This is a genomic window from Streptomyces sp. NPDC048275, from assembly GCF_040652275.1.
In the GTDB taxonomy this organism is placed as follows: domain Bacteria; phylum Actinomycetota; class Actinomycetes; order Streptomycetales; family Streptomycetaceae; genus Streptomyces.
The window spans coordinates 1-52,308 of sequence record NZ_JBEZLR010000070.1 but is presented as its reverse complement, the minus strand read 5'-3'; the positions used below and the strand labels follow the sequence as shown (position 1 = coordinate 52,308).

The following is a 52,308-nucleotide window of genomic DNA, read 5'->3' as shown; positions in this document are numbered from 1 at the left end:
CAGCAAGCGCATCGGACCGGACCAATCGAGACGGGGATCAGTTCGGCCCGAGATCTGGCACGGGGCCAGCAAGATCACGATCTACAGCTGGAGTATTAGGCCGGAACACGGTCCAGGAACCCGTACACACTCCGGATCCGGTCCTCGCCGTCCAGGGTGATCACGTCGAATCCGGCGACGGGCGCCGAGCCGTCCGCGTCGTTGACCAGTTCCCAGCCGAAGCGGGCTGTGTCGTGGTGCCCGTCGACGGCGCCCATGAGGCGGAAGGAGAATCCCGGGAACTGCTCGTGCGCCGCCGCGATCACGGCCGCGATCTCGTCGTGCCCGCGGACATCGGCCAGCGGATCGGTGTAGGCGCCGTCCACGGTCCAGGCGGCGGCGACCGCCTTGGCGAGCGCGTCCCGCTCGCCCGCGTTCCAGGCCTCGAAGTAACGGGCGACGGCATTCCGGTAACGGTCGTCGGATGCGAACATGGTTGATCAACCTCCGTTGAGAAATGGGGTACGCGCTGGTCGGAGACCGAATTCCGAGGTGCGGGTGCCCCCTGGGATCCGGTACCGCAACCATGCCCGCCGCGTCCCCACGGCGTCGATTACCTCCCAGGTAAGGGCGGCGGATCGCCTTTCGGCCAAACTGAGAGGTGAATATGCCAGGAGACTGGCTGGAATGACATGGTGACAGAGTGTCAGGGGTGGCGATACTCGATTAGTAGGGCGATTCCGCCATGCCTACGCAACATCAATATGCACAACAGATGAGCCGCACGCAGTAAATGAGCCGCAGGGAAAGCGAGGCCGGGCCGGCAGCGAGCGTTGCAATGGGGGAGCGATCGTGCACGACGAATTCCTGTGCCATGTCACCGCATACGGAATATGCGGAGGTCGACGCGTCGGCGTCCCCCTGGGGACCTATCGCGCGCCCACGCTGGCGCTTGCTCTGTGGTGGATGCGGGATCGCGCCTCGTGGATGGCCGAGCGGCTCGATCCACAGCCCGAGGACCCGACCTTCCCGCCGAACTCGATCGCGCCGGTCGCGAACACCGTGCCGGACGTGCCGGCCCTGCTGCGGGCCTGGTGCGGTGACGCGGTCCAGCAGGAGCTGGTGGCCGAGGAGTTGGCCGCCGGCAAGCTCGTCCGCATCGCCACCAGCGACGACACCACCGAGTACGAACTGCTCGCCGAATCCGTGGACGCGCTGCGCATGCAGCGGACCGCCGCCGCGCTCGGCACCTCCGCGGCCTGACGGAGCCGGTCGGCGACCGTGACGGCCCGCCGCTCGCGGAACTCGGTCGCGGCCCGTCGTGGACGCGGCTTCTCACGGTTCGATCAGGCGCATATATGGACGAATAGCTAGAATTCTGGCATGGCAGAGCGGCCGGTCGGTCCGAGTGCGCCCGAACTCGTACTCGAAACCGAGACGGGCTCCACGGTGATGAGTCCGAGCCGCGACTATCACGTCGGGCGTGACCCGCTGAGCGACATCGTCATCGAGGACGTCCGGGTCTCGTGGCACCACGCGGTGCTTCGGCCCGCGGCCGGCCACTGGAGGCTCGAGGACGAGAACAGCACGAACGGCACCTACGCCGACGGCCGCCGCGTCGACGAGTGGGGCGTCGGCCCGGGCAGTGTCATCCGCTTCGGCAGTTCGTCCGACGGACCCCGGGCGGTACTCGTCGCCCTGACGCCGGTGCGTCCCTCGGCCGTCTCACATCCCTCGGCCACCGGTACCTTTCGGCAGCCCGCCACCGTACGACCGCTGCCCACCCGCACCGTGCGCATCGGCCGTGGCGACGACAATGAACTGCTCGTCGACGACCTGACCGTCTCCCGGCACCACGCCGCGCTGCTGGCCCACCAGGACGGGACGTACGAGATCGTCGACCTCGGCAGTCACAACGGCACGTTTCTCCATGGCCGGCCCGTCGCCCGCGCCCCGGTCGCGCCCGGTGACATCGTCGGCATCGGCCACTCCGCGTTCTGCCTCGTCGGCGACCAACTGCAGGAGTACGTCGACACCGGCGAGGTCTCCCTCGATGTCCAGGACTTGACGGTCACCGTCGACCGCGGCCGCACAACGCTCCTCGACCAGGTGTCCTTTCCCCTGGGAGGGAAAGGCCTGCTCGCCGTCGTCGGCCCCAGCGGCGCCGGAAAGTCCACGCTCCTCAACGCCCTGACCGGGCAGCGCCCCGCCGACCACGGCAGGGTCCTGTACGACGGCCGCGACCTCTACCACGACTACGCCGAACTGCGCACGCGCATCGGCCTCGTGCCGCAGGACGACATCCTGCACACCCAGTTGACGGTACGCCGGGCCCTCACCTACGCCGCCGAGCTGCGCTTCCCGCAGGACACCGCGAAGTCGGAGCGCCGGGCCCGGGTCGACGAGGTGATCGGCGAACTGGGACTGGAACAGCGGACCGCGCACCCCATCCGCAGCCTGTCGGGCGGCCAGCGCAAGCGCGTCAGCGTGGCACTCGAACTGCTGACCAAGCCGTCGCTGCTGTTTCTCGACGAGCCGACGTCCGGCCTCGACCCCGGTATGGACCGCTCCGTGATGCGCATGCTGCGCGGCCTCGCCGACGACGGCCGTACGGTCATCGTGGTCACCCACAGCGTGCTCAGCCTCGACGTCTGCGACCGGCTCCTCGTGCTCGCACCGGGCGGCAAGGTCGCGTACTACGGACCGCCCGATGACACCCTCGCCTTCTTCGGCTACGAGCAGTGGCCCGAGGCCTTCGAGGCCTTCGAGCGGGACCAGGGCCGGGACTGGGCGGGAGAATACCGGGACTCGCCGTTCCACCGGCAGTACGTCGACAAGTCCAGCGAGCAGCCGCATCTGCCGCACGTCCTCGCGGCCGAGGCCGTCGGACCGCCGCCCAAGGCCCAGAGCTGGGGCGCGCAGGTCAGCACGCTGGTCCGCCGCTACGCGGCCGCGCTCAGCGCCGACCGGACCTTCCTCGCCGTCATCGTCGTGCTGCCGTTCGTGATGGGCGTGATGGCCCGCGCGCTGGCCGGAAGCAGGCTGACCCGGGAGACGGCGATGAACGCGCTGCTCATCCTGTGCGTCGGTGGGGTCCTGACGGGCGCGGCCAACGCCGTGCGCGAACTGGTCAAGGAGCGGGTGATCTACCAGCGCGAGCGGGCCGTCGGCCTGTCCCGATCGGCGTACCTGATGTCGAAGGTCGTGGTCCTCGGCACCGTCACCATGCTCCAGGCGGTCGTCCTCACCCTTGTCGCCCTGTCCGGCGTCGACCTCAACGCACCCCGGGGGAAGGGCGTCCTCATGCCGCCGCTCGTGGAGATCACGGTGGCCGTGGCCCTGCTCGCCTTCACGGCGATGATGCTCGGCCTCCTCGTGTCCGCCCTGGTGCGTAAGGAGGAGGTCACCATGCCGCTGCTGGTATTGCTCGCCATCATCCAAGTGGTCTTCTGCGGCGCGCTGTTGAAGCTGAACGGATTGCCCGGCATCGAGCAGCTGTCCTGGCTCGTCCCCTCGCGCTGGGCCCTGGGCGCGATGGCCGGGACCATCGGACTGGCCCGTATCGTCCCCGGGGATCTGACCGCGGAACCACTGTTCAGGCACTCGACCGGAGTGTGGCTGCTCAACGTGGGCATGCTGGTCGTGCTCTCGGTCGTCTTCGGCTACGCGGTGGCCCGGCTGCTGCGACGCCGCGAACCCGCCCTCATGCGGAAGTAGGCGCGATGACGACTCCCGACTCCGCCCAGGTGACGATTCCAGGCTTCCGCCCGACGCATGTCGTCCCGGGGGACGGCCTGCCCGCCTGGGAGGCCCCGGACCCGTCCCGTCCCACCGTGCCGCTGGACGCGCTGCTCCCGGTTCAGCTCGTCGAACGACTCGGCGACTGGGGGAGGATCGTGTGCGCCAACGGGTGGTCGGCCTGGGTCGACGGCCGACTGCTGGTCGCCGTACCGCAGTCGCCGCCCGAGGCGGGCGGCGCAGCCATCCGTACGGCCGATCCCCGCCCGCTCCTGGCCCGTGCCGAGGAGGTGCTCAGCCGATATCGGAGCGCGGTGGAAGACCGCTCGGCCGGGCGTATCGACGGGGGGTCCTTCCGGAGCCTTACCCAGGGCCGGCGGATCGGCCTGGTCGTCGACGGCGAGTCCCTCTGGCTGTACGACGCCGAGCGCGAGCGATGGGTGTACTGCGACGGGACGGCGCTGAGCACCTATGCGGTCGATGCGGATCCGGTCGTGAGCCGGGGGCCGGACACGCTCGAACAAGAACCGGATGCCGTACCGGACCCGGATGCCGTACCGGAATCTGACGCCGTACGAGGACCTGACGCCGTACACGAACCGGACGACAGTGAACCGACGCGTCTCGTCCCGCGGGTGCCGGACGAGTCCGATGACCGCTGATGGCTATCCGGACGGCTGTCCGGCCCCGATCTCGCCCCTGTGGTGAACGCTCTTCGCCAGCAGACCGCCCAGAAACCCGGTGGCCAGCCCCCACAGCACGGCGAACCCGAGTGCGGTCCAGAGCTTCGGTTTCAGGAGGAGCTCCCCCTTGAGGCCGCCGCCGACGTCGCCGACGCCGAGGAGCGAGAGGCCGTAGTGTACGGAGACCCTGCCGACCAGGCAGATCATGAGCACGGTGAGTGCCAGCGCGATCGCCATGTGCACGGCGTGCTGCCAGGTACGCATCCGGGCCGGCGAGCGGGCGGCCAGGAGGAAGGCGGCGCCCAGGAGCAGCAGGGCGTCGACGACCAGCAGCCACCACACCTTTCCGTCGAACCGGGCAAGGGTGCGCAGATTGAGCGTGGAGACGTCAGGGGCGCGCAGCACCTCGTCGAGGATGTGCGGCATCGGCAAAGCGAAAGGCCCGTCCACTCGCCCGGTCCAGGTGGCGCCCATGCCGATCGTGAGGGCGAGCCAGACGAGGTTGGGGAGCCCGAGGAAGATCACCGCGAAGGTCTCGGGGATGTGCCCGCGCGTCGCGGCCACCACCAGCGCGACGACCACGCCCACGGCGACGTAGGCGAGCAGGAGCACCACCATGGCGAAGGCGGCCGGCCGCACCGACTCCTGGAAGCGCAGCATCCGGGTCGGCAGCGGGGCCCCGCGCGAGACCAGCAGGGCGAGGACGAGCACGCCCGCGAGCCACAGCACCCCGAGGACCAGCGTCGACGGCAGATCGGTCCGGAAGCCGACCGTCGGCTCGGCGCCCAGCAGGTCGCCGATGTCGCCGATCGTCCCGTCTCCGAGGGAGATCTTGAAGTCCTGGCGCGAGCAGAGCGCGATTCCGAGAAGGGCCGGCAGCCACAGGACGGCGATCCGGGCGGCCCACCCGGCCCATTCGGAGGCGCCCGCGACCGCCCGGTGCCGTAGCGGCCGCAGGAATCCGGTGGCGATGACGAGCGCCCCGGCGAGCGTGACCGACAGGGGAATCACCGTCAGGCCCGCCTGGGTGTCGGCGATCACTCCGGCGTCGCCCGCGAACTCGATCGTGCCGCCGACCGCGGTCACGACGGTGGCCGCGACGACACGCGGGAAGGCGTTGTCGGGCAGGTCGGCGCCACCGGCCCCCCACAGCCCCAGGGCGGCGACCACGAGCATGACGATCAGCCCGGCCAGCACCGTCACGAGGGCCTGGACCCAACCGTGGCGTGCGACCGTCCGCCCGACGGGAGGGGCGACGGCCTGGGCGGACGGTGTCTGGGGGCTCACGTTGTCACGCTAAGCAGCGCCACGGCCTCGCGCCCGTCGGGGCGGCCGACCGCGTCAGCTTGCGGCCAGTACCGGATCGGAGCACACAATGGGCTGATTGTGGAATCAAACGGCGTAAATCGGTTGAAGTGCCGTGTTATCCCTACGCCTGGAAGAAGAGCCCGTGAGCATCGAACCGCCGGACGCCGGCCGCCCCCCGGGACCGCCCGCGGGCCCGCTGTCAGGCCCGACCAGGGACGATCGGACGCAGCCGAGCGTCCGTACACCCTCGGAGCCGCCGAGCGATGAGTCCGGCGGTCGCGGTGCCGGGGGCGGCGGAGACGGAGACGGCGGCGATGACGGTGGTGGTACGGGGGGACCGTCCGGGCCTGGCGGCCCGGTCGGCCCCGGTGAGGGAACCGGCAAGGGCCCCGACCACCCGTGGTGGAAGTCGGCGCCCCGCCTCGCGCTGATATCCGGCGTCACGGTGGCCGCGGTGGTCCTGGGCCTCGTCCTCGCCCGTTCCGACGGTACGTCCTCGGCCGGCGCCGAGGTTCTCCTCGAGGCCGCGGGCAAACCGGGCCCCGACCCGTTCACCGAGTCGACTGCGAACGACAGCTCCGCCGCACCGGTGACACCATCGGCGAGTGCCCCGGCGTCCGCCGATGCGTCGGGTGTGTACGGTTCCGCCCCCGGCCTTTTCAGCGGCACCCGCAATGTCGCCAGTTGCGACGTGGAGAGACAGATCAAGGCGCTCCAGGCGACCCCGACGAAGATCAAGGCCTTCGCGTCCACGCACGGCATCCAGGCCGCCGCGGTCCCCGCCTATCTGCGCTCGCTCACCGCCGTACAACTGCGTATGGACACACGCGTCACCAACCACGGATACCGAGACGGCGCTTCTCACGGCTATCAGGCGATCCTCCAGGCGGGCACCGCCGTCCTCGTCGACGGCCGTGGTGTGCCGCGGGTGCGCTGCGACTGCGGAAACCCGCTGCTGCCACCGGTCGCGCAGCAGGCCACGCCCAGGCGGACGGGCGACACCTGGTCCTCGTTCCGGCCGCAGAACGTCGTGGTCGTCTCGCCCGCGAAGACAATCATCGACGTCTTCGTCATCTACGACCCCGACGACAAGGAATGGGTCGCCCGCCACCGGGGCGACAGTGGCGGCCACCGCGATGAGAAGACGCATCCCCCGACGCGTCAGCCGGCCCCGACCGCGAGCGTCTCGTCCCCCGCAGTGAGCTCTCCGCCGTCCTCGCCGCCACGGTCCTCGTCGTCTCCGGCGCGGCCGTCCTCGTCTGCGCCACCGCCCTCGTCTCCGGCGCGGCCGTCCTCGTCTCCGGAACCCTCGTCCCCGTCTGCGGAGTCCTCGGCGCCACCGTCGTCCCCGTCACCCTCTTCGTCTTCCTCTCCCTACTCTCCCCACTCGCCTTCACCTTCGCCCTCGTCATCACGCTCGCAGCCCTCGTCCTCCGCGCCTCCGACCAGCGCACCGGAGTCGGCGGTGTCGCCCAGCTCCGTATCGCCCGGTACGACTGCCGCGCCCTCGTCGTCCACCAGTGCCCCGGAGCTGTCCGCCACCTCCCCGGAGTACTGACTCCGACGCGGCGCCGTGCGTGAGCCGCGGGAGCCCAGAGGTGACTGGGGAGGACTTCACGGGGTACCAGCACTTGTGCAGCAGCGTTCGCATGTTCGGTACCTGAGAGAGACGCCCATGATCGAGCCCTTGGACGGAGTGGTGATACCGACTGGCTTCGACGTGCCCGTGGAACCGCTTCGGCGGGCGGCGCACTACACCGGCGAGCCGGGGTGCATCGCCGAAGCACGCCATTTCGCCGAGTCGTTTCTCGAACAACTCCGGTCGGAATGGTGTGCCGAGATCGACGAACGGGCCGACGGCGACCTTCTCCTGGTCGTCAGCGAACTGGTCACCAACGCGGACCGGCACAGCCATGGGCCCTACATCCTGGAACTGGAGGGAACCGACACCTCCGTGTCCGTCACCGTCTACGACAGCAGCGCCACCCTGCCCCGGCCCTGTCCGCGGGATCCCGAACGTGTGGGGCGGCACGGACTGGAGATCGTCCACGCGCTCGCGACGAAGGTGACCGTCGGTCGAGTGCCGGTCGGAAAACGTGTCAAGGCCGAGCTCGACCTGCGTCGTTGACCCGGCCACCCAGGGGATCCGTCGGGATCCGTTGTCGAACGCAAGGGTGGGGCTCTCATGAGAAGGCGTGAGACAGGGTGGCGGCGGATCGCCGCGGGCGGTCTCCTCTGGGGTGGTGCGGCCGCTGCCCTGGGCGCGACCGGGAACCGGACCGCGCGCCGGGCGGCGCTGCGGGGCGTCGGCGCCGTAGCCCTCGCAGTGGCGGTGACGCGTGCTCTGGGGCACCCGGCGACACGGAAGGCAGGGCCACTCGAAGCGGCCGGTCACGTCGCGCCGACCGCCGCGTTCACCGCCGGAGTCCTCCTCGAAGCTCCCCGGTACGGGCTGCTCGTGGTGCCGGGCACCGCCGCATTGGCCATGGCACGCGTGCGTTCCGGGGTCCGGCACCCGGGCGACTTGGCCGTGGGCGTGGCGATCGGGGTCGGCGCCGCCGCGCTGACCGCACGCTGGTGGCCGGTCAAGCCGGAGACGGCAGCCGCGGCGGCACCACCGCGCCGGCCCGCTGCCGCGCTGCCCGGGGGCGCCGGCCTGCACATCGTGGTCAACCCGTCCTCGGGCCTCTCGTGGAGCGCCGATGCGCCCGACGCGAGCGAGTACCTGCGGGCCGCGCTGCCCAAGGCGGAGATCACGGTGCCGCAGGAGGGACAGGACCTCACGGAACTCCTGGAGCAGGCCGGCCGGCGGGCGAAGGAGCAGGGCGGCGCGCTCGGCGCCTGCGGCGGCGACGGGACGATCAACGCCGCGACGGAGGTCGCCGCCCGGCTCGGCCTGCCGCTCGCGGTGTTTCCCGGCGGCACCTTCAACCACTTCGCCGTCGACCTGGGCAATCAGTCCCTGGACGACGCCGTACGAGCCGTGCAGGGCGGGGACGCGGTCGTCGCGGACCTCGGGCGGGCCCGTGCGCCGGGCGGACCGGAGCAGCTGTTCCTCAACACCTTCAGCCTCGGCGTCTACTCGGATCTGGTCGGCGCCCGGGAAAAGCTGGAGAAGCGGATCGGGAAGTGGCCCGCGCTCGTGGTCGGTCTGGCCAAGGTCCTCGCCGACGGCAGCCCCGTGGACATCTCGGTCAACGGCCGCCCCAAGCGGCTGTGGCTCCTGTTCGCGGGCAACGGCATCTATCACCCCGCCGGATTCGCGCCCACGTACCGGACACAGCTGGACGACGGTCTGCTGGACGTCCGCGCCGTCGACGCCGGTACTCCGCTGGCCAGGACGCGGCTGCTGCTGGCCGTCCTGACCGGCACCCTGCACAACAGCCGGGTCCTCACCACGGCGCAGGTGCGCAGTCTGCGGCTCGAAGTGCTGCACGGCGACCCGCGGTTCTCGTACGACGGCGAGGTGACCCGGGTCGCGGCACCGCGGCTGGTGCTCGACAAGCTGACGCGGGCCGTGACGCTGTACCGGCCCGCGCAGCAGGACCAGTGGCTGCGCTGAAGTGTGCCGGCGGACCCGGTGTCAGGCCCGCTCGACCCGGTTCAGGTCACTCAGCATGCCGCTGCGCAGCCGCTCGATGATCCGCTTGATGAGACGGGAGACATGCATCTGGGAGCAGCCGAGACGCTCCCCGATCTCTGCCTGGGTGGCTTCCTCCACGAACCGCAGATGAATGATCTGCCGGTCGCGTTCACTGAGCTCCGACACCAGGGGAGCGAGCGTCTGGAGCTCCTCGACGAGCCGCATCCCGTCGTCCTCCACGCCGATGAAGTCGGCGAGGACCGCCTCACCGTCCTGGCTGCCCTCTCCGGTGAGCGCGGCGTCCAACGAGGACGAGTTGTAGCCGTTGGCGGCGATCCGGGCCTCGATCACCTCGTTCTCGGACAGGTTCATCAGCGTGGCCAGCTCGGCCACGGTCGGTTCCCGGTCGATACGACTCGCCAGTTCCTCCCGTGCCTTGGCCAGCTCCACACGCAACTCCTGCAGCCTGCGCGGCACATGGACGGCCCACGTCGTGTCACGGAAGAAGCGCTTGATCTCACCGACGATGTACGGCAGGGCGAAGGAGGTGAACTCGACCTCGCGCGAGACCTCGAACCTGTCTATGGCCTTGATCAGACCGATCATTCCGACCTGGGCGATGTCCTCCAGGTCGTCCCCGCGATGGCGGAAGCGGCCCGCGGCGAAGCGGACCAGCGACATGTTCATCTCGATCAGGGTGTTGCGCGCGTACTGGTACTCGCGTGTGCCTTCGTCGAGTTCCGACAGGCGCTGGAAGAACTGACGGGACAACTCTCGCGCGTCACGAGGAGCCACCGCCCGTGGATTCTCGACGTTCGGCAGTGGCGCCTCACCAGTCCTGGTCCTGGCCGACTCCTGGGTGACCTTCGACCGGCTCACGGTGGTGTCCATTACCTCTCCCATGAAACTCACTGTTCGCCTGTCCAGCATCGTGTTAGCGCGACTACCCCGGACACGGGAACCCATGTGTGTTCGTTTTCGGCGCAACAGGCGTGCGCGGGGGTCGGGTTGTGAGCAGCGAGCCGGCGCTTCTACGCTGACGAGGTGAGCAACCAAGCGCCGAACGACACCCGCGTCATCCCGCTGCGCCCGGCGACCGTGCCGGGGCCGGCCCTCGCGCCCCGGCAGGCGCCACCGGCCCCCAGGAGCAAGGAGCCGTTGTGGCGCGACCTCGTGGGTGACGTCCTGCGGCGGGAGCGGCTCGCGCAGGAGCGCACGCTCAAGGACGTGGCCGACGCGGCCCGCATCTCGATGCCGTACCTCTCGGAGCTGGAGCGCGGCCGCAAGGAGGCTTCGTCGGAAGTCCTCGCGGCCGCCGCGCGCGCCCTCGGCCTCGGTCTCACTGATCTGCTCTCGCTGGCCCAGGACGAGCTGACGCGCCTCTCCGAGCTGAGGCCCGCCCGCAGCCGTACCACGGCGAACCCGCGGTACAACGGCCTGTGCCTCGCCGCCTGACCCGGGACGACCGGCTCGCGGTGGCCCCGTGTCAGATCACCGCGGGCCGTCGGCTCAGCACCTCGTCCGCGAGCCCGTACGCCACGGCCTCCTGCGCCGTGAAGACCTTGTCGCGGTCCATGTCCGCGCGCAGCGTCGCGCTGTCGTGGTGCGTGTGCCGGGAGAGGACCTCCTCGACCTGCGAGCGGATGCGGAGCATCTCCTTGGCCTGGAGTGTGAGGTCCGAGACGGTGCCCTGCCGGCCGCCGCTCGCGGGCTGACCGAGCAGCACGCGCGCGTGCTCCAGCACGAACCGCCGCCCGGGATCGCCCCCGGCCAGCAACACCGCCGCCGTCGAGGCCGCCTGGCCGACGCAGCACGTCGAGATCGGTGCCTGGACGTACGTCATCGTGTCGTAGATCGCCATGAGCGAAGTGAACGAGCCACCAGGCGAGTTGATGTAGATCGCGATCTCGTTCTCCGGACTCGACGACTCCAGATGCAGGAGTTGCGCGATGACGACGTTCGCGACCCCGTCGTCGATCTCCGTGCCGAGAAAGATGATCCGCTCGGACAGCAGCCGACTGAAGACGTCGTACGACCGCTCGCCCTGCGGGGTGCGCTCGACGACGTTCGGAATCGTGTACGTACCCATGTCAGAGCCCCATCCGTCGCCGTGACGCGGCCGGGCGGACGTCCTCGAGCGACTCCACGACCCGGTCCACCATGCCGTACTCCTTGGCCTGTTCGGCCGTGAACCAGCGGTCGCGGTCGCCGTCCCGGGAGATCGTCTCCTCGCTCTGGCCGGTGTGCTCCGCGGTGATCCGCTCGATGGCCCGCTTGGTGAACTCCAGGTTCTGCGCCTGGATCTCGATGTCGGCGGTGGTGCCGCCGATCCCGGCCGACGGCTGATGCATCATGATCCGCGCGTTCGGCAGCGCGAAACGCTTGCCGTGTGTGCCCACGCTCAGCAGGAACTGCCCCATGCTCGCGGCGAACCCCATGGCGAGCGTCGAGACGTCGTTCGGGATCAGCCGCATCGTGTCGTAGATCGCGAGACCCGCGGTCACCGATCCGCCCGGGCTGTTGATGTACAGGCTGATGTCGGTCCGCGGGTCCTCCGCCGACAGCAGGAGCAACTGGGCGCAGACCCGGTTCGCGGAGACCTCGTCGACCTGGGTGCCGAGGAGGACGATCCGCTGTGCGAGCAGCTGCGCGGCCAGATGGTCGTCGAAGCGTGTCGCCGGGGTGTCGCCCTCCTCGGCCCGTGGTGCGAGGGCCGGGTGTCGGCCGGTGAGGGGTGGAGTCATCGGTCCTCCTTGTGGTGGCGCGGCTGCCATCGCCGCGATCACCACTCTCGGACCGAACGCACTCCTGAGTCAGCTTTCTCTGCCCGCGGCAGATTCGCTACGGGCAGACAGCCGTCCGCGTCGGCGCCCGGGCGGCCTCAGTGGTGTGCGCGCAGCGTCCGGAAGGAGGCCCGCACATCCGCGACCAGCAGCTCGGGCTCCTCCGCCGCGGTGAAGTGTCCGCCCTGGTCGAATTCCGTCCACCGCACGATGTTGTTCGCGCGGTTCGCGAGATGCCGCAGCGGGATCAGGGGCTCGTGCGGGAAGACGGCCAGCGCGGTCGGTACGGTCGACGGCTCGGACGCCGTGCCACGGTAGTCCGCGTGCGCCCGCTCGTAGGAGATGCGGGCCGACGACCCGGCCGTGCCGGTGAGCCAGTACAGCATCACGTTGGTCAGCATCAGGTCCCGGTCGACGGCTTCCTCGGGACGGTCCTTCGCGTCCGTCCACTGCCTGAACTTCTCGATGATCCAGGCGAGTTGACCCACCGGCGAGTCGGTGAGCGCATAGCTGAGGGTCTGCGGCCGGGTGGACTGCTGCTCGGCGTATCCGCCCTCGCCGCGGCGCCATTCCTGGCCCGCTGCCACGACGCCAGTGTGCGCTCGCGTTCTTCGGGGCTGAGCGCGGCCAGTTCCTCGGGAGTCGGCTCGGTGACCGCGGACGATCCGGGGAGCAGATTGAGGTGCACGCCGATGGGCCGCTCGGGGTACGCCCGGCCCAGCTCACGGGAGATGGCCCCGCCCCAGTCGCCGCCCTGGGCGCCGAACCGCTCGTAACCGAGGCGCGCCATGAGCTCCGCGAACGCGGCGGCCACCCGCTGGAACTCCCAGCGGGTGTCGCGCGTCGGCCCGGAGAGCCCGAACCCGGGAATGCTCGGCACGACGAGTGCGGACATTTCGGACCTGGACGGATCCGGTAGGCGCGCCGCCGATGACTTCTCGGACGACGATCAGTCGACAGAAGTGACGACATTCCCGCCCGAGGAGGTACGCATGCCCGCCGACGGTTTCACGACGTGTCTGTGGTTCGACGGCCAGGCCGAGGAGGCCGCGCACTACTACGTCTCGATCTTCAAGAACTCCCGGCTCGGCAGGATCGACCGCTACACGGAGGCCGGGCCCGGCCCCGCCGGTTCCGTCCTGACCGCCGAGTTCGTGGCCAACGGACAGAAGTTCGTCGCGCTGAACGGCGGCCCGCAGTTCACCTTCGACGAGGCCATCTCGTTCCAGATCGACTGCGAGGACCAGGAGGAGGTGGACCACTACTGGAACAAGTTCATCGGCGACGGCGGTGAGGCAGGCCCCTGCGGCTGGCTCAAGGACAAGTACGGACTGTCCTGGCAGATCGTCCCGACCCGGCTCATCGAACTGATCCGCGACGCCGACCCGGCGAAGGCGGCCCGGACGATGCAGGCGATGCTCCAGATGGGCAAGCTGGACATCGCGGCTCTGGAGAAGGCGCACGCCGGGCAGTAGCGGCCCGGCGCGGCGGCCGGCCCACCCTCCCGGAAGCGGGATCAGGCGAGCCGGCCGCTGTGCAGTGCCGTGTACGCGCCACCTCGGCGCAGCAGCTCCTCGTGCGAGCCGACCTGCCGGACACCGCGCTGTCGCTCCTGATGACCACCTTCACCGATCCGCGCGAGCGAGCGAAGGCCTTCACCGTCGCAGGCTCGGTCGCCGGTGCGGGCAGTGTGTCGACGTGGCCACGCGGGCCGAGCAAGGCGGGGCGGTCAAGGTCCCGGAGGGGGTGTGGGGTGGCGCCCCCTTCCGGGGTGTGGGTCAGCTGGCGGCTTGGGCGAGGAGCGGCTTGAGGGCCGGGTGCTGGAGGGCTTCCTCTGCGGCGGGGTCGTTGGCACTGCCGAGCTGCTGGGCCTGCTCGCCGACAAGGCCGACCTGCACGGCGCGTTCTGGGACTGGATAGGCGGTCTGGACCTGAACACCATCGGCTTCGTCGTCGGCTTCTTCTTCGCCACGCGGGCTGCTGCCCTGGCCGTGTGGAAGCTCAGCCGTGTCGAGGAGAAGTGGACCGCCGGGCTGCGGCCCGCCGAGCAACAGGCCGACTGACAGCGGGCGATGCGTGAGCTCGGCAGAACGGCGCACTTATTGTCACGGTGCCGGTCGGCGTCCTGGTCTCGTTCTCGTGCCCTGACTCCTCTGCAGAAAATCCATCACAGCCACCTCGGTAAAAGTGGGTGCCGGTACTCAGAAGAGCACCGGCACCCACGGCATGGTGCCTCTCACCTACCAGGCGGCGGCAGTGCCCTCAGGCCCAGGCGACGGCGTCCTCGACGGGCACGCGGGGCAGCCGCGGGAACCACGGGTCGGCACCGGGGTGACCGATGTTGACCACCAGATGCGAACGCCAGCTGGTACCGGCGAAGAACTCCTCGTCCACGCCGGCCCGGTCGAAGCCCGCCATGGGACCGGCCGCCAGCCCCGCTGCGCGCACGGCGAGCAGGAAGACCCCGGTCTGCAACGCCGAGTTGTAGGCGGCAAGGCTCTCGCGCTTCTCGATCAGGTCGGCGAACGCCGCTCGCAGCATGTCGCCGCGAGCCGGGAAGACTGTCGGCATCTGCTCGTGGAAGTCGGCGTCGTACGCCAGGATCGCCACGGCCGGCGCACTGAGCGTCTTGGCCCTGTTGCCCTCGTCGAGATGCCGGACGAGTCGCTCCTTGCCCTCGGGGGTGCGCACGAAGAGCACGCGCAGAGGCTGGCCGTTGGCGGCGCTCGGCGACCAGCGGGCGAGTTCCCAGATCATGGCGAGTTCGTCGTCGGCGACGGCCACCTCGGCGAAGGTGTTCGCGGTGCGGGCCTCGGTGAACAGCACCTTTCGCCCGGCGTCGTCGAGGACATCGAGGGCCTGCGGTTCGCGGTCGGTCATGCTCATCATTTCTCTCTTACTTCGGTTGTGTGTGGTGCCGGGGCGGGTTGACCGCCCCGGCACCACCCCGTGGGGACGGGGTTTGCGGAGCCGGGCGGGACACAAGGATTGCGGTGCTGTCACGTGGGCCTGTGGTCCCCTGGCCGACTCATGTGTGGTGTGCTGAGCGCTTGTTCCGCTCCGCGCCCAGGCGGGCGAAGTAGGCGATCAGCTCGGGGTTGTCGACCGCCGCGGGGTTCAGGACCTGCTCGGCGGGAGCACCCTGGAGCAGGCGCTTGACGGGAACCTCGAGTTTCTTGCCGGTCTTCGTGTGCGGGAGAGCCGGTACGGCGAGGATCTCGTCGGGCACATGGCGGGGTGAGGCGCCGGCGCGGATCGCGTCGCGGATCCGGTCGCGCAGGGAGTCGTCCAGGCCGACCCCGTCGGCGAGGACCACGAAGAGCGGCATCCAGTAGCCGCCGTCGGGTTCCTCCGCGCCGATGACGAGGGCCTCGGTGATCTCGGGGAGGTGTTCGACGACGTCGTGGATGTCGGCACTGCCCAGGCGCACACCGTTGCGGTTGAGGGTAGCGTCGGAGCGGCCGTGGACGATCACCGAGCCGTGCGAGGTGAGCGTGATCCAGTCGCCGTGCCGCCATATACCGGGGTAGGCGCCGAAGTAGGCGTCGCGGTAGCGGCTGCCGTCGGGGTCGTTCCAGAAGTACAGCGGCATGGATGGCATGGGCCGGGTGACGACCAGTTCGCCGACCTGATCGAGGACAGGGGTGCCCGTCGCGTCGTAGGCGGCCAGCGCCACGCCCAGGCCGGGGGCGGACAGCTCCCCCGCCCAGACGGGGGTCGTGGAGGCGCTGCCGGCGAAGCCGGAGACGATGTCCGTGCCGCCGCTGGTGGAGGCCAGCTGGACGCCTGCGCCCACATGGTCGCGGACCCAGGGGTAGGCGGAGGCGGGCAGAGCGGAGCCGGTGCAGCCGACGACGCGGATGGCCGACAGGTCGTGCACGGAGGGTTCGATGCCCAGCTTGGCCATGGCCAGCAGGTACTGAGGACTGGTGCCGAAGACGGTGACCTTGTGACGGGCCGCCAGCTCCCACAGGACGTCCGGACGCGCCTGCGGTGCCGGGCTGCCGTCGTAGGTGCAGGTGGTGGCACCGGTCAGCAGGGTGGAGACGACCAGGTTCCACATCATCCAGTGGGTGGTGGTGTACCACAGCAGGCGGTCCCCGGTGCCCAGATCGGTGTGCAGACCGAGCATCTTGAGGTGTTCGAGCAGGACCCCGCCGTGCCCGTGGACGATGCCCTTGGGCAGTCCGGTGGTGCCGGAGGAGAAGACGACCCACAGAGGGTGGTCGAACGGCACCGGGGCGATGGCGAGGTACTCGACGCGAGTAGCCGCGTCCTCCCAGGGAACCGTCAGCCCCGAGTCCCTGCCCTCGGGCCAGGCAAGGCCCACGTGGTCCACGAGCACCGTGGCCTCCAGCGTCGGCAGGGCGGCGGCGAGTTCGAGTGAGGCGGCGCGGCGGTCGTGTGTGGCGCCGTTGAAGAGGTAGCCGTCAGCGGTGATGAGCACCGTGGGTTCGAGCTGGGCGAAGCGGTCGGCGGCGGCCTTGGGTGCGTAGTCCTGGCCGCACACCGACCACACCGCGCCCAGGCTTGCGGTGGCGAGGAAGGCGATGACGGCGTGGGGGGTGTTGGGCAGATAGCCCACCACCCGGTCGCCCTGTCCGACGCCCAGGTCGCGCAGGCTGGCAGCGACGGAGGCGACCCGGGCGCGCAGCTCCCGGCCCGTGATCTCATAGCCGACTCCGGTCTCGTCCAGGGCGGTGATCGCGGGAGCGTCCGGCTGCAGGTTGCGCAGCGCGTGATGGACGTAGTTGAGGGTGGCGCCGGGGAACCAGCGGGCGCCGGGCATGGTCTCCTCGGCCAGCACCTCCTCGTACGGAGTCGTCGCGTCGATGTCGAAGTACTCCCACACCGCGGCCCAGAACCCTTCGAGGTCGGTGACGGACCACTGGTACAGGGCTCGGTAGTCCGTGGGGTCCTGGATCCCTTCGGCGTCCCGGTGCTGGGCCGCCCATCGGGCGAAGTCCGCGATGCGGCTGTGGGCGGCCGACTTCGGGTCGGGAGTGAAGAAGGGTTCCGGATACGGCACAAGGTGCGGGGTGGTCACGGTGTGGTGCTCCTCGTCAGGCGGGCCGGGCGTCGGCGGTACGGCGGGCCGTGTGCAGCAGGGGGGCCCAGGCGACGGTGTCCGTGAAGTCGCCGGTGCCGGCCGGGACGGTGTCCATCACGACACGGTCGGGGCGCAGCAGGACGGCGTCGGCACGGCCGCGTGCCAGCCAGCCGGCCAGGGTGCCGTCGTCGCCCAGGTCGTCGGCGTGGATCGTCGGGGCGCCCAGTGCGGTGGCCACGGCCGTCATCTGCGCCGTGGGTGGCACAGCGGTCAGGACGGCGAAGGAGTCCCCGAGGACGTCATCGAGGCGCACGCGCCTGCCGTCGTGCCGTACCCAGGGCTGCGGGCAGAAGGTGCCGGCCAGCACGCGGCCGGTCAGCCTGGGGCGGCGCCGTACGAGTGGACCGGCGGTCAGGGCGGGGCTGAGGTCACGGCTCACCGCCTCGGTCACGCCGGGGATGCGACAGACCGTGCCCACGACGGCCCGGCGGAACGCCGCACCGCGGTCCTGTCCGCCGGTCATGGCCCAGCCGACGGCGACCGCCACGCGGATCACATGGCGGGCGTGCGGCTTGCGCTCGCGTTCGTAGGTGTCCAGCAGCCCGTCGTGTGCGCCCTGTTGGAGGACGTGGGCGAGCTTCCAGGTGAGGTTGTAGGCATCGCGCAGGCCCGCGCACAGACCTTGCCCGACGAAGGGCGGGGTGAGGTGGGCGGCGTCCCCCAGCAGGAAGACACGCCCCCTGCGCCACCGGCCGGCGAGACGGGCCTGGAAGGTGTACTGCGCCTGCCGTATCACCTCGAAGTCGTCGCCCTGCGAGGCGTCGGGCGGCAGGTCCACCCAGGGGGCGACCAGCTCGCGCAGGCGCTCCCATCCGTCCGGGCCGTCCAGGTTCTGGTCGTCGGCCAGCCGGAACTCCCAGCGGTAGCGGTCCTCGCTGATGCGCATGAAGGTGGCAGGCCGGGTGGGGCAGCAGATCTGCTCGGCGCCTTCCCAGGTACGCACCGGGCGGCTGGTGCGCACGTCGATGACCCGCCAGCTCTCCTCGAAGTGCAGGTCCTCCCAGTCGGTGCCGATGGCGTCACGGGTGAGACTGCCCGCACCGTCGCAGCCGAGGACGGCATCGGCCCACAGGTGCTCCTCCTCGTCGCTGCCGTCGCGCCGGAAGGCAACCCGGACCGGACCCGTCGGGTCGTTCGGTCCGTCGGTGTCCCGTGCGACGGACTGGGTGACGGACTGGGTGACGGACACGACCTCCACCCCGCTCCACAGCTCGCACTCCGGGCGGCGCGCCAAGGCGTCACGCAGCAGGCGTTCCAGCTCGGGCTGGTTGAACATGCTGGTCTGCGGGAAGCCGTGGTGTCCGTGCATGGACCGCGGGAATTCGGTGATCACGCGGCGCCGGGCGTCCAGCAGCCGCAGCCCGGGCGCCGGGCGGGCGAGGGCGGCGAATTCCTCGTGGACACCGACGCTCTGCAGGATCCGGCGGATCTCGTCGTCCACGACGACGGCGCGCGGCAGGGGGTAGATGTCCCGGTGGCGTTCGAGGAGCAAGCTGCGCACTCCGAGCCGGGCGAGCAAGAGGGCGGCCATGACCCCGACGGGTCCCGCACCGATGATCACCACAGGTCTCCGGGATGCGGCCTTCATGATGCGTCCGTAACGGGGGTCCGCTGCTCGCCGAGGTCGATCCGCCCGTCCGGGGTGGCGATCGTGGCGGTGATGAGGTCACCGTTGCGCAGGTAGCGGGGGTTCTTGGCCTGGCCCTTGAAGAACGCCTTCCACTTCAGTGCGGGCGGCAGCAGCGCCCCGATCTTCTCGGCCGCCTTGGGCGGGGCCTTCAGCGCAGTGCCGCCGGGAGTGCCGGTCAGCAGCAGGTCGCCCGGGTCGAGGGTCTGGAAGCGGGCGAGCAGGGTGAGCGCCTGTGCGGGCCGTACGATCATGTCGGCCAGCGTGCGGTCCTGGCGCGACACGCCGTTGACCGACAGCTGCAACCGCAGGTTCAGCAGATGGGCGAAGTCCTCGGGCTCCAGCAGGGCCAGGTACGGGCCCGTCGGCGTGAAGGTCGGATAGGACTTGCTCTCGTAGAACTGGGTCTTGGTCAGCTGGACGTCGCGGGCGCTGACGTCGTTGGTCAGGACAAGGCCGGCTACGTAGCGCGGCAGGTCCTGCTCCTCGACGACGGTGCCCACGGGCAGGGTCGCGCCCATGACGAGGCCGAGTTCCACCTCGTAGTCGAGGAACTTCACGTGCGCGGGGCGGACGATCTTCTCGTGCGGGCCGCTGACCGAGCCGGACGCCTTGCGGAAGAAGGTGGGCGGGATGTCGCCGGTGAAGCCCGAATCCTTGGCGTGGCTGCGGTAGTTGACCATCTGGGCGACCACCCGGCAGGGGGTGGTGACCGGAGGCAGCGCCACCAGGTCGGCGACGGGCGTGCCGCTCTCGGCGGAGGCAGCGGCCTCGCGGACCGCGTCCCGGTCGGCGAGCAGTTCCGCGGTAGTGACGGCCTTGGTCTCGACGCGGACGGCGCGCTCGTCGCGGACGACCCACCAGCCGTCGGTGGTGCGCAGAACGTTGGTGCTCATGAGCTCATCGCTTTCATCAGGCCCAGCAGGCGTGCGGGGTCGAGTTCGTTGTCGCCACGCAGGGCCGTCATGACCTCGCGCAGCTTGGCGGGGGACGGGCTTGCGCCCAGGAAGTCGCGGGTGACCGGCGGGCCCCACTGGGCCAGGCCGCTCGCCGACATCGGCGCCCAGCCGGGCTCCAGGTCGCAGGAGAAGAGGTCGCCGTCGGCGAAGTGCTCCAGCATGAAGTGGTCGGGGTCGCGCCAGTAGTCGAACAGCTGGCTGCCCTGGATGTGCCGGCCGATGCCCCAGCTGCGCTGGTAACCGCGCTCGGCCAGGTACTCCCCGCCGGCGCCGATCGCGTCGAGGTCGGTGACCTGGTAGGCGGAGTGGACGTAGCCGGTACCGGGCCCCAGGTGCAGGGCCAGCGTGTGGTGATCGACGGCCACGCTCCCCTGGTCGCACCGGACGAACGCCATCGTCGGCCCGCGCCCGCGCTGCCCGTCCAGGAACAGGAAGTCGGACACGATCATCCCGAGGGTGTCCAGGTACCAGTCCAGGGTGCGGGCGAACACCCGTGTCTCCAGCACCACATGGCCCAGCCGTTGGATACGGGACGGCTCACGGGGCGGACGCTGGGTGGCGTTCGTACGCCGGTGATCGGTACCGAAGTTGAGGATCAGCCGCTGCTGCTCGGGCAGCTCGGGCAGCTGCTCGGCGCAGTGCACGACCCGGACCGGCAGGCCCGAGGGATCGAGCAGGGCGACCGACTGCCCACCGCCCGGTAGGCCGATGTCCCGGACGGTACTGCCGGTGGCGCGGGCCAGCCGGTCCAGGTCGGTCCGCTCGGCCGCGCGGAACGCCGGTCCGATGAAGCGGGACGTGCGCCCCTTGCGGATCACCATGCACGGCGAGCCGGCGAAGGTGCCGCGCAGCCACAGCTCGCCCTCGGTGCGGGCGACGATCGCGAAGCCGAAGTCACGGGCGAAGACCTCGGCCCGGTCCAGGTCGGGCTTCTCGAACTCCAGCCAGGCCAGGTCGGCCACCTTGATCACGGGATTCCGGGACCGCCCCGGATGCTCACCGCGCAAGCAGCCCTGCTCACTGTGGAGATCTTGGTGGGGCGTCTGGGGAGCGGCCCTGTTAACGGAGGTATGGGACATGGTGTCCTCCAAGCAACACTGCTGTAATGAGGAAATCATCAACTTTGCCGTTACTCATCGTCAATAGGGTGGACCCAAATAATTGATGATCTCATCAGTAATGGCAGACTGATCGTGACGGTTGTTACACTCGCCATATGCCGACGTCAGCCCCGCCCAAGAACCGCTTCGAACGGCGCCGCGCCGAGACCCGTCAGGCGCTCGTCCGTGCGGCCCGGCAGATCCTCGCGGAGACCGGGGACACCAGCGCCAGCATCCAAGCCATCGCCGAGCGCGCGGACGTCGGTTTCGGCTCCTTCTACAACCACTTCGAGTCCAAGACGGAGCTGTTCGACGCCGCGGTGACAGACGCCCTGGAGGAGTTCGGGCAGGTCATAGACGAGCGCGTACAAGGAATCGACGACCCGGCCGAGCTCGTCGCGGCGGGGTTCCGGCTCACCGCCCGGATGGCCGACTCGCACCCTGAACTCATGCGGATCCTGCGTGACCGCGGTCTGGCTCAGATCCACACCGACGGGGGCCTCGCCCCGCGAGCCCTGCGCGACCTGGAGACCGGCATCGCCTCGGGCCGCTTCACCTGCGCCAACCCGACCACCGCCCTGTCCGCCCTCGGCGGGACGCTGCTGTCCCTCGTGGCGCTGCGGCTGGCCCGCCCCGACCTCGACGGCGACGAGGCCGCCTCGGACCTGGCCGAGATGGTCCTGCGCATGCTGGGTGTCCCGCCGGGCGACGCTCACCAGGTGACCCGGCGGCCGCTGCCCCACCTCGGTTGACCCGGAGGACCGGCTGCGTCAAGCCTCGTGGGCACCGGAAAGCCGTGGGCGTCACCCGGTTCGCCGGTGGCCGCACGGCCCCCTCGTCCTCGACCACGACCAGCCCGTGAGACCGGGCTCCTCCCGGACACCGCGCAGCCGCCTGAGGCTTCGCGGTCCACCAGGACGGCGTAACGTCGTCAGTGTGGACCTCGCCGCGGACAGTCTTCTGTCCCGTGCCGCGCACGAGCTCAGTCCGCGAGCGGACGAGCTGATCCACGACGTAGAGCAATGCCTGCGGCGCGAGGTCCCCGAGTTGTGGGACGAAACCGACATCGCGCAGATGACGCGGGAGAACGTCGCCGAGCATGTCATTGCCATACTTTTCGGCATCGAACACGACATCGAGCCAAGGCGGATCGATCCGCCGGCCGCCGACGCAGCGCGAGCACGTCGGCTGGCTCAGCGCGGGAAGCCGGTCACAGCGATGCTGCGCGCCCTCCGGCTCGCGCAGGGCCGTATCGTCGACCGGCTGCTCGAAGAGCTGCCCCGGCTCACCAGTGACGCAGAGCTGATCAACGCGGAGGCACGCAAGCTGATCGCACTGATGACCGGGTACCTGGACCGCACATCGGAGACGGGCGTCCTGACCTTCCAGGCGGAACGGGATCGCCAGGTGCAGTGGCGGCTGTCGGTGGTGAACGAGGCGAGCCTACGCGTCGGAACGACCCTGGACATCGCCCGCACCGCCCAGGAGTTGGCGGACCTGGCCACCGAGCACTTCGCCGACGCCGTCACCGTCGACCTCCTCGACACGTCTTCCGGAGACGAGCCTCCTGCGAAGGACACACTCGTGGTCCGCCGGGTCGCCCAGCGGTCGGTGATGGACGGTTACCCCGAGACGACCTCCCTGGAAGCGATCTACGGGGAATCGCCGGTTCCGCCGCAGCAGCTCCACGAGTATCCGGACGGATCACCACCGGCTCGCGCCCTGATCACCGGCCGGCCCACACGGCACCACCTCGGCCCGTCCGCATCAATGCTGCTGGTGCCGCTGTGCGCCCGTGGCACCACGCTGGGTGTGGCCCAGTTCTTCCGTCACCACAAGCCCGACGCGTACGGGGACGAGGACCTGCTCCTCGCCCAGGAGGTCGCGGCCAGGGCGGCGGTGGCCATCGACAACGCCCGCCGATACACGCACGCTCGCGCCACCGCCCTCACTCTCCAGCGCAGTCTGCTCCCGCGCAGCACACCCGCGCTGTCCGCCGTAGAGGTCGCCTGCCGCTACCTGCCTGCTGCCGCCCAGCTCGGCGTGGGCGGCGACTGGTACGACGTTATCCCGCTGTCCGGCGCCCGGGTCGCACTCGTGGTGGGCGACGTGGTCGGCCACGGCATCCACGCCGCCGCCACCATGGGTCGGCTGCGGACCGCCGTGCGCACCCTCGCCGACATCGACCTGCCGCCCGACGAACTCCTCACCCACCTGGACGACGTCGTCATCCGCCTGGCCGCCGAAGTCTCTTCCGAGGTCTCTGCCCAAACGGACACCGAACCCGCGGGGGACATCGGGGCCACCTGCCTGTACGCCGTTTATGATCCCGTCGCCCGCAGCTGCACCCTCGCCCGCGCGGGCCACGTGCTGCCCGCCGTGATGACCCGGGACGGAACCGCCGAGATCCTCGAGCTGCCCGCCGGCCCGCCACTCGGCCTGGGCGGCCTGCCGTTCGAGGCGGCGGAGATCGACCTGCCCGAGGGCAGCCTCATCGCCCTCTACACCGACGGCCTGATCGAGGCCCTCGACCACGACATCGAGGCGGGCCTCACCCGACTGTGCCACGCCCTCGCGCGGCCCTCCGCCTCCCTGGAGGCGACCTGCGACACCGTCCTCGAAGCGCTGCTGCCCGCAGACCGACCGGACGACGACGTGGCACTCCTCCTGGCCCGCACCCACGCCCTCGGGGACCGTCAGGTCGCCACTTGGGACGTGGATGCCGACCCGGCCGAGGTCGCCCGGGCCAGAGCGAACGTCTCCGAGCAGCTGACCACCTGGGGACTGGAGGAACTCGACTTCACCGCCGAACTGGTCGTCAGCGAACTGGTCACCAACGCCATCCGCTACGGCCGGCCTCCCATCCAGCTGCGTCTCATCCACGATCGCACCCTCATGTGCGAGGTCGCGGATGCCGGCAGCACGACTCCGCACCTGCGCCGGGCCCGTGTCTTGGACGAGGGCGGGCGAGGTCTGTTCCTCGTCGCCCAACTCGCCGAGCACTGGGGAACGCGCCATGCCCGACGTGGCAAGACGGTCTGGGCGGAGTGCGCCCTGGGCACGCCAAAGCTCTTCTCGGACGCGGCAGCGCTGGACTTGGAGGGTTTTCCTGGGGTCGTATGAGCACCATCTCGCCCGGCCCGCCGGGACGATCGCGAGGTTCCTCGGGGGCTTCCACTGGCTGACGATGCGGCACCTGTCGGCGTACACCTGAACGCGGACAAGGAGTCATCTGATTCTCCACTTCGGCGTTGCGCTCACCGGGAGACTTCGCGTTCCGTTCCTCCCGCGGCGGCCAGTACATCGGTGCGTCCCACGCAGAGGTATCACCCGGCTCGCCCTGCCCGACTTCATCTGCCACGGAGTCGGTATGCGCCAGACCCGGGTACCGGGAAGCCGTGGGCGCCGGTGCTCCCTCAAGCACCGGCGCCCACTCACCCCTGCCAGAGGTGGTCTTGATGAACTTTCTGTTCAGTTGTCAGGGGACGAGGATGAGGCGGATCGGGTCGCCGATCTTGTTCTCCAGCCGGTTGACCGCTTCGGCGGCCTCGGCGAGCGGGATGTGGTCGGTGATGGAGGGGGCCAGGTCGAGACGGCCGACCTCGGCCAGCCGGACCAGCTCGGTGACGGACTCGGGGCTGCCGCCGTAGTGGCCGCGCACCTGCTTGCCCAGGTAGTTGAAGGTCAGGCCCTCGGTGATGGTGAGGGGCCTGGGGCTGATGCCGACCAGGATGAGGGAGCCGCCCAGGCCGAGTGCGGCGGCGGCCTGCTCGCGGACGGCGGGCACGCCGGCGCAGTCGAAGGCGAAGTCAAGGCCTCGTCCAGCGGTGGCCGCGCGGATCTGGTCGGCGAAGTCGTCGGCAGCCGGGTCCAGGGCGAAGTCCGCACCGAAGGCCAGGGCACGCTCCCGGGCGCCGGGCAGCGGGTCGACGGCGATGATCGGCGCGGCGCCGGCCAGGCGGGCGACGCGGACGTTGTGCGCGCCGACACCGCCCACGCCCCAGATGCCGACGGACTGTGCGGGGCGCACTCCGGCGGTGGAGACGACGGCGGCGTAGGGGGTGGAGACCGCGTCGGGGATGATCGCGGCCTGGTCGAAGGGGAGGTTGTCGGGGATGGGGATGAGGGTGTCCTCGCGGGCGAGGGTGTACTGGGCCCAGCCGCCGTCGTAGTCGATGCCGGCGGTGAGCATCTGGGTGCAGGGGCGGTGGCGCACGCAGCCGGCGCACTGGCCGCAGGTCTTGCCGGCCTCCAGGGTGACGCGGGTACCGACGGTCAGGCCGCGCTTGAGGTCGGGGCCGAGGGTGTGGATCACACCAGCGACCTCGTGGCCGACGGTGATCGTGTCGGAGGTGGCGAACAGCGGGACGAGGGAGCCGTCGAGCAGGTGGACGTCCGACAGGCAAACGCCTGCGGCCTTCACCTCGATCAGGATTTCACCCGGGCCCGGAACGGGGACGGGGACCTCCTCCACGGCGAACTTCTTGCTGTCCAGGTGGAAGCGTCCGGCGAGCATGGTGTCCATGAGGATCTGCTTTCTGTGAGCGGCATTTCCCGGCGGTTCGGGCCGACGGGTGCCGTGTGGTGCCTCGCGGGGGAGTGGTGGCCGGGAGGGGTGCGGGGTGTCAGGACCGCCGCACCCTCCCGGCGTCTGGGGGGTCAGGCGAAGACGTCCTGCTGGTAGCGCTCGTCCGCTTCCAGCTGGGCGAGCCACTGCTGGGCGGCCTCGTCGTCGCTGCCGGTCCGCTCGCGGTAGACCGCCGCGAGGGCCTCGCGCACGGCGGGCGCCATGCGGCGGCCGTCACCGCAGACGTAGATGTACGCGCCGTCTTCGATGGCCTGCCACACCGTGTCGGCGGCGTTGGCGATGGCGTTCTGGACGAACCGGGCCGGGTGGCCGGTCACCGCGGAGTAGGCGGTGTGCACCTGGGCGATCCCGGCCTGCTCCCAGTCCTGCATCTCCTGCCGGTAGAAGTAGTCGTGCTCCGGGTGGCGGCAGCCGACGAAGACCTGCGACAGACCCACCTCGGTGCCGTTCTCCTGCTGCGAGGCGCGCTCCTCCAGGAAGCCGCGCAGCGGCGCGATGCCGGTGCCCGGGCCGATGAGGACCAGCGGCGTGGCCGGGTCGGCCGGCGGCGCGAAGGTCGGGGAGGGCACACGCACGTAGCCGTAGAAGACATCTCCCGGCTCCAGACGCGCGATGTAGGCGGAGCAGGTGCCGCGGTACTGGCCGTCGCCGGACAGGGCCGGGCCTTCCAACAGGCCCACGGTCAGGCGCACGTGGCGCGGGTTGGCCAGCGGGGCGGAGGAGATGGAGTAGAACCGCGGGCGGATCGGGCCCATCATGTCCAGGAAGACCGCCAGCGGCAGCTCGACCGCCGGGAAGCGCTCCAGCAGGCCCAGCACGGAGACCCGCTTGCCCAGGATCTCAGTCTGGTAGCGCTCCTCGGATTCGGCGGTGTCGGCCGTGTAGGCCTGCAGCTGCGGTCGGGTCCACGGGCACTCGGTGTGCTCGGCCAGCGTCTGTATCTGGGAGCGGGTGGCCACGTCCTGCAGCTCCAGGAACTCGGTGAGCAGCAGGCCTGCTGTGACGGGGGTGCCGACCGGGAGGTGGGTGCGGCCGCCGGCCGGCAGGTCCAGGCGCAGCACCTGGTCACGGTCGACGCCGAGCCCCGCCAGGGCACGGTTGACCAGCGCGGGCTCGTTCTTGGCGAAGACGGCCAGGTGGTTGCCAGTGTCGTAGGTGACACCCTCGGGGAGCTCGATGGTGATGGACTTCGCGGCCGGGCGCGGCGGCTCGAGGCTGAAGTCCCACAGCCCGGTCGCGTCGCTGACGAGTTCCTCGTTGGCGACGACGGTCAGCGAGTAGGCCTGCTCGGAGACGATCGCGGGGCGCACGTCGGCCTCGGTCAGCAGCTGAACCTGGTAGCGCGGGCCGCTGGCCTGGGAGGTGTCGGCGGCGTACTCCTCGGCCAGGGTGGTCCACAGGGTGTCCATCCAGCGGGAGGCCATGCCGTCGAAGTCACCGGCCGCATCCGCGATGCCGCGCTCGATGACGGGGGTGGCACCGGCGGCCAGCAGGCCTGCCTCGATCCGCTTGGGGAAGCCCTGGTAGGTGGCCACCCACTGGGTGTTGCCGGCACCCAGCAGCGCGAACCGCACGTTGGACAGCGAGCCCTCCGGGAGCCCGGCGGCGATCAGGTCGTCGAAACGCTGCGCGTTGTCCGGGGCCTTGCCGTTGTAGCTGGAGGCCACGACCACGAGCAGGCCCTCGGTGGGCAGGTTGTCGCCCAGCTCGTCCAGGCCGACCAGGGTGGTGCCGAAGCCGGAACGCTCGCTGCGGTCGGCGATGGTGCGCGCCAGGTCCTCGCACGAGCCGAGGCTGGAGCCGTAGGCGACGGTCAGGTTCACCCCGACACCACTGACCGCGGCCTGCTCCCGCGTGTCGTCCGTCTGCAGGTCCACTGCGCCGAACACGGTCCGCTCGTGCTCCCGACGGGCGCGCACTTTCAGTTCGAAGCCGCCGGGCTTGCGCGTCAGCGCCTCCTTGACGTCCATCTTGTAATCGTCGGTGTCGGCGAACTTGAACTTCTGCAGCACCAGCGCGAGGGCCAGGCGGGCCTCGGTGAGCGCGAACTGCCGGCCGATGCAGGCACGCACGCCGTTACCGAACGGCTTGTAGGCGTGCGGGTGGTGGTTGATCCGGTTCTCCGGCAGCCACCGCTCGATGTCGAACTCCTCCGGCTGGTCCCACGCCTTGGGGTGGGTGTGCAGCGGGCCTTCGAGGAGGTTGACCCGCGCTCCCTTCTTCAGCTCGTAGCAGCCGCCGATGACGGTGTCCTCGATCGGCGACTTGCCGATCATCGGGATGGGAGCCCACAGGCGCAGGGTCTCCTCCAGGATCCGCGGGATCACGTCCATCTGCATGATCGTGTCGTAGTCCGGGACCGTGTCGCCCGGCAGCAGCCGGTCCACCTCGGCGTAGGCCTGGGCCAGCACCTGCGGGTTGCGCATCAGCGAGTACGTGGCGAACGACAGCAGGCCACTGGTGGTCTCGTGACCGGCGATCAGGAACGTCACCACCTGGTCACGGACGTTGTCGTCGTCCAGCCCCATGCCGGTCTCCGGGTCGGTGGCCTCCAGCATCAGACCCAGCAGGTCATCCTCATCGGTGCCCATCCCCTCACGGCGCTCCTTGATCACACTCTCGACCAGGTCCCGCATCAGCCGGATGTTCTCGCGGTACTTCTTGTCATCGGCCTTGCGCATCTTGGTCATCATCGGCAGCTCCTGCGAGCGCCGCAGCGACTCGACCAGCGCCTCCAGCAGCGCGTTGAGGAAGGGGTGCAGATCCTCCTTGGCGAAGGAGTCGAACCGGTAACCGAACCCCGATAGGGCGATGGTGTCCAGGGTCAGCCGGGTGTAGTCGTCGGTGATGTTGACCGGCTGGCCCTCCCTGCGCTCCCACTTGCCCACCAGGTTCTGGGCGATTTCCAGCATCTGCCCGAAGTAGCCCTTCATAGCCCGCTGGCTGAAGGCCGGGAGGAGGACTCGGTGCGCCATGCCCCATTCCTCCTCGTGCTGGTGGGCCGTGAACAGGCCGGCTCCCGCGTAGTCCCGGACATGGGCCAGCGGCGTCTTGTCGATCTGCTTGAAGAACCGCGTCTCGTCGCAGACTTCGGCCACCAGGTCCGGGTCCCAGACGAAGACCTGCTCGATGCCGGCGATCTCCATGCCGTAGAGCCCCTCGGGGAACTGCTTGGCCAGTTCGCCGAAGTACTCCACCGGGTTGGTGCTGGGGATCTGCGGCGTGTGGCCGAGGAAGGGGACCCCGCGCGGAGACCGGATGGGTCGCAGGTCGTTCTTGGACTGTGTGGTCATGGCTTGCTCCTCTGTGCAGGGAGGGGATGGGCAAGGGCGCCGGCGATGCCGGGGTGCACCACTGAAACATACGGCGTATGGAATTGGTACCATACGGCGTATGGAAAGTCGACCGCAACCCGGAACTGCGTGGGTGACCGTCATGCCGCCGCGTGGCCGAGGTCATTTCCGTACGCTGTATGAAACTGATACCGTCCGCGTATGGAAAAGGCGAAGCGTCCCCCGCGGGGAACCAGGAAGAGAGAGGTGCCTCTGACCGAGGCCGGGATCTATGCCGCCGCCCTGCGGCTCATCGACGCGGACGGGGTCGAGGCGCTCACCATGCGCAAACTCGCGACCGCGCTCGATGCGAACCCGATGTCGCTGTACCACCACGTGCCGAACAAGGACGCCGTGGTGCGCGGAGTGGCGAGAATGGTCGGCACCCAGTTCCGCACCGTGACGCTGGAGGACGCTCCCTGGCAGGAGCGCATCCGCCTGCTCGCCACGGATTTCCGGACGCTGGCGCACCGCCACCCCAAGCTCATGGGCTACTCGTTCAGCCACCAGGCGGACTTCATTCAGCCCGAAGACCCGTTCTGGGTTGCGCTTACCGCGACCCTGGACGCCGCAGGGGTGCCGCACTCGGAGCTCCCGCAGTTCACCGCTCTCGTGGGCGCCGTCATCACCGGTGTCCTCACCGCCGAGCTCAATGGCGCGCTCCACCGGTGGACGAGCCTCAAACCCCCCACTGTCGGCGAAGGCGGGCTCACCCCTCCAGGCCATGACGAGAACCGCGTCTTCCGCCTGACGCTGGACACGATCATCACGGGTTTGGAGGGCCGACTCGCCGCCGACGGTGACGGCCAGGGCGTCGGCCATTGATTGGGCAGTCCTGAAGCATTGCGGCCTGAGGCCGACCCATGGTCGGGCGGGCTCAGGCCGCGGCCCATGAGGAGCACCCATCACATCAGGAAAGGCCTGTCCGCGCGGGCGCAGCAGATGTGCGGTGTGCTGCGACTGGGCCGGGCGACCGATCCGTGGCCGACCTGATGGTGTACACCGTCGACGGATCCACGTGCGCGCCCTGCGGGCGCAGCCTGCGCTACGCCACTTCATGCTCACCTTTGCCCCTGGTTCGGTCACCTGGGTGGTGCGCATGGTCTCCGGTCTCGTACGGTCCCAGGCGCTGCAGTGTCCGGCAGTGGCCAGAGCCCTGGACGCTGCCGTGCGGCTCGGTCGCACTCCGGGCGACGACCCTGCGCATGACTCGGCCGGCCGAGCTGTGGACGCGGCAGCAGCCTGGCGCACGGTGCGGCCGGTACGCGTTCGCCCCCCCGGTCGGCTGGGCCCCCATGTCACCGGGCGTCGGCCGCCCGTACGCTGCAGACTTCGAGCGGCTCGGTTGCTGTCACCGCAAGGGTGAGTCGCCGGTGGGCGTCAGCACGGTCTCGGCGACGCCGACGATCTGGCTCATGTTGAAGCCCTCCATGTCCGCGCGGAACTCGGGGCTCAACAGGTACGTCTCCAGCCGCTCCTGAACGTCGTCGGCGTCCCGGTAGGAAACGAGGGCGTGCAGCTGGCGCTCCTCACTCCCGGGGGTCGCAGGCACCGTCCAGACGCCGTGTGTGGTGATCCTGTGCTTGGCCATACCGGGAATGTGCTTGGACCAGATGTTCTCGTAGGCGACGAGCGCCTCAGGGCTGCGCAATGTGTAGACACGAAGCTGGTACTGGGACATGAACACTCTTTCCTTCTCTTCTGCCGCCGGGACAAAGATCCCCAGCGGCAAGGCGGTTGGGAGGCTTCTCTCAGCCTTTTGCAAACAGGTTCGCCAGTTCGAGGTCCCAATCGATGTGTCCGGACTCGGTACCCCGTGGCACAAGCGCCTCCGTGTTCTCCAGGAAGGCCTTGACGTCCTGCATGGGAACCTCGAGCAAGGCGGTGCCCGCGGGAGACTCGAGGACGATGTACATCGCTTGGTCGCCACGGCCGACGGCCGGCCAGACCCGGATGTCCCCACGGCCTGCGGAACCCCTCAGGCCATCGGCCAGAAGATCACGCCCCAGGACCCATTCGGTCGGCTCGTCGGTGTCGGTGTAAAAGGCGGCACGGACGACATAGGGATCAGTGGGCTCGTACCGCAGGCTCATGCACAGGGGCAGCGAGTAGGTGCGCGAGACGACAAGCTGCACGGCCACCCCCTGCGTGACGGTCTTCAAAGGCTCCATCGACTTTCACTCCTGCCTGGGCGGCGGTCAGCAACCGCTGATCTCATCCCGGCCGTCGTGGTGCCAGCCATGGATCTCGTCCCAGGAGTAGCCCAGTTCGAGCAGGTAGCCGACACCGTGGTCCCAGCGGTAGTCGTCGACGTTGACGCTGAAAGCCGGGCGTTGGACGTGCTCGGATGCAGAAGTCGCGGCCGAAGCGGTGCCCCCGGCACCGAGAACGGCGACACCTGCGACCGCCACGGAGAAAGCGGTGATGGCAACGCGCCTCGTGGGCTTCTTCATGGTCTTTCCTTCCCGATCGGTGCGATCTGCACCATCGGCTGCAGGCAGGCGATGTGTGGCGCCTGGCGTGGTCCGAGCGAAGCATTTCCATACGACGTATGGAAGTACCCTCCAAGGATTACCATACGGCGTACGGAACTGTCGAGGCGGCGGAAATGGCCCGCACGGCCGGCGGCGGCATGGACAGCTCGACGTCCTCGCCCAGACCGCGTCGGCAGCCTGGACGAAGTCCGTCTGGCCTTCAAGGAGATGCTCACCTGAACCGACCATCTCGGGCTCTGCGCCGAGGAGATCAGCCACATCGGCGAGCAAGTTGCCATCTATTACCAGGCTTTCACCCATATTTTCCTCATCGGTGCGGCCTTCGGAGTCGACCACGTCCTGGGCTGAGCCCTCGCCCCTGAGGCACGAGCTGCCCGGGATTTCCGTCTCCGGAGCCGTGGCATGCGGGCGCCCGGGTCCGGCCCCATGCTGGAAACGAGGGGTGAGACAACGGAGGGAGTAGTGGGGATGCAGACCGTTGTGGATCTCACGCGCTGCCAGGGCTATGCGCAATGCGTGTTCCTCGCGCCGGAGGTGTTCCAGCTGCACGGGGAGGAGGGGTTGCTGTACGCCACGGCAGTCCCCGACGACCAGGTCGAGCGCGTGCGCCAGGCCGCGGCGGCGTGCCCGGTGCAGGCGATCCTCCTCGGTGAGGAGGTGAGCGCCGGTGCCCGGTGACCTCAAGGACGGCCGTATCGTCATCGTCGGCGCGTCGCTGGCGGGGCTCAGGGCCGCGGAGGCGCTGCGCGGGGAGGGCTTCACCGGCTCACTGACCGTGGTCGGGGACGAGCCCCACCCGCCCTACGACCGGCCGCCGCTGTCCAAGCAGGTGCTGCTCGGCCAGGCGACGGCGGACACCACCGGGCTGCCGATGCGCCAGGACCCGAACGCCGATTGGCGGCTGGGCGTACGCGCCACCGGCGTGGATCTGCTCGCGAAACAGGTGCTGCTGGAGGACGGCGAGTCACTGCCGTACGACCGAGTGCTGATCGCCACCGGGACCCGCGCGCGACCCTGGCCCAACCCGGGGGAAGCCGCCCTGGACGGGGTGTCCACCCTGCGCACCCGCGAGGACGCCGGGGGACTGGCCCAGCGGCTGGCCGCCGGACCGGAGCGCGTGCTGGTGATCGGCGGCGGCTTCACAGGCTCGGAGATCGCCTCGGCCTGCCGGGAACGGGGACTGGAGGTCACGGTCGCCGAACGCGGCCCCGCACCCCTGGTGGGCGCGCTCGGTGGCACCCTGTCGAAGCTCGCGGCCGTCATGCAGCGCAACCACGGCGTGGACCTCCGCACCGGGGTGACGGTCACGGCCCTGCGCGGGAACAGCAGCTTCACCGGTGCCGAGCTGTCCGACGGCAGCCGCGTCGACGCCGACGTCTGCGTCGTGGCGCTGGGCGCGGTACGCAACGTCGAATGGCTGGCGGAGTCCGGGCTGGCGGCAGGCCCGCGCGGAATCGCCTGCGACGCCGGATGCCGGGCCTTCAACATGTACGGAAGCGTCACCGACGACGTCTTCGTGGTCGGTGACGTCTCCCGCTTCCCCCACCCGCTGTTCGGCTACCAGATGCTCTCCCTGGAACACTGGGGGAACGCGGTCGAGCAGGCCGAGGTGGCGGCACACAACATGGTCAATCCGGGGCCCCTGCAGCGCCCTCACCTGGCCGTCCCGTCGTTCTGGTCGACCCAGTTCGGGCTCAACATCAAATCGGTGGGCGTGCCCACCTACTCCGACCATGTGGTCATCGCCCAGGGCTCCCTGGAGGCGCGCCGTCTGGCCATGGTCTACGGCTATAAGGGGCGGGTCACCGCCGCCGTCACCGTCGACATGGCCAAGTCGCTCGACTACTACCGGCACCTGATCGAGACGGCTGCTCCGTTCCCGCCCCCGGCCGGCGCCCAGGACCGTGCGATCGCGGCCGACGTCGCGATTCCGTCCGACGTGCCGGATCCGAGTGGGCTGTCGCGGCCCGACCGTGGCGCTCACCGGGCACCTGCCCGATCGTCGGCTGACGGTGGTGCAGCCCACCCGCTGACCCAGGTCCCGCCCAACCACGAGGAGCCACGATGGACTCCGAGACCTTGCTGGCACGGATCACCGACTACGCCAGTCGCCCCGACCCCTACCCGCTGTACGCGGAACTCCGCGAGGCCGGTCCCGTGGTGCAGCAGGCAGACGGCAGCTACCTGGTCGGCACCTACCACGAGATCGCCGCTCTGTTCCATGACCCGCGGATGAGTGTCGACCCCCGCAGCCGTAGCGAAGTGCCACACAAGCCGCCGTTCCTGCGGCTCGACGACCCGGAGCACCACAGACTGCGCACCCTCGCCATGCGGCCCTTCGGCCCGCCGCACAACCCGGGCCGGGTCGATGCCATGCGCGGCGAGATCGACCGGATCACCAAGGAACTGATGGAGTCCTTCGAGGCGGGCCGGCAGATCGACGGCGTCGACGATTTCGCCTACCCGCTGCCCGTCACGGTGATCTGCCGCCTGCTCGGCGTACCGCACGAGGACGAGCCGCTGTTCCGGGCCTGGTCCGACGCTCTGGTCGCAGCCGCCGACGTCAGGCCCGAGGCCGACACCACCGAGACGGACAAGGCGGGCGACCAGGCGCGCATCGAGATGGGCGGGTACCTGGTCAACCTCGCCGAACAGCGCCGTGGCAAGCCGAGCGACGACATGCTCTCCGCCTTCGTCAACGAGCCGGACCCGGCCCTGCGGCTCACCCAGGAGGAACTCGCGGAAACCGCCGTGCTGCTGCTCATCGCCGGACACGAGACCACGGTCAACCTGATCACCAATGGAGTGCTTACCCTGCTGCGCCGACCCGAGCACGTGGACCAGCTGCGCCGCGACTCCGACCTGCTGCCGCGAGCGGTGGAGGAACTGCTGCGCTACGAACCTCCGGTCCACATGCGTGAGCGCATCCCGCTCGCCGACATCGACGTCGCCGGTACGCCGATCGCCCAAGGTGCCCCCGTCGTTCTGGTGCTGGCCTCGGGCAACCGCGACCCCAGGCGGTTCCACGATCCCGACCGGTTCGACCCCACCCGCCCGGACAACGAGCACCTCGGCTTCGGCAGCGGCATCCACGTCTGCTACGGCGCACCCCTCGCCCGCATCGAAGCCCAGGCCGCACTGGGCGCTCTGCTCCCTCACCTCGGTACGGCACGCCTGATCCAGGACCCGCCCCCCTACCGCCAGAACGCCATGCTCCGCGGACCCCGCCACCTGCCCATCCAACTCTGAGGCTGCGGGGCGACAGCAGGCGAGAGATACCAGCCACCCCGGTCCATCACGCAGGTCGCGGGAGCCGGTGCGCAGTCGGCGCCAGTCGGCCGGTGCGCGACAGGATCCATACCCTGCTCCACGTCGCGCTTCGCGCGCGGAGCCAGTCCGTCGCCGGCGCATATCCGACCGAGCTCGCTGTGGAACAGGATCTGCATGATCTCCGGGTATGACTCGGCCATGCGCGCGCTGAGCCGCACGCCCCCAGCGAGGCGCTCGGCGGGATCATCGACGCCGTGCAGGCGTTCGTCGACGGCTTGGGCGTACTCCTCCAGTGCATCGGCCACGGCCGCGTCGAACAGGTCCGGCTTGCCCGTGAAGTGGTTGTAGAAGGAGCCGAGGCCCACGTCCGCGCGCGAGACTTGACGATGAAGCCGTCGTATCTGACTATTTCATCAGAAATGGACAAAGTCGTCCATCGGGCCGACGCCGTACATGCCGACGCTGTCGCACACCTCCGCACCGATGGGAAGCAACCGGATGACGAACACCGACCACATGCCCCTTGCCGAGCCGGTGAGCCCCCGAGAGATACCCGATGCGGCAATAGCGATGCTCGATGCGGAGGGGGCCGTGGTGGGGTGGACGCACGCCGCTGAGCAGCTTGTCGGGTACTCGGCCGGGGAAGTGGTGGGCCGGTCCGCCGCACACGTGCTGCCGCCCGCCGAGGACGCCCCGAGTGCTTCGGCGTTCGCCGAGCAGTGCCGTGCCCGGGATGGCTGGTCCGGCACCGTGACGGTCCGCCACCGCGACGGCCACGCCATCAAAATGACGCTGCGGATCTCACTGCTGTGGGGGCAGGACGCCGACACCCGGTGGCTGGTGTCCGTGACCGACATAGGCACCCTGTCCTCGGGGGAGTCCAACGGAGCTGTGCGGGAGTCGCTCCTGGCCCACGCACCGGTCGGCATCGCCGTCTATGACCCGCAGCTGCGCTGTACCTGGGTGGTCGTCTGGGCCGAACAAGACCTGCCCTCCAAAGCCCTTGCGGTGTGACGCGCTGCCGACAGGGCGGCCGACGTCCGCCCCAGCATGCCGATCTCTCGAGCCGCAGGCTCTCGTAAAGGAAGCCACAGATGGATACAGAGAATGTCGAGAACGCCTACTCAGTAGGAACCTCCCAAGGATCGACGGGCGTCTCCGGTTCCGGTCCCAGCGGCGGATTGCACGCCTTCGACGGTCCGGCAGCCGCCGTGCTCGACGATCGAGGCGCGGTGCTGCGGTGGACCGGGGCAGCAGAGGAGCTGACGGGGTTCCGCGCCGAGGAGGTCTGTGGCCGCCCCGTGCGGGAACTGGTGGCCGACCTCCCGGACGACCTGCGCGACGCGGAGATGCCGGCGTCCGGCCGGGTACGGCTGTGGCACCAGCGCGGCGACACCATCGATGTCACCTTCCGGACCACCAAGGTGGGGGGCTCGGAGGAGGTCCTCGTCCTGGCGGCCCCTACCCACCACGTCGCCGGCCACGAGCAGGGCGCGGCGCTCCTGCGTGCACTGTCCGCACAGAACCGGATCACGATCGCTGTGTACGACACGGATCTCACCACTGTGCAGACGAACGCCACGCCGGACACTTTCGACGGCCATCCAGTACAGCCCGGCTTTCGGCTGAGCGACGTGCTGTGCGCCGAGGACGCCGAGAACCTCGAGGCACTACTGCGCCAGGTACTCGAGACCGGTGCCCCGGTGGTCCGCAGAAACCAGCACGTGAGCTGTCGGCACGATCCGGCGCGGAAGCACGCGCTGTCGCTGTCCGCCTTCCGACTGGAGGACGCGCGAGGACGCCCCACGGGGGTCGCAGCCCTGTATTTCGACAACGCCGACCAGATGCGCGCCCGACGTCATCTGGATCTCGCCCGCGAGGTGGCCGAGCGAGTAGGAAAATCCCTGGATGTCGTGCGCACTGCGCAGGACCTTGCGGACGTTCTCGTACCTGCGTTCGGGGATCTCGCCGCAGTCGATCTTGCGCACTCCGTTTTTGACGGGGACGAACCGTCGAAGCAGCTGGGCGGTGGAGACATGAGCAACGCGGCCCTTGCGCCGGCCGGCGCGGTGTGGCCGGCCGGCATCAAGCGCGGCGAGTCCATCCCGCGCCTTCCCGACCACCCCCTGCTGCGCAGCTTCCGACACGGCGAGCCAGTCGTCTTCGGCCTTGACGACTTCATCGCCATGGTCGGCGACCCGCAGCTGGTCGAGTATCTCGCCCCGAAGGACGCCCATTCGGTGATGGTGGCGCCGTTGCATGCCCGCGGGCTCACGCTCGGCGCCATATCGGCCTGGCGCTGCGGCCGATCCGACCCCTTCACCGACGACGAGGCGGATCTCATGAAGCAGATCGCCTCACGGGGTGCGCTCGCCATCGACAACGCCCGCCGTTACACGCGCGAGCACAGGGCGGCCGTAGCGCTGCAGCAGCGCCTCCTTCCCCCGGCCACGACCGACACTCCGGGAGCCGAGACCACCGGCGTCTACCTGCCCGCAGGCGGGGGAGCGGACATCGGCGGCGACTGGTACGACGCCATTGCTCTGCCCTCTCTCCGGGTGGCCCTTGTCGCCGGAGACGTGGTCGGCCACGGCCTGCCCGCGAGCGCCACCATGGGCCGCCTGCGCGCCGCCATCCAGACGCTCGCGGACATGGAACTCGAACCGGACGAGGTGCTCAGCCGGATCGCGGACCTGGTCCAGCGCCTCGCGGCCGAAGCGCCACTCGGCGACCGCGACATCGTCGGTGGCACCTGCCTGTACGCGGTCTACGACCCGGTCACCAGACGCTGCACCATGGCCAGTGCCGGCCACCCGCCACCCGTCCTGGTCCGGCCCGACGGGACCGCCGAGGCAGTCGGGATCTCCCCGGGGCCACCACTCGCCCTCAGCGGCATGCCGTACGAGACCACGGTGATCGACGTCGAACCGGGCAGCGTCCTCGCTCTCTACACCGACGGCCTGGTCGAACGGGGCGATCGCGACACCGGCCAAGGCCTGCGGCGTCTGACGGAAGCCCTCGCCGCGTCCTGCCGTCCGGATCGTTCCCTGGACGAAACCGGCCGGGCTCTCCTCGCCGACCTGGCAGACCAGGCGCCGCGCGACGACGCGGCCCTGCTGCTGGCTCGTACCCGTGCCGTCCCAGCGGCGGACACCGTTCACTGGGAGATCCCGGCCGATCCGGCCGCCGTCTCCAAGGCTCGAGAGTGGATAACCCGCCAACTCACCATGTGGGGCCTGGAAGACCTCCTCTTCACCACCCAACTCATCGTCAGCGAACTGGTGACCAACGCCATCCGCTACGGTCGTCCGCCGATGGACCTCCGTCTGATTCGCCACAACGTCCTGGTCTGCGAGGTCACCGACTCCAACAGCACCCAACCCCGCCTGCGGCGTGCCCGCACAACCGACGAGGGAGGACGTGGCCTGTTCCTCGTCGCTCAACTCGGCGGACGATGGGGCTGCCGCCATGGCCAGAACGGCAAGACGATCTGGTCCGAGCAAGTCATCCAGGATTCCCCTGAAGCTACGGCTCACCGAGGCGGGTCGAAGCAGAGTCACCTACAGCTCTGACGTCTCTCGACCCGGTGTGCCATGACAGCACCTACCCGAGGCCGGAGTCTACGGGCAGGAGCAGCCGCGCCCATTGCCGTCACCGCGAACACGGCTGTGGGACGGCCGAGCGTGCCGGAACGGGCCCCAGCGAAGATCCTCGGTCGGCGACCTGGACCGCGTTCGGGGCACCGGTGCGGGCGCCCTCGGCGTACAAGAGCTTCCTTTCCCTCCCCGACGCCCGTATCCAGCGTTTCTACTGGATCCAGCTCTACAAGGCAGCCTCAGCCGCCCGCCGCGACGCCCCTGTCATGGCGACGAGCGGACCCTGGCTGGAGCCCACGCCGTGGCCCAACACCTGGTGGAGCCTCAACGCGCAGCTGGAGTACTGGCTCATCCACGTCTCCAACCATCTCGAACTCGACGCGATCACCTGGGCGTTGAGCGAGTTTCGGGACAACCTCGCCAACGAGGTGGCGCAGCCGTATCGCGCCGACCTGTTCCCCCTCCTGCGCAAGGCGATCAACTACTACCTGCACTTCATCGAGCCCGGTCCGGAAGGCAAGCTGCACCTGCCTGCTACCTTCTCCCCGGAGTACGGCGGCAGCTCACGCGACTGCAACTACGATCTGATGCTCCTGACCTTTGGGGTGCCGCACCCTCCTCGAGTCCGCCGAACTCCTCGGCATCAATGACGTGTTGGCGCCCCGCTGGCGCGAGGGGCTCGCCAGGCGAGTGCCCTGTCCGACCGAGCGAACGGCTTCGTGATCGGCGTGGACATCCCCTTAGCGAAGTCCCACCGCACGGGATCGCGGGATCGATCGACGTTCGGGACGGGCGGGGCCGCCCCCTTGCGTATTCCGACGCCGGTGACGGCGCCATCCGACTCGCCTTGCGCAAGGGCGAGCAGGCTCTGATCACCATGCGGGGCGACTGGCCCGACCTGACTGTCGCGCCCGTAATCCCGAACGAGGACACGCCCCGCTGGGGGGCTGCCTCTCACCTGAGCGTGGCCGGAACGAGCGCAACGCTGTCACTGCTCAGGGTGGATCACGTGACCGCCCCTCACAGGCAGCCGGACGGGAGTCTCGGCCAGTTCGCCGGCCGGGGGCGCCACCGGGCGACCCCCAGGCCGGTGAGTCCGGCGCGGTGGCCCGGGGTGATCCGGCCGGCCGAGGCCGATTCGCCCGCGCGGCGCGGGCGGCGTGCGTGATGCGGGTTCGGGCCGGGCTGCGCCCGTGTGGGGTCAGGCGTTCTCCACCGTCGCGGCGATGGGTGTGCCGATCTCGACCGTGCGGCTGACCGTGCACAGCCGGTCGTGGGAGGTCTTGACCGCCCGGGGGAGGATCGCCCGGGCACGATCCGCGCCTTCGCCGTCCGAGAAGGCGACGGAGAAGGTGACGGCGAGCTCGGTCATCCGGTTGCCGAGTTCGTCGCTGATCTTGTGACCCGTCACCGCGACGGAGAACCTGGTGGGCTCCGCGTGACGGCTGGTCGCGACGTCGACGTCCACCGCCGTGCAGCCTCCGATCGCTGCGAGCAGCATCTCGACCGGGGTGAACTCCGCCTCCCCCTCAGGATCGAAACCGGTACCGAAGCTGATCGTGCCGCCACGGGCGTTCGTCGCGACGAAGCGGCCGCTGCTGGTGCGCTCGACGGTGACGGAGCGCAGGGAGTTGTCGGTCATGCCGTCGACACTAGTGACCGGGGACGAGGGGACCGTTCAACCGAGGGCGAGCACTCCGGTGACTGCGCCCTCGGAGTTTTCGATTCCACTGCGCCGGTGGACTGGCACGCGGAACCTACAGCTGTTCACTCATCTGACCCCGCAGCTCAGCCTCCCGAGCCAAAGCCCAAACCAACGAACCCCTGAACGACCTCTTTCGCAGTCATGAGCGTCGTGGCATGCTCACCGCTCAACGCGCATCTGAACATTGTTCATATCCATGAAGTGTATGTGAAGTCGGACCGCAGTCGGCATGCGGTCCGGCCGCCGAACCTGTCCGAGGCCCGGGGCCGGCTCGTCCGCGGGACCACTTACCTGAACGGAGTGGATGAATGAGCGCACGATCCCGCCTCTGCATCCTCTTGGCAGCCCTCGCCACCTTCACGACAGGAGCGTCAGTTCCTGGAGTCGCACAGGCGGCGCATCGAGTCCCGAACACCGCCGTCCTGGACGGCGCCCGTCTGCAGCAGACAAGGCTCCGTCTGGATCGCGGTGACCCGCAACTCCGGCGAGCCGTCCAGGCGTTGACGGTCCGCGCCGACAGGTGGCTGGACCAGGGCCCCTGGACGGTCGTCGACAAGCCCAGGCCCGCCCCCAGCGGCGACGTCCACGACTACCTCAGTCAGGCCCCGTATTGGTGGCCTTCCCGGACCCCGACCTCCGACAACCCCTGGGGCTGCCCGTACGTGCAGCGCGACGGCGAGCGCAACCCCGAGGTCGACACCGGAACCGACCGCCAGGACGTCGAGAAGACCTTCGACTCCGCCTACGACCTCTCCCTCGCCTGGTACTACACCGGCGAGAAGCGGTACGCCGAGAAGGCCGGGCAGGTGCTGCGGACCTGGTTCCTGGACCCGGCCACGAGGATGAACCCGAACCTGAACCACGCGCAGTTCATCCCCTGCAAGTACGACGGTCGCGCCATCGGCATCATCGACTTCTCACAGTCGTACACCAGCGTCCTCGACGCGCTCGCCCTTCTGGCCACCGGCGCTCCGGGCTGGACCGAGACCGACCGCGTCGGCATGACCGAGTGGAACACCGACTTCCTCGACTGGCTCAAGAACAGCGACTTCGGCAAGCAGGAGGCCGCCGCCACCAACAACCACGGCACCTTCTACGACATGCAGCTCGCCGGCCTCGCCTACGCGACCGGCGACAAGGCTCTGGCCCGCCGGACGGTCCTGGATGCCCGGAGCAAGCGCATCGCGCCACAGATCGCGGCTGACGGCAGCCAGCCCCAGGAGCTGACTCGCACCCGGAGTTGGCACTACTCGACCTTCGACCTGGTGGCCTACACCCGGCTCGCGGCCATCGGCCGGCATGTCGGGGTGAATCTGTGGGTCTACCAAGGTCCGGACGGGCAGAGCCTGTTCAAGGCGGTGGACTACCTGTTGCCCGCCGCGACGGGAGCTGCCGCCTGGCCGCATCCGGAGCTCGAATTCCACCGGTACGCGGCGACCGACGTCGTGCACGCGGCCGCCGACGCGGGAGACCAGCGAGCGCAACAGGCCGTTCCGTTGCTGGAGGGGCCGCCCGGCGGCGACCTGTGGGCCCTGCGTCCAGCCGCAGAGCAGCTCGACTCCATCGCGGGCTGACCGACGCCTCCTGCTTCGAGGGCATCGCTGTGGTGGGCGTCAGACCGTGGACAGGTCGATCGCCCGGTCGACGTCCTGCGGCTGCAGCACGCGCAGGATGCCCTCCAGCAGGTAGTAGTCGGCGTACGGGAGGGAGATCTCGATGCCGTCCTCAGCCGGGCGGTTGCGGGTGCAGCGGGCCACGACCGCGTCCGCGCGGGCGGAGTTCTTGGTCAGGCAGGTCTCCGACAGTGCGGTGAGCAGGCGAAGCGCGACCTCACGGTAGGCGTCCCTGCCGGTGGCCGCGGACAGGTCGAGAAGACCGCACGCCATGATCGCGCCGGCCGACGCGTCCTTGATGTCGTGGGGCTGCTGCGGAGCGCGGTAGTCCCACACCGGAACGTGGTCCGCGCTCAGGGCGCCCACCGCGAAGTCCGCGAGTCTGCGCGCCGTGGCCAGGAACTCCGCGTTCCCGGTCCGCCGGTACATGGTGGTGAATCCGTACAGTCCCCATGCCTGTCCACGCGCCCAGCAGGATGTGGGGCTGTAACCCTGCACGGTGTTCGGGCCGATCGGTGCGCCGCTGTCCGGGTTGAAGTCGTACACGTGCGGGGTCGATCCGTCCGGGCGCAGGAACACCCGCTGCGTGGTCTTCGCGTGCTCCACGGCGATGTCGAGATACTTGGCGTCGCCGGTCTGCCGGCTCGCGAACGCCAGCAGGTCGAGATTCATCATCGTGTCGATGATGACCCGGCCCGCGTTGTTCGGATCGGTCAGTGCGCCCCACGCTCGGATGAAGCGCCCGCGTGGGTTGTAGCGCCGGATCAGTGAGTCGGCCGCCCGTATGGCGCCCGTCCGCCATGCGGTGTCGCCCGTCAGCCGCCAGGCGGTGACCCATGACGGGTAGAAGAGGAAACCGAGGTCGTGCGTGCCGGTGTCGTACTGGCGAGGGGCCAGCTTCTCCGCCGACGCCAGGGCCCGCGTGCGGAAGTCGTCGTCCTTGCTGTAGAGCCACGCCATCCACAGCGTTCCCGGCCAGAATCCGCCGACCCAGTCGCCGTTCTGCGAGTAGGTCCACTTCTCGAACTTCGTCCCGACGGGGAAGGCGGTCACGCCTGGCGCGACGGCGCGGACCTTCTCGACGGCGTAGTCGGCCGCCGCGCGGAGCGTGCGTAGTTTGGGTGTCGGTGTCCGGTCCTCGGCCGCGCCTGCGGCTGGTGTCGAGGAAACGCCTACCGCTGCGGCACCGGCCGCAGTAGCCAGGACAGTACGCCGGGAAACAGTCATGCCCGTCCCTCCAACTGGTCAACGCGAGAAAGGAGTTGACCGAGCGTCGCACAACAGATCCGGCGATGTACACCCATGTGAGAAATGTTCATCAATGTGAACAACGGGGCCGGTTCCCGGGCAGGACGCCCGGTGAAGTCGTGAATCACATCGCGGACCCGGTCCGCGCTGGTGAACGTCCCCTCGGCGATCTCCGCCACTGCCATGCTCACGAACCCGTACACGTTCTGTCACCCGGACAGACTCATGGTGACGCACCGCCTGCGCCGGCACCCGAGCGGCGCGTCACATCACAACAGGGCAGACGCTGCTTGATACGGCGCCAGATGCCCGCCGATGACATGGCGAGAGGCGGTCTCGATGCCGCTGGCTCCCGGATTGTGGCGGCCGCCGACGGGAGGCAGGGTGGTGTCGAGACCGTTTGGGCGAGGCAGAAGGCACACGGCCTGTCACGGATGCGGGCTGTGGCTTGTCCTCATCGCTAAGCGAGTTGTGTGAGCCGGGAACCGGCGAACTTGGTCACCGCCGAACGAGTGGGTCGGTACACCGGTCCGGAATGCGGTGGCCGACGCAAGATCGTCCATTCCGGGCAGGCTTACGGAGGTGTGGTACATGTCAGCGAAGAACCCAGAGCACGGGAGCGCCCACGAGGTCTCCTTGCCGCCCGAAGTCAAGTTGCTGCAGGAAGTCACTCCGCCCTTCTTTCCCGAAGGTGGTTCGGGAATGACCATCCTCGTCGACTGGCCTCCCGGTCACCCCGGGCTCCCTCCGCATCGCCACTCGGGCCCGTCGTTCGGCTACGTGATGGAGGGCGCGCTCCGGTTCGAGCTCGAGGGTGAGCCGGAGCGTGTGGTCGAGGCCGGTGGGACGTTCTGGGAGCCAGGCGGTGACGTGATCCACTACCAGGACGGCAACGCCCTGTCGGACGCACCGACCAAGTTCGTGGTGACCATGGTGTGCGCGCCGGGTCAGCCGATGCTCAAGCTGGTCGACGAGGAGGAGCTGAAGGAACGGGCGCACCTGCGCGCCCCGCGTCCCTCCCAAGGCTGACCCGCGAGATCGACGGGAGTGCGGAGTCCGAAACACCGATCCAGGTGCCGGGCTTTGCAGCAACCTCCGGCCTTCATCGTCACCCTGCGCGGCGGGAGTGTCGCCATGGTCGCCCAGAACGCGGGCCACGCGCTGACGCCGTCCCTGCGGATCGGGCGGCAGATCGCGGAGGCGGGCGGTGAGGTGCCGGTCGTCGATCTGCTCGAACAGGTCCGGCTGCCCGCCCTGCCGAACTCGCCCGCTCTAGGACCTGTCCGGTCGATCACGGCGGAGACGCGGGGTGGCAGTGACACCAGCCGCTCCGCGGCGGGCGCGCATCTGCGGCGTTGTCGTCGGTTGCCGACTCCCCCCAAGTTCTCGGCTTCGCTCGAACAGGGGGGACCCCCATCGCGTCGACGCCCTCCTCCGCCTTGCAGCTGCACGCACCACACCCCGCTCGCCGGCACCGACCACAGACCGCTGCTTTCCTCCACCGTGATCGACCGGACAGGTCCTACGCGCACGAGCTCCTCCGGCGGTCAGCAGCAGCGCGTCGCCATCGCCATGGCGATCGCGGCCTGCCCGAAGGTCCTCGTCCTCGACGAGCCGACGACCGGCCTCGACGTCGTCACCCAGCGTGGCGTCCTAGACCTGATCGGCGCCCTGCGCGACGAACTGGGCCTCGCGGCCGTGCTGGTGAGCCACGACCTGGGGGTGGTGGCTCACATGGCCGACGAGGTGACCGTGCTGCGCTCCGGCCGTGTCGTGGAGTCGGCGCCCACCCGCCGGCTCTTTGCGATGTCTCAAGATCCTTACACCGAACGCCTGTTGGCGAGCGTGTCGCGCCTCGACGACATCGGTCTCGCGCTCGTCGGGGAGTCGGGCAGCGGCAAGTCCACGCTCGCCTGGACGCTCGCGGGCCTGCGCACCCCGTCCGGCGGCACGACGACCCACGAGTCGGGCGACCTGGCCCGCCCCGCGCAGAAGCGGCCGCCGTCCCTGCGGCGGCGGGTCCAGCTCGTCTTCCAGAACGCGGACACCTCACTGAACCCGCGCCGTTCGGTGGGTGACGCGGTCCGCCGTCCGCTGCGCTTCTTCGGTACGGCCGGCACGCGTACGCAGGCCTCGGCCCGTGCCCGGCCCGGCAGCTCATCTCCGACGTACGCCTCGACCCGGCCCTCGACCTTCGCCCGCGGCCAGGCCCAACGGTACGATGCCTGGCACACCCAGATCCGCGAACTATCCGAACGGGGCGTCACCGACGGTGAGTTCACCTCCGACGACCTGGGCGGCTTCACGGTCCGCTTCGCCGCCCTCGCCGACGGCCTGGCCCTGCAACGGCTGCGGCAGGCACCTCGCTGAGCACCAAGGACGCGCGCTGCCACCTCAATCGCCTGGTCGAGACGGAACTCGGAGGGCGGTCGTGAGACGGTCGCCGGGCCACGGAGATTGGTGACCGGCACCGAAAAGGAGACCTCGAATGTCCCGTTACCGAGAGTCGAAGTACAGGTTGGTCTCGACGTTCCAGCGGCGGATCGGCAACCCGCTCCTCAGGCGGCTGCCGACGCAGACCCTGGTGGAGACCAGGGGTCGCAAGTCCGGACTTCCGCGGCGGACGCCGGTCGGCGGGCGTCTGGTGGGGCGGGAGTTCTGGTGGGTCAGTGAGTACGGCGAGCGGTCGCAGTACGTGCGCAATATTCAGGCGGATCCGCGGGTCCGGGTCAGGGTCAGGGGGCGGTGGTACGCCGGCACCGCCCATCTGATGCCCGAGGACGACGCCCGCGCACGGCTGAAGAGCCTGCCGCGGTTCAACAGCGCCGCGGTGCGCGTGATGGGCGCCGGTCTGATGACGGTGCGGGTCGACATCACCGACTGAGGCCCTGCGCGTAGCGGTCGGCGATCACCCGGGTGATCGCACGCGTGATGCGCACAATGCCGGGGGAGCGGACCGGGCAGGGCTTGGGCGTGGACGTGGTGGGCGCCAGACAGAAATGCAGATAGTCGTCGTCGCGGTGCAGGGCGGTGCGGCCTTGGCGCGGCTGGGTGCAGTACGCCGGATGATCGTGCTCGTACGCGGTGCACGGCAGGTACTGCGCCCAGGTGTACCGGGCCGAAGCCGGGCTCACCGCCTTCCCGGCGTCGGCGATCAGGTCGTGGGAGGCGCCGGCACGCAGTTCGTAGAGCGCGTTCACGGTCCGGACCCGGTCGGGGGTGATCGGGTCCGGACCCTGCGACACCCACACGATCCTGGGCCGCCGCGCGCCACCCGCGTCCGCGATCTGCTCGGTCAGCCGCTTCATGTCGGCCTCGTACCGCTTGAAGTACGCGGATCGCTCCTTGTCGTACGTGATGCCGTCCATACAGGGCGTGTAGCCCCAGGAGTTGCCCCAGAACTGCAGCACCACGAAGTCCGGTCGCAGCGAGCGCACCAGCGCGGCGGCCTTGTCCGAGGGCGGTACGAGGGACGACTCGCCGGTCCCTTCCAGGTAGTCGCAGAGGGTGGTGCCCGAGTACGGGGCGCTGGTGTACCGCGCGTCCAGTTCCTCCCGCAGGAACTGTCCCAGCACCTTCTGGTTCTCCATCGCGAGTGAGTCCCCGAGATAGAGCACGGTGGGGGCCGTCGCCTTCGTCGGCTCCGTGGTGGCGGCGGGCCGCTGGTGGGTGGTGGAGGTCGGGGACGGCGAGGCCGCGGGCGGCGCGGGAGCCGACGGCGCCGCCTGGGGCCCCGAGGCCGGGTCCCCGCACGCGCCGAGGAGCAGCCCGGCCCACAGCACTCCCACGATCCAAGGCTTCCGCATGAAGCAACTCCTGCCCCGCCCACCGAAAGAGCTCCCCAGGCAAGCACAGCCGGACGGAAGGGGGAAGACATGCGTAGGCCGCGGGGCGTCCGGGCCGGGCGAAGACCCGAACGCTCCGCGCCGGCCGTGTCACCTCACGGCGTTATCCCACCACTGCACGCAGCCCCCGGTTCGGGCGTCTGCTCGCCCTGGACGTACTTGTCCAGGAACTTCCCGACCCGCGCATCGGACGCCTCGTCCACCTTCAGTTGATGACCCCAGGCGCTCAGCACGATCGGCGAGGACTGGTCCTCGTGCGGACTCATGAAGGTGTACGAGGTGTTGGTGACGCGGTCGGCCAGTGCGGAGACGTCGGTCTTGGACGCCTTGTCGTTGTATGTGATCCAGACGGCGCCGTGCTCCAGTGCGTGAACGGCGTTCTCGTTCGGGACCGTCTTGGTGTAGACCTGCGCGTCGCAGTTGACCCAGGCCTGGTTGTGATCGCCGCCCACGGGCGGGCTCATCGGGTAGTCGACCGCCTTGTCCACGTGGTTCTGGGTGAGCTTCGACCAGCTCTTCACGCCCGCGACCGGGGCGGCCTTCGCCTCTTCCTTGTCCTGGGCGGCGTCGATGAGGTACCAGCCGCCGCCGACGAGTCCGACGATGATCACGGCACTCGCGGCGATCACGAGGACGCGGCCTCGGCGCTCGCGGGCCTGTTCGGCCTTGCGAATCTCTTCCAGACGGGCGCGACGTGCCGCGCTCTTGGCCTTCGCGTTGGATGAACCCATGGGTATATACGTCCTTCTCCCCGCCCTGCCCCTGCGGGCATGGCGGTGCTGCTGCTGTCAACGGGATCGGAGAACGGGCCGGAGTACGAGTACGGCCCGGGCCCTGTCGGCTAGGGCCTGTCGTTTGGATCAGGTCGCGGGGAATCGACGATGCCTTGTCGGCGCAGATGGGCGTGCCAGACCCCGCGTCCGCGGCGTGATCCAAACGACAGGCCCTAGATCCGAAGAAGCTGCAGTTCGTGGAGATCGGGAGGACGGGGACCGCCCGGAGTCCGGGACGGGTCGAGTGGGACGCGGACGGGAGCGGTCCCCGGCTGCTCGACCGCGGCCGTGCGGTCCGCGCCGACCAGCGGCGGGTGGCCGAGGACGCCGTGATGGCCCGTTCCGTGGCAGCGATGCTCGTCGGGACACTCCTGGCACGGGGGGACGTCCGCGTGGCTTTTGCCGCCGTCGTCCAGGCGCTCCTGCGCCGTCATGATGAAGAGGGGCGGCGACACCGCCGGCTCGGCCGGCTGTGCCGGGCCGGAACCGGCGCAGAAGAGCACGCAGGTGGCCAGCGCCAGCACGATCACGACCAGCGGACGCGTCCACGGCCCGCGGGCATGCGGCAGCGCGATGCGAGGGAACCACACACCGGGCATGGGGACGCCTGAACAGTCGGAGGCCGGAAGATCGAGCGTCGTCGAAATTATCAGACGGGCTCGGCCGGTTCGTCCCCGGTGTGCGACCGGTCGAGCCTCATGCCGTCGCGTCTCATGCCGGGGGTCGGTGGCGGATGCGGGCGGCCAGCACCGCCACGTCGTCCTCCGCGTGCCGGGCGTCGAGCCGTTCGAGTACCTCGTCGAGTATCTCGTCGACCCCCGTCCCGGGATGCAGCCGCAGCTCGGCCAGTCGTGCGAGCGAGGCGTCGATGTCCTCCCCGCGCCGCTCCACCAGGCCGTCGGTGAACATCACCAGGGTGTCCTGGGGGGAGAGCGTGCGGGTGGCCGGTTCGTAGCCGCCCACACCGGTGCCCAGCGGAGGGCCGACCGGCACCCGCAGCAGCTCACCGGTGCCGTCCCCGGCGAACACGACCGGCGGCAGGTGCCCGGCGCTGGCGATCGCGGCCGTGCCGCGGGCCGGGTCGACCTGGACGAGCAGACAGGTGGCCGGACGCCGGGTGCCGTCCTCGGAGACCGCGCTGTCGAGGCGGCGCAGTACCCGGTGCGGCGGCAGATCCGTGGAGGCGACGTAGCGGAGCGTCGAGCGATAGGCGTTCATGTCCACCGCGGCTTCCAGACCGTGCCCCATGACATCGCCCACGACCAGGAGGGTGCGCCCGAAGTGCAGCCGCACGGTCTCGAACCAGTCCCCGCCCACCAGGACGCCGCCTCCGGCCGGCAGATGCCGGGTGGCCAGGTCGAGGTTGGGATGCGGGCGGCCCGGCTCGGCCAGCAGCGCCCGCTGGAGGTCGAGCACCGTACTGCGCACGGCGTTGTGCTGCCGTGAGTGGCCGAGGTGAACGGCCGCGAGCCGTGCCGCGTAGTGCGTGACAGTGGTGTCCCGCTCGGTGAAGGCCGGCCCCTGCCGGACGGTCAGCAGCACCCCGTACAGACGGCCGTGCGCGAGTAGTGGCACGGTCATGACCTGGCGCGGGACCCGTCCCGACAGGTCGATCGACGCGGCGATCGGATGTCCCTCGTCGATGGCCTGGACGGACAACGGCCGCGCGCCTTGCGCGGCCCAGGAAGTGAGCAGCTCGGACCGGCCGGCCGTGGCGACACGGGACAGGTCAGGGTCGTTCGGGTGCTGTGTGGCGGGGGCGTCGGTGGCCAGCAGATCCACGGCGGCGGCGTCGCAGACCTGCTGGCAGGCGAACTCCGCGAGCTCCGTACAGGTGGTCCGCTCGTCGAGTGTGGTGCCGATCGCTTCGACGGCGTCCTCCAATGCGGCGAACGGCCTCCCCGCACCCGCACTGTCCTCACCGCCTCGGTCAGCCATGTCACCTCCACCGCACACTCGTGGGTCCATCCACGCACGCGCACAGCGGGCCCGCATGCTCAGTACTGCGGCGGGAGGTCGTTCACCAGCACGGCCGCCCCGTCGAACCGGCCTGCCTTGAGGTCCCGCAGGGCCCGCGGCGCCTCGGACAACGGGTAGGTGTGCGTGGTGGCACGTACGCCGTGGCGGGCCGCGAGCGCCAGGAAGGCCCGCCCGTCCTCGCGCGTGTTCGAGGTGACGCTGCGCAGTTCCTTCTCGTAGAACAGCTCGCTCTCGTAGCGCAGCGGTGGAGTGTCGCTCAGATGGATCCCGGCGACCGACAGGATCCCGCCCCGGTCGAGCGCCCGCAGGGCGACCGGCACCAGGTCGCCGACCGGCGCGAACAGGATCGCGCTGTCCAGCGGCTCGGGCGGCTCGTCGTACGCGCCGCGGGCGGACGCGGCCCCGAGTGCTAGCGCGAGCCGTCGCGCGAGCGGGTCACGCGTCAGTACGTGCACGGTGGCGCCCTGCGCGAGAGCGAGCTGCGCGCACAGATGGGCGCTGCCGCCGAATCCGTACAACCCGAGCCGTCCGCCCGGCGGCAGCGCGGCCCGCAGCAGCGCGCGGTAGCCGATGATGCCCGCGCACAGCAGCGGTGCCAGCGTGACGTCGTCGATGTCGCCGGGCAGCCGATAGGCGAAGGCCGCCGGGACGGTCGTGTACTCCGCGTAGCCGCCGTCGGCGTCCCAGCCGGTGTACTGCGAGCCAGGGCAGAGATTCTCGGCTCCCCGCGCGCAGTACCCGCACGTGCCGTCCGTACGGCGCAGCCAGGCGACGCCCACCCGGTCGCCGACCCCGTAGCCGGTGACGTCCTCGCCCGCCGCCGCGACCACGCCGACGACCTCGTGGCCGGGAGTCACGTGCGGGCGGCGCACCGGCAGGTCGCCCTCGCTGACGTGCAGGTCGGTACGGCAGACCCCGCAGGCGCGGACGTGGACGAGGAGCTCGTCGGCCCGCGGCGTCGGGACCGACCGCTCGACGAAGCGCAGCGGCTCCTGCTCGACCGGCCCGGGCCGGGCCACTTCCCACGCGCGCATCATGCCGTGTCCCGTCTCGTCGACGACCACCCGTGCCCGCTCTCCAGTGTGGTGCAGAGCGCCCCGTTCGGCGCGCGGCCCGTACGGAGGCTGGCTAGCGTGAAAACGACGGAACCCGCCGAACCAGGAAGAGGGGCACGCCATGGCCGTACAGCCTGAGGGAACGCCCTGTTGGGCCGACGCGATGTTCAGCGATGTCGAGGGGGCGAAGAGCTTCTACGGTGACGTACTCGGCTGGACGTTCGGCGAGGCGTCCTCGGAGTACGGCAACTACACGCAGGCTTACGCGGACGGCAAGGCGGTGGCCGCCGTCGTGCCGCCGATGCCCGGTCAGGAGGGCCAGTCCGCCTGGTGCCTGTATCTCGCGTCACCGGATGTGCACGCCACCGCCCAGAAGATCACGGTCAACGGCGGGGAGGTGCTGATGAAGCCGATGCAGGTCGGTGACTTCGGCTCGATGCTGATCGCCCGTGACCCGAGCGGTGTCGTCTTCGGCGTGTGGCAGGCCGGAGTCCACGAGGGCTTCGAGGCGAAGGCCGTGCCCGGTGCGTACTGCTGGGCCGAGATCTTCACCCGCAGGCCCGAGAAATCGGACGCCTTCTTCCCGGCCGTCTTCGGGTACGGCGCGAAGCAACTGGACGACGGCGCGATCGACTTCAGGCTGTTCGACCTCGGTGAGGAACCGGTTCTGGGCCGAATGAAGATGACGGACGAGTTCCCGCCCGAGGTCCCGCCGTACCTCAACGTCTACTTCACCGTCGCGGACTGCGACGCCGCTGTCGCGAAGGCGACCGAGCGTGGCGCGATCCTGCGCTTCGGCCCGATGGGCAGTCCCTTCGGGCGGTTCGCCGCCCTCAGCGACCCGCAGGGCGCCCCGTTCTCCGTGATCGACATCAGGACGACCGAGGGCGCGATGCCCGAGACGATCGACGTGTCCTGAACGGACGGCGACATAAGAAGCCGCGGACGACACACGTCGCTGAGGCAGGAATACGGCACCGCTGCTGGGCCTGCGACGGCCGGGCACCGACGGGCGGATCCGGGAGACCGCGCCTCCCGTGGCCGGTGCCCGAAGGACGGCGCCGAGCTGAGGGGCGCCCTCCGGTCCGGCCGGGGCCTTCGCCCCGAGCGAGAGGCGCCGCCGGTCCGTGGCATGATCGGGGACATGCTTGAACGCGTTGTGGCCGCCTGTGACGGGGCTTCGAAGGGAAACCCGGGACCGGCCGGATGGGCGTGGGTAGTCGCCGACGGCAAGGAGACCCCGACCCGCTGGGAGGCCGGCCCGCTGGGCACGGCGACGAACAACGTCGCCGAACTCACCGCGCTGGAGCGCCTGTTGACGGCGATCGCCCCTGATGTCCCGCTGGAGATCCGAATGGACTCCCAGTACGCGATGAAGGCCGTCACGACCTGGCTGCCCGGCTGGAAGCGCAAGGGCTGGAAGACCGCCGCCGGAAAGCCCGTCGCCAACCAGGAACTGGTGGCCCGTATCGACGAACTCCTCGACGGCCGCACCGTGGAGTTCCGCTACGTCCCCGCCCACCAGGTCGACGGCGATCGCCTCAACGACTTCGCCGATCGCGCCGCGAGCCAGGCCGCCGTCGCCCAGCAGCCCGCGGGCAGCGACCTCGGCTCCCCTGAGCCCCCGCCGTCCCCCGACACCCCCGCCCCCTCCACCCGCCGCCGCTCCTCCTCCGCCAAGGCGCCCCGGCAGGGCACATCGACCCGCACGATCAAGGCCAAGTTCCCCGGCCGCTGCCTCTGCGGACGCTCGTACGCCGCGGGCGAGCCCATCACCAAGAACGATCAGGGCTGGGGACACCCCGAGTGCCGCACGGCCGACGCGTAGCGGGGCGGCCGGTCACCTAAGGGCTTGCAGATCATTAACACGTCGTCTTGATCTTGTTGTGGGGCTCGCCTGTTTGGGCAAGGACTCGAGCCTGGAGGGCCGCGAGGGCG

General features: G+C 69.9%; 45 protein-coding genes and 3 pseudogenes. 24 read left to right on the top strand and 24 right to left on the bottom strand.

Annotated features, from left to right (window positions below):
* Positions 1-95: 95 nt before the first annotated feature.
* Complete coding sequence (locus AB0D57_RS32540; RefSeq protein ID WP_362081209.1) at positions 96-473, bottom strand: nuclear transport factor 2 family protein; 378 nt, start codon at positions 471-473, stop codon at positions 96-98.
* Between the two features lie 358 nt (positions 474-831).
* Here AB0D57_RS32540 and AB0D57_RS32535 point away from each other — a divergent pair, with 358 nt between their 5' ends.
* From AB0D57_RS32535 to AB0D57_RS32525, 3 genes are all read left to right on the top strand, one after another.
* A complete protein-coding gene (locus tag AB0D57_RS32535; RefSeq protein ID WP_362081205.1) occupies positions 832-1,242 on the top strand; it encodes a hypothetical protein in 411 nt (136 codons plus the stop codon).
* A 120-nt stretch (positions 1,243-1,362) separates the two neighbouring features.
* Positions 1,363-3,696, top strand: coding sequence for an FHA domain-containing protein (locus tag AB0D57_RS32530; RefSeq protein WP_362081202.1), 2,334 nt, complete (start codon positions 1,363-1,365; stop codon positions 3,694-3,696).
* Positions 3,697-3,701: 5 nt separating this feature from the next.
* On the top strand, positions 3,702-4,379 hold the full coding sequence (locus AB0D57_RS32525) for a hypothetical protein (RefSeq protein WP_362081199.1): 678 nt from the start codon (positions 3,702-3,704) through the stop codon (positions 4,377-4,379).
* Positions 4,380-4,382: 3 nt separating this feature from the next.
* Here the strand turns inward: AB0D57_RS32525 and AB0D57_RS32520 are convergent, their stop codons facing one another.
* Positions 4,383-5,687, bottom strand: coding sequence for a streptophobe family protein (locus tag AB0D57_RS32520; RefSeq protein ID WP_362081196.1), 1,305 nt, complete (start codon positions 5,685-5,687; stop codon positions 4,383-4,385).
* A gap of 163 nt (positions 5,688-5,850) precedes the next feature.
* On the opposite strand from AB0D57_RS32520, the gene AB0D57_RS32515 reads away from it, so the two are divergent.
* The 3 genes from AB0D57_RS32515 (at position 5,851) to AB0D57_RS32505 (ending at position 9,270) form a co-directional block, all read left to right on the top strand.
* Positions 5,851-7,266, top strand: coding sequence for a DUF6777 domain-containing protein (locus AB0D57_RS32515; protein ID WP_362081193.1), 1,416 nt, complete (start codon positions 5,851-5,853; stop codon positions 7,264-7,266).
* A gap of 117 nt (positions 7,267-7,383) precedes the next feature.
* The gene (locus AB0D57_RS32510) at positions 7,384-7,836 is read left to right on the top strand and encodes an ATP-binding protein (protein ID WP_362081190.1); all 453 of its coding nucleotides are present in this window, start codon (positions 7,384-7,386) and stop codon (positions 7,834-7,836) included.
* Between the two features lie 57 nt (positions 7,837-7,893).
* Positions 7,894-9,270, top strand: coding sequence for a diacylglycerol kinase family protein (locus AB0D57_RS32505; protein ID WP_362081187.1), 1,377 nt, complete (start codon positions 7,894-7,896; stop codon positions 9,268-9,270).
* A 21-nt stretch (positions 9,271-9,291) separates the two neighbouring features.
* Here AB0D57_RS32505 and AB0D57_RS32500 read toward each other — a convergent pair whose 3' ends face one another.
* A complete protein-coding gene (locus tag AB0D57_RS32500) occupies positions 9,292-10,182 on the bottom strand; it encodes a SigB/SigF/SigG family RNA polymerase sigma factor (RefSeq protein WP_362081184.1) in 891 nt (296 codons plus the stop codon).
* A 153-nt stretch (positions 10,183-10,335) separates the two neighbouring features.
* On the opposite strand from AB0D57_RS32500, the gene AB0D57_RS32495 reads away from it, so the two are divergent.
* Positions 10,336-10,746: a helix-turn-helix domain-containing protein gene (locus AB0D57_RS32495; protein ID WP_362081180.1), complete on the top strand. Its 411-nt coding sequence runs from the start codon at positions 10,336-10,338 to the stop codon at positions 10,744-10,746.
* A gap of 31 nt (positions 10,747-10,777) precedes the next feature.
* Here the strand turns inward: AB0D57_RS32495 and AB0D57_RS32490 are convergent, their stop codons facing one another.
* From AB0D57_RS32490 to AB0D57_RS32480, 3 genes and pseudogenes are all read right to left on the bottom strand, one after another.
* Positions 10,778-11,380 (bottom strand): ATP-dependent Clp protease proteolytic subunit, encoded by a 603-nt coding sequence (locus tag AB0D57_RS32490; RefSeq protein WP_362081177.1) that lies wholly within the window; start codon positions 11,378-11,380, stop codon positions 10,778-10,780.
* Position 11,381: 1 nt separating this feature from the next.
* Complete coding sequence (locus AB0D57_RS32485) at positions 11,382-12,035, bottom strand: ATP-dependent Clp protease proteolytic subunit (RefSeq protein ID WP_362081174.1); 654 nt, start codon at positions 12,033-12,035, stop codon at positions 11,382-11,384.
* Between the two features lie 137 nt (positions 12,036-12,172).
* A pseudogene (locus AB0D57_RS32480) lies at positions 12,173-12,960 on the bottom strand (alpha/beta fold hydrolase); the annotation flags it as partial.
* Between the two features lie 106 nt (positions 12,961-13,066).
* Here AB0D57_RS32480 and AB0D57_RS32475 point away from each other — a divergent pair.
* Positions 13,067-13,549, top strand: a complete 483-nt coding sequence (locus tag AB0D57_RS32475; protein WP_362081171.1) for a VOC family protein — start codon at positions 13,067-13,069, stop codon at positions 13,547-13,549.
* A 369-nt stretch (positions 13,550-13,918) separates the two neighbouring features.
* Positions 13,919-14,137: pseudogene (locus tag AB0D57_RS32470) on the top strand (HoxN/HupN/NixA family nickel/cobalt transporter); the annotation flags it as partial.
* Positions 14,138-14,336: 199 nt separating this feature from the next.
* On the opposite strand, the gene AB0D57_RS32465 reads toward AB0D57_RS32470, so the two are convergent.
* From AB0D57_RS32465 to AB0D57_RS32445, 5 genes are all read right to left on the bottom strand, one after another.
* Positions 14,337-14,954 carry a malonic semialdehyde reductase gene (locus tag AB0D57_RS32465; RefSeq protein ID WP_362081168.1) on the bottom strand — a complete coding sequence of 206 codons (618 nt, stop codon included), beginning with the start codon at positions 14,952-14,954 and terminating at the stop codon, positions 14,337-14,339.
* A 148-nt stretch (positions 14,955-15,102) separates the two neighbouring features.
* Positions 15,103-17,121, bottom strand: coding sequence for an acetoacetate--CoA ligase (locus tag AB0D57_RS32460; protein WP_362081165.1), 2,019 nt, complete (start codon positions 17,119-17,121; stop codon positions 15,103-15,105).
* 16 nt (positions 17,122-17,137) lie between these two features.
* On the bottom strand, positions 17,138-18,772 hold the full coding sequence (locus AB0D57_RS32455; RefSeq protein WP_362081162.1) for a bifunctional 3-(3-hydroxy-phenyl)propionate/3-hydroxycinnamic acid hydroxylase: 1,635 nt from the start codon (positions 18,770-18,772) through the stop codon (positions 17,138-17,140).
* Positions 18,769-19,707 carry a fumarylacetoacetate hydrolase family protein gene (locus tag AB0D57_RS32450; RefSeq protein ID WP_362081158.1) on the bottom strand — a complete coding sequence of 313 codons (939 nt, stop codon included), beginning with the start codon at positions 19,705-19,707 and terminating at the stop codon, positions 18,769-18,771. Before AB0D57_RS32450 ends, AB0D57_RS32455 begins: the two co-directional genes overlap by 4 nt.
* Positions 19,704-20,849 (bottom strand): VOC family protein, encoded by a 1,146-nt coding sequence (locus AB0D57_RS32445; protein ID WP_362081155.1) that lies wholly within the window; start codon positions 20,847-20,849, stop codon positions 19,704-19,706. The genes AB0D57_RS32450 and AB0D57_RS32445 overlap by 4 nt, the downstream gene beginning before the upstream one ends.
* 137 nt (positions 20,850-20,986) lie before the next feature.
* Here AB0D57_RS32445 and AB0D57_RS32440 point away from each other — a divergent pair, with 137 nt between their 5' ends.
* Both AB0D57_RS32440 and AB0D57_RS32435 read left to right on the top strand, forming a co-directional pair.
* Positions 20,987-21,622 carry a TetR/AcrR family transcriptional regulator gene (locus AB0D57_RS32440; RefSeq protein WP_362081152.1) on the top strand — a complete coding sequence of 212 codons (636 nt, stop codon included), beginning with the start codon at positions 20,987-20,989 and terminating at the stop codon, positions 21,620-21,622.
* A gap of 184 nt (positions 21,623-21,806) precedes the next feature.
* A complete protein-coding gene (locus AB0D57_RS32435) occupies positions 21,807-23,993 on the top strand; it encodes a SpoIIE family protein phosphatase (protein ID WP_362081148.1) in 2,187 nt (728 codons plus the stop codon).
* Between the two features lie 355 nt (positions 23,994-24,348).
* Here the strand turns inward: AB0D57_RS32435 and AB0D57_RS32430 are convergent, their stop codons facing one another.
* Together AB0D57_RS32430 and AB0D57_RS32425 are read right to left on the bottom strand one after the other, a co-directional pair.
* Positions 24,349-25,395 carry a zinc-binding dehydrogenase gene (locus tag AB0D57_RS32430; RefSeq protein WP_362081145.1) on the bottom strand — a complete coding sequence of 349 codons (1,047 nt, stop codon included), beginning with the start codon at positions 25,393-25,395 and terminating at the stop codon, positions 24,349-24,351.
* Between the two features lie 134 nt (positions 25,396-25,529).
* A complete protein-coding gene (locus AB0D57_RS32425; RefSeq protein WP_362081142.1) occupies positions 25,530-28,751 on the bottom strand; it encodes a cytochrome P450 in 3,222 nt (1,073 codons plus the stop codon).
* A 246-nt stretch (positions 28,752-28,997) separates the two neighbouring features.
* On the opposite strand from AB0D57_RS32425, the gene AB0D57_RS32420 reads away from it, so the two are divergent.
* Positions 28,998-29,615 carry a TetR/AcrR family transcriptional regulator gene (locus AB0D57_RS32420; RefSeq protein WP_362081139.1) on the top strand — a complete coding sequence of 206 codons (618 nt, stop codon included), beginning with the start codon at positions 28,998-29,000 and terminating at the stop codon, positions 29,613-29,615.
* Between the two features lie 526 nt (positions 29,616-30,141).
* On the opposite strand, the gene AB0D57_RS32415 is transcribed toward AB0D57_RS32420, so the two are convergent.
* The 3 genes from AB0D57_RS32415 to AB0D57_RS32405 all read right to left on the bottom strand — a co-directional run bounded on the left by AB0D57_RS32415 (position 30,142) and on the right by AB0D57_RS32405 (position 31,243).
* The gene (locus tag AB0D57_RS32415) at positions 30,142-30,471 is read right to left on the bottom strand and encodes an NIPSNAP family protein (protein WP_362081136.1); all 330 of its coding nucleotides are present in this window, start codon (positions 30,469-30,471) and stop codon (positions 30,142-30,144) included.
* A 70-nt stretch (positions 30,472-30,541) separates the two neighbouring features.
* Positions 30,542-30,961, bottom strand: a complete 420-nt coding sequence (locus tag AB0D57_RS32410; RefSeq protein WP_362081133.1) for an SsgA family sporulation/cell division regulator — start codon at positions 30,959-30,961, stop codon at positions 30,542-30,544.
* Positions 30,962-30,988: 27 nt separating this feature from the next.
* Positions 30,989-31,243, bottom strand: a complete 255-nt coding sequence (locus AB0D57_RS32405; RefSeq protein WP_362081130.1) for a hypothetical protein — start codon at positions 31,241-31,243, stop codon at positions 30,989-30,991.
* A gap of 510 nt (positions 31,244-31,753) precedes the next feature.
* Between AB0D57_RS32405 and AB0D57_RS32400 the strand changes: the two genes are divergently transcribed.
* The 3 genes and pseudogenes from AB0D57_RS32400 (at position 31,754) to AB0D57_RS32390 (ending at position 34,534) form a co-directional block, all read left to right on the top strand.
* A complete protein-coding gene (locus tag AB0D57_RS32400; RefSeq protein WP_010982020.1) occupies positions 31,754-31,963 on the top strand; it encodes a ferredoxin in 210 nt (69 codons plus the stop codon).
* Positions 31,953-33,318 (top strand): annotated as a pseudogene (locus tag AB0D57_RS32395) (FAD-dependent oxidoreductase). The gene AB0D57_RS32400 and the pseudogene AB0D57_RS32395 overlap by 11 nt, the downstream one beginning before the upstream one ends.
* A gap of 31 nt (positions 33,319-33,349) precedes the next feature.
* On the top strand, positions 33,350-34,534 hold the full coding sequence (locus AB0D57_RS32390; protein ID WP_362081126.1) for a cytochrome P450: 1,185 nt from the start codon (positions 33,350-33,352) through the stop codon (positions 34,532-34,534).
* On the opposite strand, the gene AB0D57_RS32385 is transcribed toward AB0D57_RS32390, so the two are convergent.
* Positions 34,480-34,920: a TetR/AcrR family transcriptional regulator gene (locus AB0D57_RS32385; RefSeq protein ID WP_362081123.1), complete on the bottom strand. Its 441-nt coding sequence runs from the start codon at positions 34,918-34,920 to the stop codon at positions 34,480-34,482. The genes AB0D57_RS32390 and AB0D57_RS32385 overlap by 55 nt on opposite strands.
* Before the next feature lie 133 nt (positions 34,921-35,053).
* Here AB0D57_RS32385 and AB0D57_RS32380 point away from each other — a divergent pair, with 133 nt between their 5' ends.
* The 3 genes from AB0D57_RS32380 (at position 35,054) to AB0D57_RS32370 (ending at position 38,801) form a co-directional block, all read left to right on the top strand.
* The gene (locus AB0D57_RS32380) at positions 35,054-35,569 is read left to right on the top strand and encodes a PAS domain-containing protein (protein WP_362081120.1); all 516 of its coding nucleotides are present in this window, start codon (positions 35,054-35,056) and stop codon (positions 35,567-35,569) included.
* Between the two features lie 80 nt (positions 35,570-35,649).
* Positions 35,650-38,127 carry a SpoIIE family protein phosphatase gene (locus AB0D57_RS32375; protein WP_362081117.1) on the top strand — a complete coding sequence of 826 codons (2,478 nt, stop codon included), beginning with the start codon at positions 35,650-35,652 and terminating at the stop codon, positions 38,125-38,127.
* 173 nt (positions 38,128-38,300) lie between these two features.
* Positions 38,301-38,801: a hypothetical protein gene (locus tag AB0D57_RS32370; protein ID WP_362081114.1), complete on the top strand. Its 501-nt coding sequence runs from the start codon at positions 38,301-38,303 to the stop codon at positions 38,799-38,801.
* Between the two features lie 551 nt (positions 38,802-39,352).
* On the opposite strand, the gene AB0D57_RS32365 is transcribed toward AB0D57_RS32370, so the two are convergent.
* Positions 39,353-39,793: an OsmC family protein gene (locus tag AB0D57_RS32365; RefSeq protein WP_362081111.1), complete on the bottom strand. Its 441-nt coding sequence runs from the start codon at positions 39,791-39,793 to the stop codon at positions 39,353-39,355.
* 371 nt (positions 39,794-40,164) lie between these two features.
* Here AB0D57_RS32365 and AB0D57_RS32360 point away from each other — a divergent pair, with 371 nt between their 5' ends.
* Positions 40,165-41,430 (top strand): alginate lyase family protein, encoded by a 1,266-nt coding sequence (locus AB0D57_RS32360; protein ID WP_362081108.1) that lies wholly within the window; start codon positions 40,165-40,167, stop codon positions 41,428-41,430.
* 39 nt (positions 41,431-41,469) lie between these two features.
* Here the strand turns inward: AB0D57_RS32360 and AB0D57_RS32355 are convergent, their stop codons facing one another.
* Positions 41,470-42,696, bottom strand: a complete 1,227-nt coding sequence (locus tag AB0D57_RS32355) for a glycoside hydrolase family 88 protein (protein WP_362081105.1) — start codon at positions 42,694-42,696, stop codon at positions 41,470-41,472.
* Positions 42,697-43,308: 612 nt separating this feature from the next.
* Between AB0D57_RS32355 and AB0D57_RS32350 the strand changes: the two genes are divergently transcribed.
* The 3 genes from AB0D57_RS32350 (at position 43,309) to AB0D57_RS32340 (ending at position 45,601) form a co-directional block, all read left to right on the top strand.
* Positions 43,309-43,746 (top strand): cupin domain-containing protein, encoded by a 438-nt coding sequence (locus AB0D57_RS32350; protein WP_362081102.1) that lies wholly within the window; start codon positions 43,309-43,311, stop codon positions 43,744-43,746.
* A gap of 54 nt (positions 43,747-43,800) precedes the next feature.
* Positions 43,801-45,087: an ATP-binding cassette domain-containing protein gene (locus AB0D57_RS32345; RefSeq protein ID WP_362081099.1), complete on the top strand. Its 1,287-nt coding sequence runs from the start codon at positions 43,801-43,803 to the stop codon at positions 45,085-45,087.
* A gap of 118 nt (positions 45,088-45,205) precedes the next feature.
* Complete coding sequence (locus AB0D57_RS32340) at positions 45,206-45,601, top strand: nitroreductase/quinone reductase family protein (RefSeq protein ID WP_362081096.1); 396 nt, start codon at positions 45,206-45,208, stop codon at positions 45,599-45,601.
* Here AB0D57_RS32340 and AB0D57_RS32335 read toward each other — a convergent pair.
* The 5 genes from AB0D57_RS32335 to AB0D57_RS32315 form a co-directional block, all read right to left on the bottom strand.
* Positions 45,591-46,523, bottom strand: coding sequence for an SGNH/GDSL hydrolase family protein (locus AB0D57_RS32335; RefSeq protein WP_362081093.1), 933 nt, complete (start codon positions 46,521-46,523; stop codon positions 45,591-45,593). The two genes, AB0D57_RS32340 and AB0D57_RS32335, sit on opposite strands and share 11 nt — an antisense overlap.
* A gap of 134 nt (positions 46,524-46,657) precedes the next feature.
* Positions 46,658-47,293, bottom strand: a complete 636-nt coding sequence (locus tag AB0D57_RS32330) for a DUF3105 domain-containing protein (RefSeq protein WP_362081091.1) — start codon at positions 47,291-47,293, stop codon at positions 46,658-46,660.
* Positions 47,294-47,508: 215 nt separating this feature from the next.
* Positions 47,509-47,934: a hypothetical protein gene (locus tag AB0D57_RS32325; protein ID WP_362081089.1), complete on the bottom strand. Its 426-nt coding sequence runs from the start codon at positions 47,932-47,934 to the stop codon at positions 47,509-47,511.
* 112 nt (positions 47,935-48,046) lie between these two features.
* The gene (locus AB0D57_RS32320) at positions 48,047-49,273 is read right to left on the bottom strand and encodes a GAF domain-containing SpoIIE family protein phosphatase (protein WP_362081086.1); all 1,227 of its coding nucleotides are present in this window, start codon (positions 49,271-49,273) and stop codon (positions 48,047-48,049) included.
* Positions 49,274-49,332: 59 nt separating this feature from the next.
* Positions 49,333-50,349: a zinc-binding alcohol dehydrogenase family protein gene (locus AB0D57_RS32315; protein WP_362081212.1), complete on the bottom strand. Its 1,017-nt coding sequence runs from the start codon at positions 50,347-50,349 to the stop codon at positions 49,333-49,335.
* A 142-nt stretch (positions 50,350-50,491) separates the two neighbouring features.
* Between AB0D57_RS32315 and AB0D57_RS32310 the strand changes: the two genes are divergently transcribed.
* Positions 50,492-51,289 (top strand): VOC family protein, encoded by a 798-nt coding sequence (locus AB0D57_RS32310; protein ID WP_362081081.1) that lies wholly within the window; start codon positions 50,492-50,494, stop codon positions 51,287-51,289.
* Between the two features lie 213 nt (positions 51,290-51,502).
* Positions 51,503-52,198: a ribonuclease H gene (locus tag AB0D57_RS32305; protein ID WP_362081078.1), complete on the top strand. Its 696-nt coding sequence runs from the start codon at positions 51,503-51,505 to the stop codon at positions 52,196-52,198.
* The last annotated feature ends 110 nt before the right edge of the window (positions 52,199-52,308 follow it).

Bases quoted from the DNA above. Each gene is read 5' to 3' on its own strand.
- AB0D57_RS32440 (WP_362081152.1), top strand. From the start codon at position 20,987: ATGCCGACGTCAGCCCCGCCCAAGAACCGCTTCGAACGGCGCCGCGCC.
- AB0D57_RS32315 (WP_362081212.1), bottom strand. From the start codon at position 50,349: ATGCGCGCGTGGGAAGTGGCCCGGCCCGGGCCGGTCGAGCAGGAGCCG.
- AB0D57_RS32405 (WP_362081130.1), bottom strand. From the start codon at position 31,243: ATGAAGAAGCCCACGAGGCGCGTTGCCATCACCGCTTTCTCCGTGGCG.
- AB0D57_RS32325 (WP_362081089.1), bottom strand. From the start codon at position 47,934: ATGCCCGGTGTGTGGTTCCCTCGCATCGCGCTGCCGCATGCCCGCGGG.
- AB0D57_RS32335 (WP_362081093.1), bottom strand. From the start codon at position 46,523: ATGCGGAAGCCTTGGATCGTGGGAGTGCTGTGGGCCGGGCTGCTCCTC.
- AB0D57_RS32430 (WP_362081145.1), bottom strand. From the start codon at position 25,395: ATGGACACCATGCTCGCCGGACGCTTCCACCTGGACAGCAAGAAGTTC.
- AB0D57_RS32465 (WP_362081168.1), bottom strand. From the start codon at position 14,954: ATGACCGACCGCGAACCGCAGGCCCTCGATGTCCTCGACGACGCCGGG.
- AB0D57_RS32475 (WP_362081171.1), top strand. From the start codon at position 13,067: ATGCCCGCCGACGGTTTCACGACGTGTCTGTGGTTCGACGGCCAGGCC.
- AB0D57_RS32450 (WP_362081158.1), bottom strand. From the start codon at position 19,707: ATGAGCACCAACGTTCTGCGCACCACCGACGGCTGGTGGGTCGTCCGC.
- AB0D57_RS32510 (WP_362081190.1), top strand. From the start codon at position 7,384: ATGATCGAGCCCTTGGACGGAGTGGTGATACCGACTGGCTTCGACGTG.
- AB0D57_RS32505 (WP_362081187.1), top strand. From the start codon at position 7,894: ATGAGAAGGCGTGAGACAGGGTGGCGGCGGATCGCCGCGGGCGGTCTC.
- AB0D57_RS32305 (WP_362081078.1), top strand. From the start codon at position 51,503: ATGATCGGGGACATGCTTGAACGCGTTGTGGCCGCCTGTGACGGGGCT.
- AB0D57_RS32445 (WP_362081155.1), bottom strand. From the start codon at position 20,849: ATGTCCCATACCTCCGTTAACAGGGCCGCTCCCCAGACGCCCCACCAA.
- AB0D57_RS32425 (WP_362081142.1), bottom strand. From the start codon at position 28,751: ATGACCACACAGTCCAAGAACGACCTGCGACCCATCCGGTCTCCGCGC.
- AB0D57_RS32415 (WP_362081136.1), bottom strand. From the start codon at position 30,471: ATGTCCCAGTACCAGCTTCGTGTCTACACATTGCGCAGCCCTGAGGCG.
- AB0D57_RS32355 (WP_362081105.1), bottom strand. From the start codon at position 42,696: ATGACTGTTTCCCGGCGTACTGTCCTGGCTACTGCGGCCGGTGCCGCA.
- AB0D57_RS32410 (WP_362081133.1), bottom strand. From the start codon at position 30,961: ATGGAGCCTTTGAAGACCGTCACGCAGGGGGTGGCCGTGCAGCTTGTC.
- AB0D57_RS32360 (WP_362081108.1), top strand. From the start codon at position 40,165: ATGAGCGCACGATCCCGCCTCTGCATCCTCTTGGCAGCCCTCGCCACC.
- AB0D57_RS32320 (WP_362081086.1), bottom strand. From the start codon at position 49,273: ATGGCTGACCGAGGCGGTGAGGACAGTGCGGGTGCGGGGAGGCCGTTC.
- AB0D57_RS32390 (WP_362081126.1), top strand. From the start codon at position 33,350: ATGGACTCCGAGACCTTGCTGGCACGGATCACCGACTACGCCAGTCGC.
- AB0D57_RS32525 (WP_362081199.1), top strand. From the start codon at position 3,702: ATGACGACTCCCGACTCCGCCCAGGTGACGATTCCAGGCTTCCGCCCG.
- AB0D57_RS32485 (WP_362081174.1), bottom strand. From the start codon at position 12,035: ATGACTCCACCCCTCACCGGCCGACACCCGGCCCTCGCACCACGGGCC.
- AB0D57_RS32380 (WP_362081120.1), top strand. From the start codon at position 35,054: ATGACGAACACCGACCACATGCCCCTTGCCGAGCCGGTGAGCCCCCGA.
- AB0D57_RS32530 (WP_362081202.1), top strand. From the start codon at position 1,363: ATGGCAGAGCGGCCGGTCGGTCCGAGTGCGCCCGAACTCGTACTCGAA.
- AB0D57_RS32365 (WP_362081111.1), bottom strand. From the start codon at position 39,793: ATGACCGACAACTCCCTGCGCTCCGTCACCGTCGAGCGCACCAGCAGC.
- AB0D57_RS32375 (WP_362081117.1), top strand. From the start codon at position 35,650: ATGGATACAGAGAATGTCGAGAACGCCTACTCAGTAGGAACCTCCCAA.
- AB0D57_RS32330 (WP_362081091.1), bottom strand. From the start codon at position 47,293: ATGGGTTCATCCAACGCGAAGGCCAAGAGCGCGGCACGTCGCGCCCGT.
- AB0D57_RS32500 (WP_362081184.1), bottom strand. From the start codon at position 10,182: ATGGACACCACCGTGAGCCGGTCGAAGGTCACCCAGGAGTCGGCCAGG.
- AB0D57_RS32490 (WP_362081177.1), bottom strand. From the start codon at position 11,380: ATGGGTACGTACACGATTCCGAACGTCGTCGAGCGCACCCCGCAGGGC.
- AB0D57_RS32400 (WP_010982020.1), top strand. From the start codon at position 31,754: ATGCAGACCGTTGTGGATCTCACGCGCTGCCAGGGCTATGCGCAATGC.
- AB0D57_RS32310 (WP_362081081.1), top strand. From the start codon at position 50,492: ATGGCCGTACAGCCTGAGGGAACGCCCTGTTGGGCCGACGCGATGTTC.
- AB0D57_RS32350 (WP_362081102.1), top strand. From the start codon at position 43,309: ATGTCAGCGAAGAACCCAGAGCACGGGAGCGCCCACGAGGTCTCCTTG.
- AB0D57_RS32340 (WP_362081096.1), top strand. From the start codon at position 45,206: ATGTCCCGTTACCGAGAGTCGAAGTACAGGTTGGTCTCGACGTTCCAG.
- AB0D57_RS32540 (WP_362081209.1), bottom strand. From the start codon at position 473: ATGTTCGCATCCGACGACCGTTACCGGAATGCCGTCGCCCGTTACTTC.
- AB0D57_RS32455 (WP_362081162.1), bottom strand. From the start codon at position 18,772: ATGAAGGCCGCATCCCGGAGACCTGTGGTGATCATCGGTGCGGGACCC.